Below are 56,504 nucleotides of genomic sequence, written 5' to 3' on the forward strand. Positions count from 1 at the left end.
CCGAAGCGCCCGCAACAGCCGCCACCCACCACTCCCGAGGGGGCACCTACGTCACCCTGCCCCCCGGTTCGGAAGTGCCGCCGCAGCCGGAGGGCAGTTACGTCACGCTGCCGGCCGGCCCGGAGGTGCCGCCGCAGCCGAAGGGAAGCTATGTCTCACTGCCCGGAGCCGTTTCCGGACATGGCATCAGACCGCAGGGCACCTACGTGACTCTTCCCGCCGCCGGTGGAGGGGGCGACCGGGACCAGCCGCGCCCTGCCGCCTGAGCAGCATTAAAAAGCACCTGCCTCCCCGTTTTACCAGGGGCGGCAGGTGCTTCTGCTGACTGCGCGCGTAATTGGCGCAGTGCCGTATTGGCCCGGTTTTGGGGATTATGTACCGCGGGACCCGGGTGTTTCCCGGGTCCCGCTGCTCGAAACTGGGCCAGTTCGGCGAACCCGTCAGCCGGCGTAGGGGTCGGCGATGCCGATGTATTGGGTGGTGGTGTATTCGGCGATGCCTTCGGAGCCGCCTTCACGGCCGAGGCCTGATTGTTTGACGCCGCCGAAGGGTGCTGCTGCGTTGGAGATGACGCCTGCGTTGAACCCGACCATGCCGAACTCGATCTGTTCCGCCACGCGCAGGAGGCGGTTGAAGTCGCGGCTGTAAACGTAGGAGGCGAGCCCGTACTCGGAGGCGTTGGCGAGTTTGATGGCGTCTTCTTCGGTGCTGAAGGTGGTGACGGGGGCGACGGGGCCGAAGATTTCCTGGCCCAGGATCGCCGCGTCGTTGGGCACGTCGGCCAGGACGGTGGGCTGGTAGAAGTAGCCGGGCCCGTCCACCGGGGCGCCGCCGGTGACGGCGACGGCTCCGGCGTCAAGAGCCGCTGATACCAGGGCGTGGACGTCGTCGCGGGCGCCGCCGTCAATCAGCGGGCCAACCTTGGTGTCCGGTTCGGTGCCGCGGCCGGTGGTGAGGGCGCCCATCGCTTTGGCGAACTTCTGGGTGAACTCCTGCGCGACGGTTTCGTGGACCAGGAACCGGTTGGCGGCGGTGCAGGCTTCGCCCATGTTCCGCATCTTCGCCGCCATCGCCCCGTCGACCGCGGCGTCCAGGTCGGCGTCCTCGAACACGATGAACGGGGCGTTCCCGCCGAGCTCCATCGAGGTCCGCAGGACGTTCTGCGCGGCGTCGGCCATCAGTCGTTTCCCGACCGGGGTGGAGCCGGTGAAGGAGACCTTCCGCAGCCGGGAGTCCTTCAGCAGCGGCCCGGAGATCCCGGACGCGGAGGAGGAGGCGACGACGTTCAACACCCCGGCCGGGAGGCCGGCGTCGAGCATGGTCTGGGCGAAGTACTGTGCGGTGAGCGGGGTGAGTTTGGCGGGCTTCAACACCATGGTGCAGCCGGCCGCGACGGCGGGGGCCACCTTGCGGGTGGCCATCGCGAGGGGGAAGTTCCACGGGGTGATCAGCAGGCAGGGCCCGACGGGTTTGTGCTGGACCAGGATCCTGTTTTTGCCTTCGGGGGTGGTGAGGTAGCGGCCGTAGTCCCGGACGGTTTCCTCGGCGAACCAGCGCAGGAACTCGGCCCCGTAGGTGACTTCACCGCGGGCTTCGGCCAGGGGCTTGCCCATCTCCAACGTCATGAGCAGGGCGAAGTCCTCGGCGCGTTCGGTGACCAGCTCGAACGCCTTTCGCAGGATCTCGGACCGAACGCGCGGCGCGGTCCGTGCCCAGGAGGCCTGGGCGGCGTCCGCCGCGTCCAGCGCGGCAATCGCATCCTGGCTGGTGGCGGAGGCGAGGGTGGCGAGCACCTGCCCGGTGGCGGGATCGTGCACATCAAACGTGCCGCCGTCGGACGCCTCCACCCACTCACCATTGATCAGCAGGCCGGTGGGCACGGACGCGAGGAGCGCGGCCTCACGCTCCGGTGAAACGGCAGGGGGCAGCGCAGTAGTAACTGTCATCGAAGATGTCCTAAAAGTGGTCAGTAGCTGGCGCGGCTGTCGCTGCCGGCCTGGGGAACGTATGTCGCGGCGAGGGCTTCTGAGCCGCGTGCGAGGAGGGCGACGTCGGCGCCCACCAGGATGAACGCGGCGCCGTTGGCGAGGTAGTGCTGGGCTGTGTCGGGGTTGAAGGCGTTGACGCCGGCGGGCTTGCCGGCCGCTTTGGCGGCGGACAGGCAGTGTTCGACCGCGGCACGCACCTCGGGGTGTTCCTGCTGTCCCAGCAGGCCCATGGAGGCGGCGAGGTCGGAGGGGCCCATGAAGACGGCGTCCACGCCCCCCACCGCAAGGATGTCCTCCACCGCATCCACCGCGGCGGTGGATTCGATCTGGACGGTGACGCTGATGGTGTCGTTGGCGCGGGCCAGGTAGTCAGGGACCCGGTTCCAGCGGGCGGCGCGGGCCAGGGCCGAACCCACGCCGCGGACGCCCTGGGGCGGGTAGCGGGTGGCCGCCACTGCTGCTTCTGCCTCGGCCGCCGAGTTCACCATGGGGATCAGCAGGTTCTGCACGCCAAGATCCAGGTACTGCTTGATCACCACGGTGTCATTAACCGGCGGCCGGACCATGGCGTGGACCGGGTAGCCGTGGATGGCCTGGAGCTGGGCGAGGATGGATTCGAGCCCATTGGGGCTGTGTTCGGCGTCCACCAGCAGCCAGTCCAGCCCCGCACCCGCGCACAGTTCTGCGATCAGCGGGCTGCCGGAACAGACCCACATGCCCGCCAGCGGCCGGTCCGCCGCAGCCAGCGCGGACCGGAAGGTGTCCTCTATTCGAAGCGGCACGTGACACTCCCCAGGGGTCCGTAGTCGGCGTGGACGGTGTCGCCCTTGTACACCCACATGGGGCGGGTGAACGAGCCGGCCAGGATGATGTCCCCGGCCTTGAGCGAATCGCCGTGGGCCGCGATCTTGTTGGCCAGCCAGTGGACGCCGTTGGCCGGGTGGTCCAGGACGCCGGCGGCCACGCCGGTCTCCTCCACGGTCTGGTTCTTGTAAAGGATGGCGGAGACCCACCGCAGGTCCACGGCGCCCGGCTTGACCGGATTGCCGCCGATCACCATGGCACCCATCGCGGCGTTGTCCGAGATGGTGTCCACGATGGTCCTGCCCTCCATTTCGATCCTGGAATCCAGGATCTCGAGGGCCGGAACCACGTAGTCGGTGGCCTTCAGGACGTCGAAGATGGTGACGCCCGGGCCCTTGAGCCCGTCCTTGAGCACGAACGCGAGCTCCACCTCCACCCGCGGGTGCGTGTACCGGTCCCACTGGACCGAGCAGCCGGTGTCCAGGACCATGTCATCGAAGATGGCGCCGTAGTCCGGTTCGGTGATGCCCGTGGCGGCCTGCATGGCCTTGGACGTGAGGCCGATCTTGCGCCCCACCAGGGTCCGGCCGGCCTCCTCGTTGCGGCGGCGCCACAACTGCTGGACGGCGTAGGAGTCCTCCACGGTCATGTCCGGATAGCGGGCGGTCAGGCGGGGGACAGGGGTGCGGGTCCGGCCGGCTTCCACCAGCTCGTCCGCGATGGCCTCAATCGTCGTTGGCTCCAGCATCTATTAGACCTGCACTCCCAGCTTGAATCCCGTCCGGTCGCCTTCCGGCGCGCCGTCCTTCCGGGTGTAGGAGAAGCCGTCGGCGCCCACCGTGACGGCCATTTCGGACTTTTCCTCGCGCTCGATCACGGGCTGCGGGTTGCCGTCGAGGTCCAGGACCAGGGAGGCCTCGGTGTACCAGGACGGGACCACGGGGTTGCCCCACCAGTCGCGGCGCTGGTTGTCGTGGACGTCCCAGGTGATGGTGGGGTTGTCGGGGTCGCCGGTGTAGTAGTCCTGGGTGTAGATCTCGATGCGGTGGCCGTCCGGGTCCAGGATGTAGAGATAGAAGGCGTTGGACACGCCGTGGCGGCCGGGGCCGCGTTCGATCCGGTCGCTGATGCGCAGGGCGCCCATCTTGTCGCAGATCTGGATGATGTTGTGCTTCTCGTGCGTGGCGAACGCGACGTGGTGCATGCGCGGGCCGTTGCCGCCGGTCAGGGCGGTATCGTGCACGGTCTGCTTGCGGTGCATCCACGCGGCGTACGTGACGCCGTCGGCATCCTTGATGTCCTCGGAGACGCGGAAGCCCAGGTCCTCAAGGTACTTGCGGCCGCGCGGGACGTCCGGGGTGACCTGGTTGAAGTGGTCCAGGCGGACCAGTTCGCCGGCGGAGTAGAGGTCGTAGCGCTGGGTGAGGCGCTCCACGTGCTCCACGTCGTAGAAGAACTCGTAGGGGAAGCCCAGCGGGTCCTCCACGCGGACGGAGTCGCCGATGCCCTTGGTGAAGCCTTCCTTGCGGCGCTCCACCCGGCAGCCGAGCTCGCGGTAGTAGGCCTCGGCGGCGTCAACCTCCGCGGGGGACTTGACCCGGTAGGCGAAAGCGGCGACGGCGGCCACCGGGCCCTTGCGGAGCACGAGGTTGTGGTGGATGAACTCCTCCAGGGAGCGCAGGTAGATCGCGTTGTCGTCTTCCTCGGTGACGTGCAGTCCCAGGACGTCCACGTAGAACTCACGGGAGCGTGCGAGGTCGGTGACCACGATTTCCATGTAGGCGCAGCGGACGATGTCCGGTGCCGGGACGGTGGGGGTGGGGACGAAGTTGGTCATTGGAGTCTCTCTTCTTTGAAAGGGGCTTGGAAGGTACGACGGCGGCCGGCTGGCTTAGGCGCCGAATTTGGGGGTGTGGACGGTGCCGAGGGTGATGTGCACGGCCTGCTGGTCGGTGTAGAAGTCGATGGAGCGGTAGCCGCCCTCGTGGCCCAGGCCGGAAGCCTTGACGCCGCCGAACGGGGTGCGCAGGTCGCGGACGTTGTGGCTGTTCAGCCACACCATGCCGGCCTCGACGTTCTGCGAGAAGTTGTGGGCCCGGGTCAGGTTCTGGGTCCAGATGTAGGCGGCCAGGCCGTACTTGGTGTTGTTGGCCAGGGCGAGGGCCTCGTCGTCGTTCTCGAACGGGGTGATGGCCACGACGGGTCCGAAGATCTCCTCCTGGAAGATCCGGGCGTCGGGGGCGACGTCGGCGAACACCGTGGGTGCGATGTAGTTGCCTTCGGGCAGGTGGCCGGGGCGGCCGCCGCCGGCCAGCAGCCGGCCTTCGGACTTGCCGATTTCCACGTAGGAGGCCACCTTTTCGTAGTGTTCCGGGTGGACCAGGGCGCCCACCTGGGTCTTGGGATCGTGGGGATCGCCCACCACGATGTTCTTTGCCCGGGCGGCGTACTTCTCGCAGAACTCGTCGTAGATGGCGCGCTCCACCAGGATGCGGGAGCCGGCGGTGCAGCGTTCGCCGTTGAGGGAGAAGACACCGAACAGGGCGGAGTCGATCGCGGCGTCCAGGTCGGCGTCTGCGAACACCACGCACGGGGACTTGCCGCCGAGTTCCATGGACAGGCCCTTGAGGTTGGCGGCGGCGTTGCGGAAGATCGTCTGGCCGGTGGTGGTCTCGCCGGTGAAGGAGATCAGCGGAACGTCCGGGTGCTTGACCAGGGCGTCGCCGGCTTCCTCACCCAGGCCGTTGACCAGGTTGAAGACGCCGTCGGGCAGGCCGGCGTCCTTGAAGATGGTGGCCCACAGCGAGGCGGACAGCGGGGTGAACTCGGCGGGCTTGAGGACCACGGTGTTGCCCGTGGCCAGCGCCGGGGCGAGCTTCCAGGACTCCAGCATGAACGGCGTGTTCCACGGCGTGATCAGGCCTGCCACGCCGATCGGCTTGCGGTTGACGTAGTTGATCTGCGAGCCGGGGACCTTCATGGCGTCATCGAACTGGGCCACGATCAGGTCCGCGAAGAAACGGAAGTTCTCGGCGGCGCGCAGGGCCTGGCCCTTGGCCTGGGTGATGGGCAGGCCGGTGTCGAAGGTCTCCAGTTCGGCCAGCCGTGCTTCCTGGGCTTCGACGGCGTCGGCGATCCGGTTCAGGACGCGGGCGCGCTCGCGGGGCTTCATCTTCGGCCACGGACCGTTGGTGAAGGCGTCGCGGGCGGCGGCGACGGCGAGGCCGATGTCCTCTTTCTGGCCGGCCGCGGCGGTGGCGTAGTTCCGGTTGGAGACCGGGTCCAGGACATCGAAGGTCTTGCCGCCCACGGAGTCGACGAACTCGCCGTTGATGTAGTGCTGGATGTGGGTGGGCAGGTCTTCGGGAATGTAGTGCTTGCTGGTTTCTACCGAGGTCGTCATCGTTGAAGTCCTAACTGGGTGGATGTCAGTGGGTCAGTGGTTGGTTTGGGCCAGGTACGCGTCCAGGGTGGCGGAACGGTGGAGCCTGGCGGCTTTTTCGATCTGTTCTGCGTCGGCTCCGGTTTCGATGAGCTTCAGCAGGTTTTCGTGTTCCTCCACGGAGTCGCGGGCGCGGCCGGGGACGAAGCGGAAGGTGGAGGACCGGAGCGAGGCGAGCCGGTTCCAGCCGCGGTGCACCAGGTCCAGGATGTGCGGGTTGGGGCAGTGTTCGAACAGGACGGAGTGGAAGTCCTGGTTGAGCTGGGTGAACCGGACCGGATCGAAGTGGTCCAGGCAGTCGCGCATCTCCTGGTTCACGGCGCGGGCCCGGGCGATGGCGGCTGCGTCGATCAGCGGCGCGGACAGGGCGGTGGCGGCGCCTTCCACGATGCTCAGGGTCTGCATGGTGTAGAGGTATTCGGTGGGGTCGATCCCGGCGACGGTGGCGCCGACGTTGCGTTCGAACGTCACCAGGCCCTCGGCTTCGAGCCGGCGGATGGCTTCCCGGACCGGTACCACGCTGAAGCCCAGGTCCTTGGCGATGGAACCCAGCACCAGCCGGTAGCCGGGAGTGTAGGTGCCCTCCACGATCCGGGCCTTGACGGCCTGGTACGCCTGTTCAGACTTGCTGCCGGGGGTGGCGGCCGCCTCGGTCACGGCTGTCTCAGTCATCGTTCTTTCCTGCCCATTCCTCGTAGCGTTCCTGCCACTCGGTGTTCATCGGGTAGAGGCCGTCCACGCTGTTGCCCTGCTTGACCATCTCGAAGATGAACGCCTCCTCCTTTTCCTGCTGGATGCAGTCCTCCACCAGCTCTTCGGCGATGGCCGGCGGGATGACCAGGATGCCGTCCGAATCGGCCACGATGATGTCGCCGGGCTGCACGGTGGCGCCGCCGCAGGCGATGGTGATGTCGGTGTCCCAGGGGATGTGGCGGCGGCCCAGCACCGCGGGGTGCGGGTTGGCGAAGTAGGTGGGCATTTCAAGGTCTGCCACGGCGGAGTAGTCGCGGACCCCGCCGTCGGTGATGATGGCGGCGGCGCCGCGGACCTGGGCGCGGAGGGCCAGGATGTCGCCCACGGTGCCGGTGCCCTTCTCGCCGCGGGCCTCCATGACCAGGATTTCGCCCTCGTTGACGGAGTCGATGGCGCGCTTCTGGGCATTGAATCCACCGCCATGGGTCTTGAACAGGTCTTCCCGGTTGGGCACATACCGCAGGGTGCGGGCCACGCCCACCACGCGCCGGTCCGGGCGGGTGGCCTGCAGCCCGTCAATGCTGACGTTGTCAAGGCCCCGCTTGCGCATCTGGGAAGACAGGGTGGCGGTGGCCACGGACTCAAGCTTGGCCTTCAACTCCGGGGACAGAACACCCGCAGGGGCCGCCAGGCCGGCAGCTTCCCGGGATCCGTACGCTTCCTCCCGCTGCAGGTCGTCCACCTTGGGCTGGGCACCAAAGTCCGCGAACGCCGTCGTGCCTTCCTCCACCGTGGTGACCAGCCGGCCCGTGGTGAGGGCGCCGTCAACGGTACCGACCTCGACTTCCAGCACGTCGCCGGGCTTTGCTACGGACGCCCCGGCGGGCGTGCCGGTGAGGATGATGTCCCCTTCTTCGAGGGTGAGCAGCTGGGACAGGTCCGCCACCAGGCGGGCGAACGGGAAGAGCAGGTCCGCGGTGGTGTCGTCCTGCACCAGGTCGCCGTTGTGCCAGGTGCGGATCCGCAGCCGGGAAGGTTCGACGGCGTCTGCCGGAAGAAGTGCCGGGCCCACCGGCGTGAACCCGTCGCCGCCCTTGGACCGGAGGTTGGAGCCCTTGTCCGCCCAGCGCAGGTCATAGACGCCAAGGTCGTTGCTGGCGGTGACGGCGGCAACGTGGCTCCAGGCGTCCTCAATCGAAACGCGGCGGGCGGCCTTGCCGATCACCAGGGCGATCTCGCCCTCGTAGCCGAGCAGTTCACAGCCGGCCGGGCGCTCAACGGGGCTCCCGCTCAGGGCGAGGGACGACGACGGCTTGAGGAAGTAGGACGGCTGCGCCGGGGTACGCCCGCGCTGGGCGGCCCGGCTGGGGTAGTTGATGTGCACCGCGATCACCTTGCGTGCTGCTGCCAGGGTGTCGCCGTTGACCTGCTCCAAAGCCTTCTCCTCATCAGGTACGAAATCGTATACGATCACTATTACCCATCCATCGACGTCCGTCAACCCTTGGATTTCCGCCTCTCCCCGGACGCCCGTCCGGAGTACTTGTCGCCTGGATCACAGGAGGCGTACAGTGGATGCCAAGACCTATGTTTCGATTATCGAATCGCATGTTCTGATATAGAACAAGTAGTGATCGAGTTCCAGCCACGACGAAGTGAGGACATCCCGTGCAGTTCCACCACCACGGATACGTATCCGGCGACCCCCGTGTCCAGCCCGCGGCAGGCGTTGGCCTTGACCGCCCCGAAGAGCTTCCGGAGGAAGTGGACGTGCTCATCGTCGGCACCGGCCCCGCCGGAATGCTTGCCGCCGCGCAGCTCTCCATGTTCCCCAACATCACCACCCGGATCATCGAACGCCGCCCCGGCCGGCTCGCCATCGGGCAGGCGGACGGCATCCAGGCGCGCAGCGTGGAGACCTTCCAGGCCTTCGGTTTCGCCGAGCGCATCATCGCCGAGGCCTACCGCATCACCGAGATGGCCTTCTGGAAGCCGGACCCTGCCAACCATGCCAACATCATCCGGACTGCCCGCGCGGTAGATGACGAGATGGGGATCAGTGAATTCCCGCACCTCATCGTGAACCAGGCCCGCGTGCTGGACTACTTCGCCGAGTTCGCCGCAAATTCGCCCACCCGCCTCAAGCCCGATTACGGCTACGAATTCCAGGGCCTGACCGTTGCCCGGGAGGGCGACTACCCGGTCACCGTGACGCTCCGCCACACGGCCGGCCCCAGCGAGGGCCAGGAGCGCACCGTCCGCGCCAAGTACGTGGTGGGTGCCGACGGCGCCCGCAGCAAGGTGCGGCAGGCCATCGGCTGCACGCTCGCGGGCGACCAGGCCAACCACGCCTGGGGCGTCATGGACGCGCTGGCGGTCACCGACTTCCCGGACATCCGGACCAAGTGCGCCATCCAGGGCGCCGAGGGCAGCATCCTGCTCATCCCGCGCGAAGGCGGCCACCTTTTCCGCATGTACGTGGACCTGGGCGAGGTCGATCCCGCCAGCCAGCACTCGGTGCGCAATACCAGCATCGAGGAGATCATCGCCAAGGCCAACGCGATCCTCCACCCCTACACCCTGGACGTCCGGAACATCGCCTGGCACAGCGTGTACGAGGTGGGCCACCGCCTCACGGACAGGTTCGACGACGTCCTGCCGGAGGAGCGCGGCACCCGGACTCCCCGGGTGTTCATCACCGGCGACGCCTGCCACACCCACAGCGCCAAGGCCGGCCAGGGCATGAACGTCTCCATGCAGGACGGCTTCAACATCGCCTGGAAGCTGGGCCACGTCCTCGAGGGCCGCAGCCCGGAAAGCCTGCTGACCACCTACTCCGAGGAACGCCAGGTGGTGGCCAAGAACCTGATCGACTTCGACAAGGAATGGTCCACCATGATGGCCAAGAAGCCGGAGGAGTTCGAGCACCCGTCCGACCTCGAGGACTTCTACGTGCAGACCGCGGAATTCCCTGCCGGCTTCATGACCCAGTACACGCCCTCCCTGATCGTTGGTCCGGCGGACCACCAGGACCTGGCCACCGGCTTCCCGGTGGGGAAGCGCTTCAAATCGGCGCCCGTGGTCCGCGTGGGCGATACCAACCCGATCCATCTTGGCCACCACGCCACCGCTGACGGGCGCTGGCGGATCTACGTGTTCGCCGATTCCGCCCTGCCCGGCACCGGCTCCGCCACGGACATGCTCGCCGAGTGGTTTGCCAATTCGCCCGAGTCCCCGCTGGCCGCCACCCCTGCCGGCGCCGACCCGGACGCGTGGTTCGACCTGAAGGTCATTTACCAGCAGCCGCACACCGCCGTCGATATCAGCTCGGTGCCGGCCGTCTTCAAACCGCTGGTGGGCCCGTACAAGCTGACCGACTACGAAAAGGTCTACGCCACGGATCCCACGGCGGACATCTTCGACCTGCGCGGACTGGACCGCAACGGTGTGGTGGTGGTGGTCCGCCCTGACCAGTACGTTGCCAACGTCCTGCCGCTGACGGCAACCGCGGAACTCGGCGCGTTCTTTGCACCGGTACTGCAGGCCACGCCGGCCAAGCCGCGTCAGGCCGTGGCAGCCGCCGCCCGGTAGTCGGCCGCCGGATACACGCCAAGGATCCGCACCTCGGTGGTGAAGAAGTCCAGTTCCTCGAGGGCCAGCTTCAGCGGCAGGTCCCCGGGGTGGCCTTCAACGTCGGCCATGAACATGGTGGCGGCGAACTCATTGCCCACCATGTAGCTCTCCAGGCGGGTCATGTTCACGCCGTTGGTGGCGAAGCCGCCCAGTGCCTTGTACAGGGCGGAGGGCACGTTGCGGACGCGGAACACGAAGCTGGTGACTGCCGGTCCGGGAAGTTCATCCCGGGCCGGCAGTGCCGTTTCCCGGGCCAGGACCACGAAGCGGGTGGTGTTGGAGGGATCGTCCTCCACGCGCGAGGCCAGCACGTCCAGGCCGTAGATCTGCGCGGCCAGCGGGGGAGCGAGGGAAAGCTTGCGGGGATCGTTCCACTCGGCCACCTCGCGGGCGGACCCTGCGGTGTCGCCGGCGATGACGGGCTTGAGGCCGTGCTCGCGGATCAGCTTCCGGCACTGGCCCAGTGCGTGGATGTGGCTGTGCACCTCGGTGGCGCCTTCGATGGTGCTGCCCGGGATGCCCAGCAGGTCGAAATGGATGGGCAGGAAGTACTCGCCCACGATCTGCAGGTTGGACTGCGGCAGCAGGATGTGGATGTCCGCGACCCGGCCCGCGATGGAGTTCTCGATGGGGATCATGGCCAGGTCCGCCTCGCCGGTGGTCACCAGCTCAAAGGCGTCCTCGAAGCTGGCGCACGGCACACTGTCCATGTCCGGGAACATTTGCTGACACGCGATATTGGAGTTGGCGCCGGGCTCACCCTGGTACGCAATCTTGGAGGCCATGATCCGTATGGTTTCACGCCCCGGTGCCAGGTCCCAATCGCCGGCTCCCGATTACCGCGGAGTGACGCGCAGCCAGAGGTATTGCCGGGGGAGGAGCGTCACGCCGTCGTCCAGCGGCAGGGTTGCCTCGGAGAGAAGGTCGACGGCGGCAGGAGCGAAACCGCCGAAGGTTTCCGCCGGCAGGGCCTGGGCGGAGTCGCTGAAGTTCGCCAGCGCCAGGATGGTGCTGCCGCCCTCCACCTCGCCCGGCCGCTGGTACGCGAGTACCGACCGGTTGTGGGTGGCGAAATCCACCAGCGTGGTGCCTGCCAGTTCGGGGGTGCCGCTGCGGACCTCGATCATCCGCTTCAGCCCTGCGTAGACAGCGCCCCCGGGCGTGGAAGGGTCTTCCCGCCGGGCGTACTGGTCAGCGGGGAAGTGGGGGCGGTGCACCCAGCGGCTGTCCTCTTCATGGCCCGGCTCGGAGGCGTACCCGTAGTCGTTGACCTGCCCCACCTCGTCGCCCAGGTACAGCAGCGGGATGCCGCCGGTGCTGAACGGCACCGAGTGGGCCAGGAGGATCCGTTCCACCGCCTCGGCCGGGTTGACCTCCATGCCGCACAGGGACGCCGTCGTGCCGGAAATCCGGCAGTCCCCGGTCTTTGGGTTGTCCTGGAACGGGACGCCGCGGGCGAAGCTGCCGGGGAACCGGTTGACGTAGAAGGAGTTCAGGAAGCGGCGGTGGTCGAAGCCCTTAATGCCCAGCTCCGCCGCGTCCTCGTCCGCGAAGGTCCAGCCGATGTCGTCGTGGCTGCGGACGTAGTTCACCCAGGCGGTACCGTCCGGGATGTTGTGCCGCCGTTCCAGTGCCTGGGCCAGGAGCGAAGTGTCCCGGGTGGCCAGGGACTCCCAGATGAGCGCCATCTGCAGCGGGTTGTAGGAAAGCTGGCACTCCTTGGGGTCAATGTAGAGCGCCACCTCGTCCGGATGCACGATGGCCTCGGACTTGAACAGCAGCGACGGCGCTGCCAGCCGGCACACGGCGTTGAAGGCCCGCAGCAGGGTGTGCGCCTGGGGCAGGTTCTCGCAGGGGGTGCCCAGCTGCTTCCAGATGAAGGCCACGGCATCCATGCGGAGGATGTCCACGCCCTGGTTGGCCAGGAACAGCATTTCTCCTGCCATGGCCCGGAAAACGTCCGGGTTGGAGTAGTTCAGGTCCCACTGGTAGGTGTGGAACGTGGCCCAGACCCACCGGCCGTCCTCCATCTGGATGAAGGACCCGGAATGGTTCTCGGGGAAGATCTCGCGCACATTGGCCTCGAACGCGTCGGGCATGGTGCGGTCCGGGAAGATCCAGTAGTAGTCGCTGTACTCCGGGTCTCCGGCTGCCGCCTTGCGGGCCCACTCGTGTTCATCGGAGGTGTGGTTGAAGATGAAGTCCACCACCAGGCTGATCCCGTTGGCCTTCAGTTCGGCGGCGAGGCTGCGCAGTTGCTCCATGGAGCCCAGTTTCGGGTTGACCTGGCGGTAGCTGGAGACCGCGTAACCGCCGTCCGAGTGGGGCTCGGGCGCCAGGAACAGGGGCATGAGGTGCAGGTAGGTCAGGCCCAGCTCCTTGAAATAGGGAATGCGGGCCCGGACCCCCTCCAGGCTCTCGGCATAGCGGTCCACATAGCAGACGCCGCCGAGCATGCGGTTGGACTGGAACCAGTCAGGGTTACCTTCCCGTTCCGCGTCGAGGGCCTTCAAATCCTGGGGGCGCTCCTGCCAGGACCGTGCGCTCTGGACCACCAGGGCGGAGAGCTGGTCCAGCCAGTCCCGGCGTGCGCCGTACAGGGAGTGGAACAGGCTGCGGAGGGTGGGGAAGTGCTCTTCGAGGCGCCGGTCAAAGTCCGCGTCCGGACGCAGGCCGAGTTCGCGTTCCCGTGCTACCGCGGACAGCACATGCCGGCGCGCCTCTTCGTCTTCGTTAACCGTTCCCTGCATGCAACAGCCCCTTCCGCCCACCGCGGGCGCATCCTGCGGTATCTGTACCGAAGTATTCCACGTCACACTTCAGGTATTTTGGATGATCTCTTTGCCGGCAGCTGTTGCCTGCAGGGCAGCGCCCACCACGCCCGCCAAGTTTTCCAGCTTCGCCGGGATGACCGGGGTGCGCAGTGACAGGCGGGGAAGGTATTCGTGGCTGCACACCGAGATTCCCCCGCCGATGATGATGAGGTCCGGCGAGAACAGGAACTCAACATGGGCCAGGTACCGCTGCAGCCGGCCGGCGTACTCCACCCAGTCGAGGCCTTCGTTTTCGCGGGCCACGGCGGAGGTCCGGGATTCGGCCTTGAAGCCGCCGATTTCCAGGTGGCCCAATTCGAAGTTGGGCACCAGCCTGCCGTCGACAATCAGTGCCGATCCGATGCCCGTTCCCAGGGTCAGGACCAGGACAACGCCCTTCCTGGCCGACCCGGCGCCGTAACGGGCTTCCGCCAAACCGGCAGCGTCCGCGTCGTTGACGACGCAGACAGGCCGGCCAAGCCGGGACTGCAGGTAGGACTGGACATCCCGCCCAATCCAGCCGGCGTCCATGTTCGCCGCTGACCTGGCCACCCCGTGTTGGACGATCGAGGGGATGGCGATGCCGACAGGCCTGCCCGCAGCACCGGGACTGCCGGCTTCGAGCTCCGTGATGAGCCGGTCGACGGCGTCCGCAACCGCATCCACGCTTCCGCCGGCAGGCGTCTGCAGGCGGCGGACGGTACCGGCAGGGATGCCGCTGGCCACGTCAATGAGCGCACCCTTGATCCACGTCCCGCCGACATCGATTCCAACCCGGGCATCCGTGCCGGCGGGGGTTTCGACGGCGGGAGGCGTGCTTTGGTCCTTCCGCTCCACGGATGCCGTTCCCGCGGGGGTCACTTGACTGCGCCCTGGGTGAGGCCGGACATGACCCAGCGTTGGGTCAACAGGTAGACAATGATCGCCGGTGCCATGGCCATCAGGTAGGAGGCGAAAGCCACGTTGTAGCTGTTGCTGAACTGCGTCTGGAAGATCTTCTGCAGCACGGGAATGGTCTGGAGTTCAGGATCGGAAATGATCAGTGACGGCATCATGAAGTCGTTCCAGGATCCGATGAATGCGAAAATGCCCACGGTGGCGCTCATGGGTCCGAGCAGGGGGAAGATGAGCCGCCAGAACACCTGCCAGGTGCCGGCCCCGTCCATCCGCATGCTTTCCTCCAACTCCAGCGGGATCGAGCGCAGGAAAGCGGTGAAGAGCATCGTGTTGAACGCCAGGGCAAAGACGATGTGCAGGATTGCGACGCCGAGGGGATTGTCCAGTCCGACGAGGCCGGTGAGTTGGATTTGCGGCAGCGCCACCACGGGGAACGGAATGAACATGGCCGCGAGCAGGTAGAAGAACGACCACCGGAAGAGGCGCCGGTCCCAGTTGCGGACGATTGCGTAGGCCGCCAGCGCCGAAACGACGATCTCGCCGATGACTGCGGTCACGGACACAAACACCGAGATCGCGAACCCGCGGGGAAAGTTCGTGAGCGTCCAGGCCTGGGCGAAACTGTCGAGGGTCAGTGGACCGGGCAGCGAAAAGGCATTGCCGTCCACAGCCTGGCCGGTGGTCTTGAACGCCATGCTGATGGTGACGTACAGGGGACCCAGCACCGCAAGGGTGCAGACGATGAGGATGACGGTGGCGGGCCAATTGGTGCGCTCCCGGCCGGTACGGGGCCGGCGCCGGCCTGAGGTGGTTGATCCTGGGGTCACTGGTTCTGCGGGGATGGTGCGGGTCGCCGTGCTCATGCTGCGATCCCTCCTTTGCCACGGGTGAAGCGGAGTTGGATGAGCGCGATGGCCACGCTGATGAGGAAGAAGATCACGGCATTGGCCATCTGGTAGGCGTAATCGCCGCCTTCGAAGCCACGGAAGATCGCCATCGCGACGCTGCGGGTCGCTACCCCGGGGCCGCCGTCCGTCAGGCCGACGATGATGTCATAGGCGTTGAGGTAGTTCTTGAAGCCGAGCACCGTATTGATCACGGCGTACCCGGCAACGAGCGGCAGGGTAATGTGGCGCAGGTTGTGCCAGGGGGATGCGCCGTCGATGGAGCTCGCCTCATAGACCTCCGGCGGGACCGTCAGGAGCCCGGCGATGTAGATCAGCATGGCGCTCGGGACGGACTGCCACGCGGTGACGAACACGATGCCCAGCCAGGCCAGGTCCGGGTTGGCGAGGATGCTCGAAGCAAGGGGTTCGATCCCCAGGCCCTTGCCCAGCAGGGGCAGCGAATTCGAGAAAAGGTACTGGAAGACGAAGGCGATGACGATGCCGGAGATCACCATCGGGATCACGAACACCGTGCGGAGGGCGGTGCGGAAGCGGACACGTGCCGTCAGTCCCAGGGCCAGGAGGAAGGCCAGGACATTCACGACGATGACTGTCACCAGCGAAAAGGCGAGCGTGAATCCGTAGGCACCGAGGATTCCTTCGTCGCGGAAGACTGCGATGAAGTTCCGGACGCCGATGAAACCGAATTCACCGAAGCCAACGGAGTTCGTGAAGCTGTAGATGAATCCGAGCACAGCGGGGAGCGTGACGGCGAGGGTGAAGATCAGCAGGGAAGGGAAGAGGAACAAGTAGTAGAGCGGGTCGACCCGGCTCTTGCGCATGCTGGCCGCCTTCATCCCTGCCGGGTCCGTCACCACCGCCCGGGTGGCGGGTTTCGTCATTGATGACATGGGTGAATCCTCGTTTCGTGCATCGGATAGGGAAGTGTGATTACGCCCGGAACGCCAGGCTGGCCCAGTCAGCGTCCATCCGACGCAGGGTGCTCTCGGGATCGGCGCCACCGATGATCGATTGGATGTAGTTGGCGGCGGGAATGGTGTTCGGGATGAACTGTGAGGCGCCCATGTAGAACCGGCCCTCGTCGTAGTACTTCTGCATCTCGACAATCCGGGGGTCCGCGACCGGCGGCGCGTCCTTGGCCGTGCCAAACCCCAGGAATTTGGCGTTGTACGGGTCCTGGATTTCCGGCTGCAGAAGGTATTGAAGGAAGGCACGTGCGCCCTCCTGTCCGTTCGCGGCTTCCGGAACCCAGAGCGAGAGGTCGATGTTCACGCGCACCTTGAGGTCGGCGGGGTCATCGGTCATGGGCAGCGGGAACGTGCCGAGGTCCACGTCCGTGCCGGCCTTTTCGATTTCCCCGAAGGCCCATGGCCCCTGGAAATACATTGCGGCCTGGCCCTGTGCCATGGCGGTGTTTCCATCCCCGTAGCCGCGGCTGGACGCATCGGGATTGACGTAGCCGGTCAGCTGGACCATGCGCCGCACCGGTTCCAGCAGCGTCTTCTGGAAAGACACCTCGGAACCCGGGCCGACGTTTTCGCCGGTTCCGTGCATCTTCTGATAAAAGGCCCGGACGTCCACCATGCCGCCGACCGTGTAGTCGAACATGCCCTGCGCCACGGTCCAAGGGTCCCGGAATGTGCCGTAGATGGGGGTTATGCCAGCCGCCTTGAGCCGTTCACACACCTCGATCAGTTCGTTCCACGTGGTTGGGACGGCCAGGCCGTGCTCTTCGAAAATGCGGCGGTTGTAGATCACGGACGCGGCCATGACCGAGTAGGGGATGACGCTGGTCCGGCCTGCGTAGGTGGGATACCAATTGGTGAGGTCGAGTACGTCGTCCCGGATGAAATCCGCTTCAGGGAGATCGGAAAGGTCCGAAAGGGCGCCGCGCTCCATGAAGCGGGCCATCTCCAGGTTGTAGTTGAGGCAGCCCAGGTCCGGGGGACTGCTGCGGACGAAACTGGCGGAAAGGTTCGTTGCCATATCGTGCAGGACGCGGAACCGGTCCTGCGATGCCGTGAACTTCGCTGCCAGGTCGCGGAAGTACGGGACTGCTTCCGGTTTTGACTGGTGGAACGTAATGGTTGGCCTGGATTCAGCCGTGGCGCATCCGGCCAAGCCTAAAGCCGTAAGCGCACCTCCGGCCGCGGCAAGGAAAGTACGTCGGGAGAGTGGCGTCCCGACGGACGGCAAAGGTGGCAACATCGGCTCCTGAAGCTCTCGAACTGGATTTATTTGGATCTTATATTTAGGACCTAAATGAGGATGCCCGAGGATGGGGATATCGTCAAGAGATGAAGGAAGCCACCGCAAGTTCGACCCAGCTGCTGCGGCAAATAAACTCAGATGCCCTGTTGCGTTACGCACTCCAGGAGGGAATCTTCACCGCAGGGTCGGCCATGGACGCAACCGGGCTGACCCGCGCCACCGTGCTCGGCGTCTGCGACGGCCTGGTCGACGCTGGCTGGCTGGAGGAAGTGACCGACGGAGACATTGCCGCACGGACGAACAAGGGGCGCCCGGCCCGCCGCTACCAGCTGCGTGAGGAAGCGGGTGTGGTGGTCGGGCTGGACGCCGGCGAAAGCCACCTCACCGCCATGGTGGCCGACCTTCGTGGCCGTGAGCTTGGCAAGCGGCGTCTCGGCATTGACTCGCACCTGCTGGGCAGGGCCGGCCGCGGGGTGCGGGCGCAGGAGCTGGTCAGCCGGGCACTCGAAGATGCCGGCTGCGATGCCGGCGACGTCCTGGTCACGGTGGTTGGCGTTCCCGCGCCGGTGGATGTGGATGGGATGTCCCCTGGCGGAGGGGAATTCTGGACTTTGATGAACTCCGGGTTCGCTCCGCTCCTTCCCGGCACGGTTGTTGTCGAAAATGACGCGAACCTCGCCGCAATCGCCGAGCAGGCGCAGGAGCCGTCGGCCAACGTGGCCACCTTGCTGTCCGGGGAGCGGTTTGGCGCCGGCCTGATCGTGGATGGTCGACTGATGCGGGGAAGCCGGGGTGGCGCCGGTGAGATGCGGTTCCTGGGTGCCGTGGATAACAAGCTCGTACCCGACGAGGGGGGCTCGGACGGGTTGGGGGCCCTTGCGCGGAAATGGGCGCGTGCCCGGATCCATGCCTACGACGGACCCACCGTTTTGCGGCAGGTGCCGGAAGCTGGCATCAAGGCGGAGGACGTCTTCGACGCGGCCCGCAGGGGAGACCCGTTTGCCATGGATATCATCGCCAGGCTGGGTGAACGGCTCGCGCGGATCGCGGTGGTGCTTTCCAGTCTTCTCGACATCGAGCGCGTCGTCATAGCAGGCGGAATAGCACGTGCCATCGAGCCGGTCCTGGAACACGCGCGCAGCCTGCTGCCCACGGACTCCGGCCTTCCGGTTCCGGCCCTCGTGGCGAGCCGCCTCGGGGCAGAAGCTGTGGTCCGGGGTGCTGTGGAGTCCGCCCTGGCGCGGATCAGGCAGGAACCAACGTCCTTCCATCCCAGGGCTGCGCGCTCCTGACGGGGCGCCCTGGGGGTATCGTGACGGGGCTGCGGCCTATAGGACGCTTCGGATGGCCTGCTCGAAACTGGTCACGTGCTCCAGGGCGAGCTTGCCTGCCCGTTCGGAATCGCCGTCGGCCACTGCCTCCAGCAGCTCCACGTGCTCGGAGATATGCTCCGCGACGGAAGGCACCTTTTCCAGCACCATGCACCAGATGCGGGTGGCCAGGTTGTCATAGCGGATCAGCACGTCTTCGAGGTGCGTGTTGGCCGCCGCCTTGTAGATCAGCCGGTGCACATTGATGTCGTAGCGCATGAGGTCGTAGGGGTCGCCGTCGGGGTCCATTGCGGCGATCGCCTTGGCGGTTTCCCGGATCTCCGCCCGGATCGCCGGGGTGGCCAGCTTCGCGGCGCGGCGGGCGGCCAGGGGTTCCAGCGATTCGCGGAGTTCGGAGACATCAGCAAGCTCGGTGATGTCGACGACGGTGGCGAACGTCCCGCGGCGCGGGTAGGACACCACCAGGTGGTCGCTTTCCAGGCGCTTGAGGGCCTCCCGGACCGGCGTGCGGCCGATGCCCAGTTCGGCGGCGAGCTTGCCGTCATTGATGGCCTCGCCCGGCCGGATGTCCAGCATGATGAGGCGGTCCCGAAGGTGCCGGTAGGCCTGCTCGGCGAGCGAGAGGTCCCCGTCCCCGGCGAGGTGGTTCTCCAGTGTGACGCTCATTTCGAGCCTTCCCGAGGTAGCTATTGACTGCTTAGTGATCTGCAACATACTATTACGTCAGTTCTAATATATCAGTTACAGATCAGTTATGGATCAGTAACTCCGAAAGGGCCTAGAAGGAGAACCATGCAGGACGTACTGAACGCCTCGCTCGCCACGGTGGACGCCGACGTCGCCGCCGCCGTTGCACAGGAACTGCACCGCCAGCAGTCCACGCTGGAAATGATTGCCTCGGAGAACTTCGCTCCGTCCGCAGTGATGGAGGCCCAGGGATCGGTCCTCACCAACAAGTACGCCGAGGGCTACCCGGGCAAGCGCTACTACGGTGGCTGCGAACACGTGGACGTTATCGAGCAGCTGGCCATCGACCGCGTGAAGGCCCTCTTTGGCGCCGAATTTGCCAACGTCCAGCCGCACTCAGGCGCGCAGGCCAACGCCGCCGCCATGTTCGCCCTGCTGAACCCGGGCGACACCATCCTCGGCCTGTCCCTGGCCCACGGCGGACACCTCACCCACGGCATGAAGATCAACTTCTCCGGCAAGCTGTACAACGTGGTGCCTTACCACGTCCGCGAGGAAGACCTCCGCATCGATATGGCAGAGGTGGAGGCACTGGCCCTCGAGCACAAGCCCAAGCTGATCGTGGCCGGCTGGTCCGCCTACTCCCGGCAGCTGGACTTCGCAGAATTCCGCCGCATCGCCGACCTCGTGGGCGCCTACCTGATGGTGGACATGGCCCACTTCGCCGGCCTGGTGGCCGCAGGGCTGCACCCCAACCCCGTCCCCTACGCGGACGTGGTCACCACCACCACCCACAAGACCCTGGGCGGCCCCCGCGGCGGCGTGATCCTGGCCAAGGAAGAGTACGCCAAGAAGATCAACAGCGCCGTCTTCCCCGGCCAGCAGGGCGGACCGCTGGAACACGTGGTCGCCGCCAAGGCCGTGGCCTTCAAGCTGGCCGCAGCCCCCGAATTCAAGGAACGCCAGGAACGCGTCCTGCAGGGCGCCAAGCTGCTGGCCGAACGACTGCTCCAGGATGATGTTGCAGCCGCCGGCATCTCCGTGGTCAACGGCGGCACCGACGTCCACCTGGTCCTGGTTGACCTCCGCAACTCCGAACTCGACGGCCAGCAGGGCGAGGACGCCCTCCACAAGATCGGCATCACCGTCAACCGCAACGCCGTCCCGTTCGATCCCCGTCCGCCGATGGTCTCCTCCGGCCTCCGGATCGGCACCCCCGCCCTCGCCGCCCGCGGCTTCGGCGCCGCCGAATTCACCGAGGTTGCCGACATCATCGCCTCGGCGCTGATCGCCTCTGCCAGCACCGGCACCCTGCCCGGGGACACCGCCGTCGAACTCCGCGAACGCGTGACGGCCCTGGCCGAAAAATTCCCCCTTTACCCGCACCTCAACGACGACGCCACTTTGGCCGGTGCTGAGGCAGACCTGATTGGAGCCGCCAAGTGAGCACCCATCACCTTCCGGAGCACCCGGACTTCCTCTGGCGCAACCCGGAGCCCAAGTCCTCCTACGACGCCGTCATCGTCGGCGGCGGCGGGCACGGCCTGGCCACCGCCTACTTCCTGGCCAAGAACCACGGCATGACCAACATCGCCGTCCTGGAAAAGGGCTGGCTGGCCGGCGGAAACATGGCCCGGAACACCACCATCATCCGCTCCAACTACCTCTGGGACGAGAGCGCCGCCATCTACGAGCACGCCCTCAAGCTGTGGGAAATCCTGCCCGAGGAGCTCGAATACGACTTCCTCTTCAGCCAGCGCGGCGTGATGAACCTGGCCCACACCCTGGGTGATGTGCGGGAGAGCATCCGCCGCGTCGGGGCCAACAAGCTCAACGGCGTTGACGCTGAATGGCTGGATCCGCAGCAGGTCAAGGAACTCTGCCCCATCCTGAACATCAGCGACAACATCCGCTACCCGGTCATGGGGGCCACCTACCAGCCCCGCGCCGGCATCGCCAAGCACGACCATGTTGCCTGGGCCTTCGCCCGCAAGTGCGACGAACTGGGTGTGGACATCATCCAGAACTGCGAAGTGACCGGATTCCTCAAGGACGGCGACCGCGTGGTGGGCGTCAAGACCAGCCGCGGCACCATCAACACCGAAAAGGTTGGCCTCTGCGCCGCCGGCCACAGCTCGGTCCTGGCCGAGATGGCAGGTTTCGAGCTCCCCATCCAGTCCCACCCGCTGCAGGCACTGGTTTCCGAACTTCACGAGCCGGTCCACCCCACGGTGGTCATGTCCAACCACGTCCACGTCTACGTCTCGCAGGCGCACAAGGGCGAACTGGTCATGGGTGCCGGCGTGGACTCCTACAACGGCTACGGCCAGCGCGGCTCCTTCCACGTGATCGAGCAGCAGATGGCGGCCGCCGTGGAGCTCTTCCCCATCTTCGCCCGGGCCCACGTGCTCCGGACCTGGGGCGGCATCGTGGACACCACCCTGGACGCCTCGCCGATTGTCGGCACCACCCCGGTGGAAAACATGTTCGTGAACTGCGGCTGGGGAACCGGAGGCTTCAAGGGAACGCCGGCCGCCGGCATGACCTTCGCGCACACCATCGCCACCGGCGCACCGCACAAGCTGAACGCGCCGTTCTCCCTGGAACGCTTCGAAACCGGCGCCCTCATCGACGAACACGGCGCCGCCGCCGTGGCCCACTAGCCGCCGCCACCAGAAAAGGACTAACGCACATGCTGCTGATCCCATGCCCCAACTGCGGACCGCGGGACGAAACCGAATTCCACTACGGGGGACAGGCCCACGTCGCCTACCCGGAGAACCCCAGCGAGCTGACCGACCACCAGTGGTCCCGCTACCTCTTCTACCGCGAGAACCCCAAGGGCATCTTCGCTGAACGCTGGGTCCACAGCACCGGCTGCCGCCAGTGGTTCAACATGCTCCGCGACACCGTCAGCTACGACATCAAGGCCATCTACCCCATGGGTGCCCGGCGGCCTGACCTGGCCGCCGCCCCGTCCGGGGAATCCGGCACGGCCAGCCTTGCCGCGGACAGCACCACCACTGGAACCGCCGCCCCCAGCCTCGCTGCAACCAGCCTTGCCGCCACCACCACCGCCCCGGAAGGAGCAACCAAGTGACTTCCCAGAACGCCCGGCTCAGCACCGGCGGCCGGATCGACCGCACCATCTCCTGGCGCTTCACCGTGGACGGTGAAGAGTTCACCGGCCACCCGGGCGACACCCTGGCCTCGGCCCTGCTGGCCAACGGCCGCGTGGCCGCGGGCAACTCGCTCTACGAGGACCGCCCCCGCGGCATCATGTCCGCCGGAGTGGAAGAGGCCAACGCCCTGGTCCGCATTGAGGCCCGCTTCCCCGGCGACGTCGCCGAATCCATGCTTCCCGCCACCACCGTTTCCCTGGTGGACGGGCTCAAGGCCACCCTGCTCAACGGCCTGGGCAAGCTGGACCCGAAGGACGACCGCGCCGAATACGACAAGAAGTACGTCCACACCGACGTCCTGGTGGTGGGTGGTGGTCCCGCCGGCCTCGCCGCAGCCCGCGAAGCCGTCCGCACCGGCGCCCGCGTCATGCTGCTGGACGACCAGCCCGAACTCGGCGGCTCCCTCCTCTCCGGCTCCACCGCCGCCGGTCTGGCGGAGACCATTGAGGGCAAGCCCGCCCTTGAGTGGGTGGCCGACGTCGAAGCCGAACTGGTGTCCGGCGCGGAATCCACCGTGCTGAACCGCACCACCGCGTTCGGCGCCTACGACGCCAACTACGTCATCGCAGTCCAGAACCGCACCGACCACCTCTCCAGCCCCGCGGCACCCGGCGTCTCCCGCCAGCGGATTTGGCACATCCGTGCCAACCAGGTGGTCCTCGCCCCCGGCGCACACGAGCGCCCCCTGGTGTTCGAGAACAACGACCGCCCCGGCATCATGCTGGCCTCGGCAGTGCGCAGCTACCTCAACCGCTACGGCGTGGCCGCCGGCAAGCGCATGGTCATCAGCACCACCAACGACAGCGCGTACGCCGTCGCAACCGACCTGGCAGCGGCCGGGGTCAAGGTGGCGGCAGTCGTGGACGCCCGCCCTGCCCTGACCGCCGTGGCAACTGCCGCCATCGAATCCGGCATCCGCGTATTGATCGGCAGCGCCGTCGCCAACACCTCGGCGGACGCGGCGGGACGGCTGGACGGCGTTACCGTCCGCAGCATCAACGACGACGGCGAGCTCACCTCCGGCGTCGAGCAGATCGCCTGCGACCTGCTGGCAGTGTCCGGCGGCTGGAGCCCGCTGGTCCACCTGCACTCGCAGCGGCAGGGCAAGCTGCGCTGGGACGACGGGCTGGCAGCCTTCGTGCCCAGCACCGAAGTGCCCAACCAGCAGACCATCGGCTCCGGTCGCGGCTCGTTCGACACGGCCGACTGCCTCGCCGAGGGCATTTCCGCCGGTGCCAGGGCGGCCATCGCGGCCGGCTTCAGCTCCGCCGTCGAGCCCGCTCCGCTGGGCGCGCCGAAGGCCTCCGCACCCACCCGCCAGCTGTGGCTGGTACCGGGCGAGAGCGGCACCCCGGACGACTGGCACCACCACTTCGTGGACTTCCAGCGCGACCAGTCCGTGGCGGATGTCCTCCGTTCCACCGGGGCCGGCATGCGTTCGGTGGAACACATCAAGCGGTACACCTCCATCAGCACCGCAAACGACCAGGGCAAGACCTCCGGCGTGAACGCCATCGGCGTGATCGCGGCGGCACTGCGCACGGCCGGCGAGGCTTCGCGCGGCATCGGCGACATCGGCACCACCACCTACCGCGCACCGTTCACCCCGGTGGCCTTCGCGGCACTGGCCGGACGCCAGCGCGGTGAGCTCTTCGACCCCGCCCGCATCACCTCGATCCACCCGTGGCACGTTGCCAAGGGTGCGTTGTTCGAGGATGTCGGGCAGTGGAAGCGGCCCTGGTACTACCCGCAGGGCGGGGAGGACATGGACGCCGCCGTGCTGCGCGAATGCGCCGCCGTCCGCGACTCCGTGGGCTTCATGGATGCCACCACCCTGGGCAAGATCGAAATCCGCGGCAAGGATGCGGGCGAATTCCTGAACCGCGTCTACACCAACGCTTTCAAGAAGCTCGCCCCGGGCTCGGCACGCTACGGCGTCATGTGCCTGGCTGACGGCATGATCTTCGACGACGGCGTGACCCTCCGGTTGGACGAGGACACCTTCTTCATGACCACCACCACCGGCGGTGCCGCCAAGGTGCTGGACCACCTGGAGGAATGGCTGCAGACCGAATGGCCGGAGCTGGACGTGCAGTGCACCTCGGTGACGGAGCAGTGGAACACCATTGCCGTCGTGGGGCCCAAGTCCCGCGAAGTGATCGCCAAGGTGGCGCCGGAACTGGCCGCCAATGGCGGACTGGATGCCGAAAACTTCCCGTTTATGACCTTCCGTGAGACCACCCTCGCCTCCGGCGTGCGGGCCCGGGTCTGCCGGATCTCCTTCTCTGGCGAACTCGCCTACGAGATCAACGTTCCGGCCTGGTACGGCCTGAACACCTGGGAGTCCGTGGCTGCCGCCGGGGCTGAATTCAACATCACCCCGTACGGCACCGAAACCATGCACGTGCTGCGCGCCGAGAAGGGCTACCCGATCGTCGGGCAGGACACCGACGGCACCGTCACCCCGCAGGATGCCGGCATGGAGTGGATCGTCTCCAAGGCCAAGGAGTTCATCGGCAAGCGCTCCTACTCCCGCGTGGACGCCCAGCGTGAAGACCGCAAGCACCTGGTCAGCGTCCTCCCCGTGGACCGCACGCTGCGGCTGCCCGAAGGCACCCAGCTGGTGGAAAAGGGACGCTCCACCAACCCCGCCTACGGTCCCGTGCCGATGGAAGGGTTCGTCACCTCCAGCTACCACAGCGCAGCGCTGGGCCGTTCATTCGGCCTGGCCCTGATCAAGAACGGACGCAACCGCATCGGCGAAACGCTGATTGCTGCCGCCGGCGACCAGCTGGTGGACGTGGTTGTTGCAGAGACAGTGCTTTTTGACCCAGAAGGGACCCGCAAAGATGGCTGAGACAGCAGCTTCCCCCACCCCCGCCAAGACTCCGGTAGACAAGGACCTCGCGGTCCGCACCAGCCCGGCCGGAGTGCTCAGGGACGCGTTCGCGGCAGGCTCGCTGGCCGGAACCGTTGAGATCTCCGAGCTCCCCTTCCTCACCATGGTGGGGATCCGGGCGGCCGCAGGCTCCGACGCTGCGCAGCGCATCGCTGCGGTGACCGGCGGCCTGCCAGCCCGGTCCGGAAACGTTGCCGGCAACGGCGACACCTCCGTCCTGTGGCTGGGCCCGTCCGAGTTCCTGGTAGTGGCCCCGACCGAAGCCCACGAATCCCTGGGCGGCAGCCTGATCCCGGCCCTCCGGGAAGCACTGGGCACCGGCGCAGGCCAGGTGGTGGATCTTTCCGCCAACCGGACCACGTTCGAGCTGGTTGGCCCCCGGGCCCGCGGCGTCCTGGAAAAGGGCTGCTCGCTGGACCTGCACCCCCGGGTGTTCAAAACGGGCACGGCGTTCTCCACCGAGATCGCGAACATCCCGGCCATCCTCTGGAAGACCGGGGAGGAATCCTTCCGGATCTTCCCCCGGGCTTCCTTCGCCGAGTTCCTGGGCCGCTGGCTGCTGGACGCCATGCGGGAGTACGCCTCGCCAGAGGTCCCCTGATGGCGCTCAGCGTCCTTGACCTGTTCTCTGTCGGCATCGGGCCCTCGTCGTCACACACGGTGGGCCCGATGCGGGCGGCCAAGCTCTTCGCCGACGGGCTGAAGGGCGACGGCCAACTGGCTTCCACGGTGCGCGTCCAGTCGGAACTGTTCGGTTCCCTGGGCGCCACCGGGCGCGGCCACGGCTCGGACAAGGCGGTGGTCCTGGGACTGCAGGGCCTGGAACCCGAAACGGTCAACACCTTCACGGCCGATGACCAGGTTGCCTCCGCTGCGCTGAACGCCGAGCTGCACCTTGCCGGCAGCCATCGCGTGGACTTCAACTGGGAAGAGGACGTGGTGCTCCACCGGCGCAAGTCCCTTCCCGCCCACCCCAACGGCATGACCTTCCGCGCCCTGGACCACACCGGAGCCGTATTGAGCGAGCGGAGTTTCTACTCCATCGGGGGCGGCTTCGTGGTGGATGGCGACGCTGCAGGGGCGGACAAGGTAGTGGCCGACGACACCGTCCTGCCGTACCCGTTCTCCACCGCGGACGAGCTGCTGCAGATCTGCAGCCGCGAAGGCATGTCCATTTCCGACGTCATGCTGGCCAACGAACTCACTTGGCACACCGAAGCCGAACTCCGGGAGAAGCTGCTGGGGCTCTGGGCCGTGATGCGTGAGTGCGTGGAGAACGGCTGCAACGCCGAGGGCATCCTGCCGGGCGGACTCAAGGTCCCCCGGCGGGCGCCCGCGCTGTTCCGCACCCTCACCGCCTCCGCCGCGGCATCTGCGGCCAGCGCAGAAGCGGCGGCAGCGACGGCGTCGCCCGTCCAGGCCCCGGCGGACCCGCTGCTCGCCATGGAATGGGTCAACCTGTTCGCACTCGCCGTGAACGAGGAGAACGCCGCCGGCGGGCGGATCGTCACCGCCCCCACCAACGGCGCGGCCGGAATCGTGCCTGCCGTGCTGCACTACTACGTCAAATTTGTGCCGGGAGCCGACGACGACGGCGTGGTCCGCTTCCTGCTGGCGGCGGCCGCCGTCGGAATCCTGTTCAAAACGAATGCCTCCATCTCCGGCGCCGAAGTGGGTTGCCAGGGCGAGGTGGGCTCCGCCTGTTCGATGGCCGCGGCCGGGCTCTGCGAAGTGCTCGGCGGGACTCCGGCGCAGGTGGAAAACGCCGCCGAAGTGGGGATTGAGCACAACCTCGGCCTGACCTGCGATCCCGTGGGCGGGCTGGTGCAGATCCCGTGCATCGAGCGGAACGCGATCGCCAGCGTGAAGGCGATCAACGCGGCCCGGCTGGCCCTGCATGGGGACGGCAGCCACAAGGTCTCGCTGGACAAGGCCATCAAGACCATGCGTGACACCGGAGCCGACATGAAAACCAAGTACAAGGAAACCTCCCGAGGAGGCCTCGCCGTGAATGTGATCGAGTGCTGAGCCATGACAGCCACTGAAACCCATATCCCCAGCCCCAAAGTGCCCACCACCGTGGAACACGTCCTCACGCTGGACTGCCCCGAAGGGCCGGGCATCGTGCACGCGGTCTCCGGCTTCCTGCTGGAACATGGCTGCGACATCATCGACAACAAGCAGTTCGGTGAGCGTACCGAAGGCCACTTCTTCATGCGCGTCCACTTCGTCTCCGAAGGCGACGACTCCACGCTGCAGGTCCTGCGCGACTCGTTTGCCCCCGTGGCCGACAAGTTCGGCATGCGGTGGCAGCTGGAACGGCAGGGCTCCAAGCGCAGGGTACTGATCATGGTGTCCAAGTTCGGGCACTGCCTCAACGACCTCCTGTTCCGCGCCCGGATCGGTGAACTGCCGGTGGACGTGGTGGCCGTGGTATCCAACCACCGCGACCACCAGGCGCTCGTGGAGTGGCACGGCATCCCTTTCCACCACATTCCCGTCACGGCTGACACCAAACCCGAGGCGGAGGCCCGGCTGATGGAACTGGTGGACGGGCTCGACGTGGAACTGGTGGTGCTGGCCCGCTACATGCAGGTGCTCAGCGACGACCTGACCCGGAAGCTGGACGGCCGCGCCATCAACATCCACCACTCGTTCCTGCCCAGCTTCAAGGGTGCCAAGCCGTACCACCAGGCGTACGCCCGGGGCGTCAAAACCGTCGGCGCCACGGCACACTACGTCAACGCGGAGCTGGACGAGGGCCCGATCATCTCCCAGCAGGTGGTGGACGTTGACCACACGTACGGTCCCGAGGACCTGGTGGCCGCCGGCCGCGACACCGAATGCAAGGCCCTCTCCAACGCCGTGAAATGGCACTGCGAAGGACGGGTCATCCTGCAGGGCAACCGCACCGTGGTGCTTCGGTAACTGCCATGTCGCGCCGCAAATACCGTGACTGGAACCGACTCATCGGCGTCCCCGTGGAGATCCGGCAGTACGGCGCAACCATCCGTACCGGGGTGGTGGACGACGTCATGCCGGATTCCTCCATGCTGTGGCTGATGGCTGATTCATCCCATGCCCGGACCCTGTATGACGCCCACGAGGACTTTGAAGTCTGGATTGAGCTGGAACTGCTTGAGGCGCACCACCTTCTCCAGGTGGCGGCGCCCGTCAGCGTGTAATCCCGGACTGTTCACGGCGCGGCTGGCTGCCCCACAAGGGCCGCCGGCCGCGCTTTTTGACGTGCCGCGTCCCGCCGGCGGCCACCGCTGTCCTTCCCCGCGTTTGGGCAAGGACGACGGCGTCATCCGGCCATGCGCCGTCGTCCGCCGGGCAGCCGACGCCAAGCCTGCGGAGACCGGCCAGGCAGGCTTCCGGGCGCAGCACAAAGGGGCGTGCCGCCCGGGAAAGGTCCCGGGCGGCACGCCCCTTTGCGGGTATCGAGGGGCGCTTACTTCGCCTGCAGGGCGGGCTGCTGGTCATCCTTGGTGTCGGATGCCTTTTCGCCGCCGGCCTGGGCCAGGGTCATGCCCTTGGTCTCTTCGGCCATGAAGACGCAGACCAGGAAGCCCGCCGCGGTCATGATGGCGGCGACGAGCATCGTGGGTCCTACGCCCCAGTAGGAGAGTCCGAAGGGCAGCGCGAAGGTGCCCAGTGCTGCACCGATGCGGCTGACCGCCGCCGTGATACCGACGGCGCTGGCACGCACGTGGGTGGGGAAGATCTCACTGGGGTACGCCCATTCAAGAATGCTGGGGCCGCCGGAGAACAATGCGTAGGCAACGAAGCAGCCCACGATGATGGCTACGGGTGCCGCGGGGAACAGGCCCAGGATGAACAGCGGGATGGCCATCAGGGCGAAGCACCAGATGATCAGCGGCCTGCGTCCCCAGGACTCCACGAGCTTCAGCGCAGGGATGCACCCGGCAAGGAATACCAGGTCGATGATCACTGAGCCAAGGTTGGAGAGGTTTCCCTCGCCCATCCCAAAGGAGCTGAGGATGGTGGGCCCGAAGGTGAAAATTGCGAAGAGCGGGCCGACCTGCAGCGCGTAGAAGGAGCTGCAGAAGACGATGCGCTTGAGGTAGGGCCGCTGCAGAAGGACACGCAGGTCTACGTTCTTGTCCTTGGGGGCTGGCGTCTCTTCCGTTTCGAAGATCACGTGGTCGACGTTGAGCTGGTCCGAAAGGGCGGCACGCAGGGCGGATTTTGCATCAGCCTTGCGGCCGTGGTGCAGCAGCCACCGCGGGGACTCCGGAGTGCCCAGGCGGATGAGCATGACGACGGCGCCGAGGACCGCAGAGGTCAGGAGCATCCAGCGCCAGGATCCGGCACCGAAGATTTCGAAGATGGCGAAGCCAGCCAGGGAAGCCAGGGCAGCGCCGATGAACCACCCGACCTGCAGGACTCCGAGCATTTGGCCGCGGCGCTTGCGGGGGAGCCATTCTGCGAGGAGAGAGTTGGCAATGGGGTAGTCCGCACCGATGGCCAGGCCGGCGATGAGGCGCGTGATGATCAGCTGCCACGAGTCCTGGACGAAGAACTGCAGGACCGAGGAAATAACCAGAACCCAGAGGTCGATGGTGTACATCAGCTGGCGGCCGATCCGGTCGGTCAGGGGACCGAGCAGGACGGCGCCGAAAAAGATGCCCACCAGCGCCGCGGCACCGATGAGGCTGGTCTCCAGCTCCGTGGTGTGGAAATCGGCCGAGATGCCGACCAGGGCGATGGCGATGATGCTCAGGATGTAGCCGTCAAGGATCGGCCCTCCCATGCACGCTGCAACCAGCTTCTTATGGAAGCGCGAGAAGCGCGCCTCGTCGATAGCGACGTGAATGTTCATGGAATCCTTCTCGTGGTTAGGGAAGCCGGAGCCTGGCAGCCGCCTTTGGCCGCCAGGCGCTGGGGTCCGGGCGCGGGCCCGATTCCCGGCTGATGACAGTGGAACAACCTACTGAATCAAACGTCGACGCTTGATATATCAAGACTTTATTGTGGACTGGGTCACAGGTCAATCATTGCCGTGAAGTTACGTGCCGCGGATGAATCCGGTGAGCCGGGCAAGGTGTCCGGCCATGAGTTCGGTTGCGGCGGCCGGGTTCTTTTCCAGGATCGCCGAGACGACGGTTCCGAGGTCTTCCAGCTGATCCAGTATCGGGGCGCGCCTCTCGAGGGCGAGCCCCAGGACGCGGGTCCATAGATTGGCGTACCGAAGGAGGGTCTCCTCCAGCCGTCGGTTGCCGGCCGTTCGGTAGATGAGTTGGTGTACGGCCAGGTCGAGGCGCAGGAGATCGCTCTGCTCGACCGGTTTCGGCCCAAGGGACCTGATGATATCCAGGTACTGCCGGAAGGTTTCGGCGGCTTCGCCCCGTACCGTCCTCGCCGCAAGCCCTGCCGCAACCGGCTCCAGTGCCTGCCTGAGTTGGGCAATTTCATCAAGATCCGCATAGTTCACCGGCGCTGCGTAGGTTCCCTTGCGGGGGTAGGAAATGGCCAGGCCGTCCCCTTCAAGGTGGCGCAGGGCCTCGCGGATGGGGGTGCGTCCCATCTGCATCTCTGCGGAAAGCTGCGTTTCGTTGATGGCCTCGTTGGGCCGGATGTCCAGCATGATCAGCCGGTCGGCGATGACGCGGTATGCAACGTCGCCCAGCGACTCCTCGGCCGGTGCCGTTCTTCCCGCCAGAGGTATTTCGAGCATGCCACCAGTCTGTCATTGCCCTGCGGTTCCTGTCGGAAACCGCGACGAAACACGACGGTCATCTAAAACATTTAAAACTAAAGTCTATTGCTTCTCGGGGTTTCTCTTCCTACAGTGGAGGTACGCCCGAAAGTGATGCACATCACCCAGGGGCACTCCCGAACCCCGAACGCCCTACGGAGTCAACATGAACGCATTGTCACTAGCCGGCCAGGTGGCCCTGGTTACCGGAGCCGGCCATGGAATCGGCCGGGCCAGCGCCATGGCACTTGCCGAAGCCGGCGCCCTCGTGGTGGCCTCTGACCGCGATTTCGCCCGTGCCGGCGAGACGGAGCAGATGATCAAGAGCGCCGGTTACGAGGCGGTTGCGGCGGTTGCCGACGTCACGGACGAAGGCGCGATGGCCGCTGTCGTCGAGCACACCGTCCGCAGCTACGGCCGGCTGGACATCCTCCACGCAAATGCCGGGGTACTGATGGCCGGCACCGCGCTTTCCCAGACCTTGGATGAGTGGGACAAGACCTTCATGGTCAACGTCCGGGGCACGTTCCTTACGGTGCGGGCCGTCCTTCCGCAGATGATCAGCCAAAAGTCCGGCGCGATTGTCATCACGGCGTCCGTGTCGGGGCTGATCGGGGAACCAGACCTCGTAGCCTACAACTCCTCAAAGGGTGCACTGGTCAACCTGACCCGGCAGCTCGCGGTGGAATACGCGGAACACGGCATCAGGGTCAACGGAGTCTGCCCCGGCTGGATCGAGACAGGATTCAATGATCCTGTCCTCGGCCATCTGGACCCGACGCAGCTCGACCAGCTTGTCGACCGCCAGGTGCCACTGGGCCGCCAGGGGACACCGGAGGATATCGCACCCGCAGTTGTCTTCCTCGCCTCGGACGGTGCCCGGTACATCACCGGCCAACTCCTCCCCATCGACGGCGGACTCACTTCAATGTAGTGGACCGCTTCCCCCCACCCGGCACTAAACCCAAGGATCCCCACCCATGTCAGTCACGCACTCCCAGCGCTCCGACGACGAGATTCTCGCCAATTTGGGCTATAAGCCCGAGCTCAAGCGTTCCTGGTCCGGTTTCTCCAACTTCGCCATTTCCTTTTCCGTCATCTCCATACTCAGCGGCCCCTTCATCAGCTTCTTCATTGGCTGGAACAACGGTGGCCCTGCCGCCATCAGCTGGGGCTGGCCGATTGTCTGTGCCCTGATCCTCGTCGTGGGGCTCTGCATGGGCGAGCTGGTCTCGGCCATGCCCACATCTGGCGGCATGTACTACTGGGCTGCCAAGCTCGGCAGCCTGCGCTCCAGCTACTTCACGGGCTGGCTGGATTTCCTGGGCCTCCTGGCCATCGTCGCGGCGGTGTCCTACGGCTGCGCCACCTTCATCGACCTGACCCTGTCCTCCTTCAGTGAAGCCTGGGCCGCCGACTACTCACTGACCCGCGTGTTCCTGATCTTCATCGGGGTGCTGCTGGTGGTCACGCTGCTGTCGATCTTTTCCAGCCACCTGCTGGCCATCTTCAACAACATCTCCGTCTGGTGGCACGTCATCGGCACCGTGGCGATTATCGCGATCATCATCTTCCTGCCTGAACGCCACGCCAGCATGGCCGACGTCTTCACCCAGCGGATCAACAACTCCGGCTGGTTCGACGGCGAGACCACCGGCATGGGCTTCATCTTCCTGGTGCTGCCGCTCGCCGTCGTCCTGCCCCAGTTCACCGTCACCGGCTACGACGCCTCCTGCCACATGTCCGAAGAGACCAAGGGCGCTTCCAACTCAGCTGCCAACGGTATCTGGCAGGCCATCCTCTACTCCGCCATCGGCGGCTGGATCCTGCTGCTGGGCATCCTGTTCGCCGTCCAGGACGCCGACGCTGTCACCGCCAGCGGCGGCAGCGTGGTCACCGTGCTGAACCAAGCCCTCAGTGGCCCGTGGGTCAGCACCGTGCTGGTGATCTCCACCGTCGGTCAGTGCTTCTGCGCCATGGCTTGCATGACCTCCACGACCCGGATGCTGTTCGCCTTCAGCCGCGACGGCGCAGTCCCCGGAGCCCGGCTCTGGACCCGCTTGAACAAGAGCGGCGTCCCGCTGTACAGCGTGGCCCTCGTGGCCGGCCTGGCGATTGTCCTGACGCTGCCGGCTCTGGTGGAAGTGGACATCAACGGAGCCCCTGTCCCGGTGGCTTTCAACGCCGTCGTTTCCATTGGCGTCGTGGGCCTCTACCTGGCCTTCGTGATCCCGATCTACCAGCGCCTCCGCAAGGGTTCCGCCTTCCAGCGCGGCTCCTGGCACCTGGGCCGCAATTACAAGTGGCTCGGTACCATCGCCGTTGCCGAGATTGCGGTCACCACGGTGATCGCCCTGCTGCCGACCTCCCCGCTCGGAGCTCCCTGGAACCCCGATTTCGAGTGGAAGTACTTCAACTACACTCCACTCGTTGTAGGCGGCGCGCTGCTGGTGCTGTGGCTCGCATGGGAATTGCGGGTCAAGCATTCCTACACCGGGCCCCGCCACACCGTGGACCTGCCTGCGGGCCTCACTTCCGCGGATGAGCTGGAGATAGAGTTCGAGGAGCACCACCCCGGCCACCACCATCATGGCCACCACGTGGCCGGCGTGGAGCATGCAGAGCAGCCAAGTCCTGCCCGCATAGGGGACTGAACCCCGTCGATGACAACACCCCCGGTTGCCTTTAAGTGGGCGGCCGGGGGTGTTGTGCTGCAGTTTCCGGCCCTACGTTGCTACCTGGTCGGCCAGGCGGGCCTTGATGCGCTCGCTGGCGTCCAGCAGGGAAGCGTTGTTCACCGCGGCCGCCGCCTCTGGGTCATTGTTGCGGGCTGCGGTGACCAGATCCTGCTGATAGCGCCACAGGGAGTCATCGTTGCCGCTGTCAAGGGAGCCCTTGGCGCCCACGATCTTGTAAGCGCGGCAGTGCTGCCACAGGGTTCGGATCATCTGCATCAGCACCGGATTCCCGGCTGCCTGGTAGAGGATGGCGAGCATCGCCTCGTCATGGTCCAGGAGTGCAACGACCCGCCCATCAGTGATCGCTTCCCGCATCAGATCGTATTCGGCCTGCATCCTGTCACAGTCGTCGGCGGTCACCCGTTCGCTGCCCAGTCTTGCAGCCTCGGTCTCCAGGAGGCGGCGGACGTCATAGACGTGGATCAGCTCCTCCAGGGACAGGTTCTTGACCACGGCGCCCTTGTGCGGCTCGCGTTCGGCAAGACCGGCTTCCTCAAGGCGGCGGATGGCTTCCCGCACGGGCATGACGCTGGTGCCTACCTGTTCAGCAAGGTCCCGGACGCGCAGACGTGACCCCGCGGGCAGGTCGCCGTTCAGGATCGCCGCATGGATCATGTCATAGACCTGGTCGGTCAGGAGGGTGGGCTCAACGCGCTTCGATATGACCACAGATCAAATATAGCCCTACCGGTTTCGCTTCCCCGGCCCGGCACAGTCGGGACCGCCGCCAAAAAACTCCTCGTAATCTCTTGTGTGATTTGTGATCACATCCTATGGTGGTTTATGTCACACGGTTGTTGGAGGAAAGGACTTTCCTCACACAAGCCGGAGGCAACCCGGCCAGGGGAACCCCCCCGTTGACTATGCATTCTGCTCTCCAGGCCAACAAAACTTCCGGAGGGGCCGCTGACATGCTGCCCCTTCTGGCACAAGACCTACGAAACAACAGCAAGGAACGGGAAGATGAAAGACGCAGTTATCGTCGGAGGCGGACTCGCCGGACTCTCTGCAGCGTGGCGGCTCCGGCACTGGGACACGGTTGTCCTGGAGTCCGGGGACCGGGTTGGCGGCCGCATCCGCTCCGAACGCCGGGGTGACTACTGGCTGAACTGGGGTGGGCACGTATTTGCCGGCGCCGGATCCTCAACCGACGCGCTGCTCAATGAAGTCGGCGTTATGGCTGTCCAGATCCCGGGGTCCCTGCAGGGCCTGTCCATGAACGGCAAGTTCATCAAGAAGGGCCACATCGCCACCTACCCTTTGCGCATTCCCATGTCCCTGTCCTCCCGCGTGGACACCTTCCGCGCCGGCCTGAAAGTGGTCAGCGGAGTGGCGAAGTACACCGGCGTAGTACGCAAGCGCGCGGGGGAGTCCGGTGCCATGCGGCAGCAGCGCATCTACGACTTCGAGAATGACACCTCTTTCCAGGACTTCATTGGCAACCTGTCCGAAGACGCAGCCGCCCTGTTCAAGACCACCGTCACCCGTTCCGCCGGCGACATGGACCAAATCTCCGCCGGTGCCGGCATCGGCTACTTCAGCCTGGTCCTCGGGTTCGGCCAGGGGCTTAGCCGGGGCATCGTCGGGGGCCCGTCCACGCTGACCGAATCCATCGCTGCTGCCATGGGCGCCGACCGCATCCAGCTCGGCGCGGTCGTCCATGAAGTGGTCCACAAGAAGGAATCCGTCGTGGTCCGGTACCGGCAGGACGGCGTCGACCGGGAAGTTGAGGCGCGTACGGTCGTTCTCGCGACCACCGCTGATGTATCCCACAAGGTTGGCGTGGATCTCCCCGAGGAGCTTCGCGGGGCACTCAGCCAGATCAAGTACGGCCCGCACGTCAGCACCGCCTTCCTGACTAACGAGACCACCGCCCGCCCATGGGACGACATCTACGCCATCGCCGCACCGAAGCGATCCTTTGCGATCGCCCTGAACCAGGCGAGCATCGTCCGCGGCACCGAGTCCGTCCGCAAGCCCGGCGGAAGCTTCATGACCTTCTCCCCGGCAAGCCTGGGCCGGGCCCTGCTGGAAAAGAGCGAGGAGGACGTCATCAAGACCCACCTCACCGACCTCGACCAGGTCCTCGGCCACGGTTTCGCCGACAGCGTGGTGGAAGCCAAGGTGGACCGCTGGAAGAACGCTTCCCCCTACTGCTTCCCGGGGCGGGCCAAGATCCAGTCGACCCTCATGCGGGGCGCAGACCGCGTCTTCCTGGCCGGCGACTACCTGGGAACGCTGTACACCGAAAGCTCCATCACCACCGGGTTCTCCGCAGCGCAGGAAGCCGCCAGCGTGCTGGCCACCCACCGCCAGGCGTCGCCGCAGTCCGGCCTGTCCATCGTGGCCTGACCCTCCCCTGACCCCAACCCTTAACTTCAGTAAGGAACCAAAGTATGTCCCAGAATCTCCGCGGTGTCCTCACCGCACTCTCCACCCCTTTCAACCAGGACGAAACCATCGACGTCGAGACCCTGCAGCGGATCGTCGAGCGCTCCATCGAAGCCGGTGCTGATGGCGTCGTCGCTGCAGGCTCCACCGGTGAGGTGGGCGCCCTGTCATCCGAGGAGCGGCTGCTCCTGATCGAGACCGTCATTAAGCAGGCCAACGGCCGCGTGCCGGTCATCGCCAACACCGGTGCCACCACCACTGCCGAGGCCATCCGCCTGTCGCAGGCCGCCGAGGAGCTCGGCGCCGACGTGCTCATGCTGATCACGCCGTACTACGAGCCGCTGTCACTCGAGGAGACCGTCACCTACATCAAGGACGTCGCCAACTCCGTCAAGATCCCGGTGATGCTCTACAACATCCCGCCGGTCACTGGCGTCAACCTGGACCCGGCCACCGTGCGTGCCCTGGCCGAAGAAGTGGACAACATCAAGTACATCAAGGACTCCAGTGCCAACTGGGAGCAGGCCCTGCAGCTGATCCACCACCACTCGGACGTCATCGGCACCTTCATCGGCTGGGACGTCTACCTCTACAGCGCCCTGGTGGAAGGCGCAGCAGGCGTCATGGCAGGGACCGCCAACGTGGTCCCCAACGAAATCGTCGCCGTCAGCCGCCGCATCGCTGAAGGGGACCTGGCCGGTGCCCTTGAGCAGTGGAAGAAGGTCTACCCGGTCATCGACGCCCTGCTCTCCGTGCCGTTCATTCCGGCCGTCAAGTCGGGCCTGACCCTGCAGGGCCTGCCCGCAGGGTCGCCGCGGCGCCCCACCGCGGACCTGAACGCAGAGGACCACGCGCGGGTCCAGGACGCCCTGTCCGCCCTGTACCAGGCGGTGGCGTAACGATGAGCACGACCAAGACATCCGCATTCAGCGTCGTCCGGGCAGACACCACTCCCGTTCCGTCCCTTCCGCCGTTTGGCCAGTTCATTGGCGGTGCGTTTGTTCCGTCCACGTCGGAGGCAACGGTCGACGTCGTCAATCCGGCGACGGAGGAAGTCCTCACCCAGGTGCCGGCAGGCTCCGTCGAGGACGTCGACGCTGCCGTGGCCGCCGCAGTCGCGGCCAAGGGCGCGTGGGCGGCGACAACGCCCAAGGAACGCGCCGCTGTCCTGCTGCGGATCGCGGACATTATCGAGTCCAACCGGGAACTGTTCGAGACCTTGGAATCAGCCAACACCGGCAAGACGGCGATGGTGGCTGAGGACGATATCTCCAGTGCAATCGATACGTTCCGGTTCTCGGCCGGCGCAGCCCGTGCCTACAACACCCTGGGCGCGGACGACTACGCGGAGAATCACACCTCGGTGATCTTCCGCGAGCCCGTGGGCGTCGTGGGTGTCATCACACCGTGGAACTACCCGTTGCTGATGGCCGCCTGGAAGATCGCCCCCATCCTTGGCGCCGGCAACACCCTGGTGCTCAAGCCGTCAGAACAGACACCCCTGACCACGCTCAAGCTGGCCGAACTCATCGCCGACGTGGTTCCCGCCGGCGTCGTGAACATCGTCACCGGCCCCGGACGGGTGGTGGGCAACAGGCTCGCCGAGCACCCGGACGTGGACCTCGTGGCCATCACCGGCAGTGTCGGCAGCGGCCAGAAGGTCGCCGCAAGCGCCTCGTCCTCGGTTAAGCGTGTCCACCTGGAACTGGGCGGCAAGGCGCCCGTGGTGGTCTTCGCCGATGCCGACCTGGAAGCTGCCGCCCAGGGCGTGCGTTCGGCCGGGTTCTGGAACGGCGGCCAGGAATGCGGCGCCGCTTGCCGGGTCCTGGTGCACGAATCCGTGGCCGAGAAGTTCACCCAACTCCTGGTCCGGGAGGTCAGCGATATCTCCATCGGCACCCCGGGCACCGGGTCCGACGTCGAAATCGGCTCCATGATCTCCGGCGCCCACTACGAGCGCGTCCTGGCCGCTCTCGAGGACATCCGCAAGGAAGGCCTGACCATCGCCGTCGGAGGCAGCGCCATCGACGGCCCCGGCTACTTCATCGAACCGACCGTGGTCACCAACGTCCCTGCCGGCGCTCCCATCACCAGCAACGAGATCTTCGGCCCGGTGGTGTCCGTGGAGACCTTCAGCACCGACGAAGAAGCCGTGGCCCGCGCCAATGAAACCATCTACGGCCTGGCCGCCTCGGTCTGGACCAAGGACAGCGCCCGCTCGCTCACCGTACCGCGGCAACTCGACTTCGGCACCGTCTGGGTGAACTCGCACCTGGTCATCGCCACCGAAATGCCGTGGGGCGGTTTCAAGGGCTCCGGCTACGGCCGGGACCTCTCCAGCTATGCCCTTGACGATTTCTCCCGCACCAAGCACGTTATGTACAACCGCGGCTGAAACCACCCGGGCCTTGGCATCGGTTCCGGGACCACCCCTCTTTACGGGCAGTCCCGGAACCGCATCCGGTGGTCCCGGACCACGACCTGAACGATCCTTTAATACACCGCAGTGCAGCCATTGACCCGGAGGTCAAAGAATGCCCGAACGCCAGCTTCCCAATGTCGCGAACAAGGCGGAGACCTTCGCGTCCGTCGCAATTTGCCAGGAGTGACCATGTCATCCACAAGAATTCCAAACGCACACCGGGGCCTCGCCTCGACCGTCAACAAGAAGCGCTTCCTGACCAGGATGGTCACGGTCCTCATCGGCGGCATGGTCCTGGACGGTTACGTCCTCGGCATCATCGGCCCGGTGGCCGGAAGAATGGCCGAAGACTTGCAGCTGACGGCGCTGTGGCAGGGCCTGATAGCGGCAGCTGCCCTGATCGGCATTTTGGTCGGCTCCCCGATTGGCGGTTGGGCGGCTGACAAATGGGGCCGCAAGCCCATCTTTATGTTCGACATCGGGGTGTTCGCGGTTGCGTCGACCATGCAGTTCTTCATCGATTCACCGGTCTGGCTGCTCGTTGTGCGCCTTCTGATGGGCATTGCGATCGGCACGGAGTATGCCGTTGGATGGCCCCTGATGGCGGAGTTCTCGCCTTCCCACCTGAGGGGGCGCTTGATGGCCGCGATGGGGATCGCCTGGTACGGCGGGTTCATGATCGCGTTCCTCACCGGGCACCTGCTCAATGAGTACACCAATCTGAGCTGGCACTTCATCCTGGGGACGAGTACGTTCATCGCCGTGGCGATCTTCCTGGGCCGCCTCGGCATGCCCGAGTCGCCGCGCTGGCTGTGGAGCGTTGGGCGGAAAGACGAGGCCCGCGCCCTCGCCCTGAAGTACATGCCTGATGACGCGCTCGACGACGTCCAGCACGAGGACGTGCGCAAGGGCAGCTTCAAAATGCTGTTCTCCAGGGAACACTGGCGCTCGACGCTCTTTATCTCCGGCTTCTGGTTCTGCGCCGTGACGCCGTACTTCGCTATTGCCACCTTCGCCGACAGCGTGCTGGATCAGTACGGCCTTGCCGGCGGACTCGCCGGGGGAGTGGGACTTTCCTCCGTCGCCCTGGCCGGAGTCATCGTTACCTTCCTCTTGATCGAAAAGGCCGGCCGCCGCGCGCTGACCGTGCCTCCGCAGTGGTTGTGCGCTATTGTCCTCGGCATTATCGGGCTCTGGACGGGGGCCCCGGCAATCGTCGTTCTGGTCCTCTTCCTGGTCTTCTCCTTCTTCAACGCCGGCTATAACACTCTGACGAACGTCTACCCGGGCGAAGTCCTCCCCACCGAAATTCGCGGAATCGGAACCGGTTTCGCCGCCGCCGTCAGCCGGGTGGGCGCCGGCATCGGCACCTTCCTGATGCCCCTGTCCATGCAAAACCTCGGACCCGGTCCCACTATGCTGATCGCCGCCGGAGTCGCATTGGTCGGTGCGGCGCTGTCCCAATGGCTCGCTCCGGAGACCAAGGGCAAAACCCTCACGGAGGCGGCGGCTGGGTACGCACACTGACACATGAGGCGCAGGCGGGGCCTTCCCGCTAAATCCCCAGACAGAACAAAGTTGGCGCCGGACACACGTCCGGCGCCAACTTTGTGCAACCAGCATTTAACGAAAAGGAAGAACCTCAATGCCGCACAACGCCGCCGGCGGTGCGCTGACCGCCGGCGAACCAGAATCCATCGAACTCCCCAGTGTCGCCATCCTTGGTGCCGGAGCGATCGGGGCCTCGTTGCTGAGAGGGCTCACGAAGCCTTCAGTGACGGTCAACGGAACCATGCAGGCGACGTGCTATTCAACCAGCCGGGCAGCGGACCTGTCGCGGTTCCCGCAGGTCCACGCAGCTTGCCTGCAAGAGAACCCAGCTGCCAACAAGAACGCGGTGCTTCATGCAGATCTTGTGGTCCTGGCCGTCAGCCCTGACCTCATACCGGCGGTCACCAGCGACATCTGCGACTCTTTGAAACCGGGGGCCCTGGTGGTGAGCGTCGCTGCGGGCGTAACGCTGGCTCGCCTGCAAACGATGCTGCCGGTATCGGCCACGGTGATCCGGGCGCTGCCGAATATGGGCGGGGAAGTGGGTTTCGGGGTGACCGGAGTGGGGAGAAACGAATGCTGCACTGAAGAGCAGCTGGGGACAGTTTCAGGACTGTTCCGCACTATTGGCACCGTGGTGGCTGTAGGGGATGACAAGCTCGACGCAGTGAGCAGCCTCTCCGGAACCGGCCCCGGCTACTTCTACTTTTTTGTTGAACAGCTGACGGCTACGGGAGTCGAACTCGGCTTTTCCCAGGAACAGGCGCGGGCCTTCGCCGAGCAGACATTCCTGGGCTCAGCGGCGCTCATGCACTCATCGGGACGGGCACCGTCAGAGCTGCTGGGGATCTTCACCGCACCGGACGGGACAAGCATCAAGGCTATTGAGCAGCTGTCCAACGCAGACCTTGGGAAAGTCCTCCTCAAGGCAACTTCTGCGTCCATTAGCCGGGCGCGCGAAATCGCCGCCGAAACGGGGGAGTAGCTCCACGCGTCACGGCGACGACATCAGCGGCGCTTATACCGGTTAAGGAAAAGTGGCTGTGCTAATGCGCTAGTCGGCGTCGTAGGTGTTGGCGATGTAGACGTCGCAGGGCGCGTTGTGGGCCACGCTGTTGGCAACGCTGCCCAGGACGCGTCCAATGCCCCGCATTCTGCGGTTGCCCACCACGATGACGCTTGCCTCTTTACTGATGGCTTCCCTGATGAGGGCGTCGGCGGGCCTGCCGCTCGCTGCGGCGTAGGTGATGTTGATGTCCCCGCCCAATGTGTCAGCCACGGCCCTGGCAACGTGTTCGGCCTTGTCCGCGTCAGATACGAGCCACTTGTTGGTGCCGGTGCCGAACACCTCTGACCGCTCGCCGTCGAATGCTGACACCACGTGGAGGCTTGCACCAAGTGCTGTGGCGAGGTCCCTCGCAGCCTCCGCCGCCTTCCTGGCCGTCTCGCTGCCGTCAACGCCGACGACAATGGTTCCGCTCATGTCAATGCTGCCTTTCGTTGTTATGCAAACTCATTTCGCAAACACCAAGGGCGACGCTGGACAGGACATCCGGCGTCGCCCTTGGTGCAGGACTCTGGTGGTGGGTCAGAGCTCGCTGGGTGCGCCCGGCTCGCCGACTGAAGGATCGATTCCGTACTTTTCGAGAATCTTCTTGATGGTGCCGTCTTCGCGGAGCTTCTTGATGTCCTCGTCCAGTGCCTTGCCGAGGGCGTCGTTATCCAGGCTGGACGGCAACATGACCTGGCCCACCGCCGCGAACTGGGGAACGTTCGGGTTGGGCTTGACGTCGATCACCTGGGCGCCTTCGATGGGGGCGTCCTTGAAGCGGTACTTGGCAGACGCGGAGGAGGCTACCAGGGCGTCGATGCGGCCGGCCTTGAGGTCGCCGTAGATGGATTCGTCGTCCTGATAGATCTTGAACTTGTCTCCGAGCCACTTCTGCAGGCTGTCGTTCCAGAGGTTGCCGGCGACGGAGCCAACCACCTTGCCCTCAAGGTCGTCGCTGGTGATCCCCTTGGTGGAGACGATCGCCTGCGGATCGCTCCACAGCGGCGTGCTCATGTAGACGATCTTGGTGCGTTCCTTGGTGCGCAGCCAGTTCCCCGAACCGATGTCCACGCGCTTGGACTGCACGGACGGGATCACTGCACCGGCACCACCGGAAGTACTGACCGTTACCTTGACGCATTCGAGTTTGGCGATCTCGTTGATCAGGTCACCCTCCATGCCGGTGACATTGTCGCCCTGCAGGATCGTCGCGGGTGCGTAGTCGTAACTTGCCACCGTGAGCTCGCCCTGGTTGATGGTTTTGAGGTCGCTGTGGGCAGGCTTGCAGTCGCCGGAGCTGCTGGCAGTGTTGCCTCCGCCGCAGGCGGAGAGGCTGATCGCGAGCAAACCGGCGGCGGTGCCGGCCGAAAGTGCGCGCACGAGTGTACGGGACATTGGTTCTCTTTCTTGTTGAGCTGGTGGGGTGGGTCCCCGGGGATGGATGGGAGGATTCAGTTGCGTTGCAGATGCCGGCCGAGGCGCTGCTCCAGGATCCGAACCAGGCCGAGGAAGACGAGGGTGAGAGATCCGTAGATGACTGCGGTGAGGGTGTAGACACTGAGGTATTGGAACGTGATGGATCCGATTTCGAAGGCCTTGGACATCAGTTCGGGGACGGCGATCACGAAGGCCAGTGCACTGCCCTGGAAGATCAGGACCGCGAGCCCGGCCAAGGGCGGGGTGGAGATCCTCAGCGCCTGGGGCAGGATGATGAGCCGGAACCCTGTCCAGCCGCGCAGCCCGGAGGTCAGGGCCGCTTCCCGTTGGCCCAGCGGTACTGCGGCGATCCCGGCCCTGAAGTATTCGGAGGCGTAGGCCCCGGTGTTCCAGCTCAGCGCGATGACGGCTGTTGTGAACGACGTCAGGGTTATGCCGGCGTCGGGAAGGCTGAAGTACATCAGGTACAACAGCACCAGGGCCGGCAGTCCGCGACCGATCTCAACGAAGAAGAATGAGATCCACTGCAGTGGCATGATTTTCGCTGCTGCCATCACGGCGAACAGCAGCCCGAGCGGGAAACCGAAGAGCAGCGACAGTCCGGTCAACTGGAGGCTGACCAGCAGGCCTGGCGTGAGGTTCGGGATCCAGGTGAGCCATTGGTTGAGCACGTCCATCACGCGACCCCGATCTTCCTGCGCAGCGTGAGGTCGACGCGCCGGGAGACGAGTGCGACGATGAGGCTGATCACGATATAGAGCGCCCCGGCGACGACGAACGAGAGCAGGCCTTCGTGGGTCTGCTTGGCGCTTTGCTGGGCGTAGTAGGTGATTTCACGGACACCGATGGTTGAAGCCAGGGCGGAGTCCTTCAACAGGCCGATGCCGTACGTGGCGATAGCGGGCAGCGCGACCCGGAAGGCCTGCGGGGTGATGATGTGTCCGACGGTGGTGACCGCGCTGAGCCCGAGGGCATGGGCGGCCTCGCGCTGGCCGTCGGGGATGCTCAGCAGGCCCGAGCGGTAGATCTCGGCCATGAACGCCGAGGCGATGACGGAGAACCCGATGATCGCGGCCTGGATGGTGGTCAGCCGCAGCGCGAACTGGGGCAGGCCGAAGTAGATCAGGAACAGCCAGGTGATCGGCGGGATGACCCGGACGATGTTGATGTACAGGGTGGCAAGAGCCCGGATGGGGGCGATGGGTGAACGCGCAGCGCCCACAAGCACCAGGCCGATGATGCCGCCAAAGAGCAGTGATGCACCCGTGACGTAGAGGGTGAGCCCTACGCCCTGGGCGATCGAGGACAGCAGTTGCATGATCATGGCAGGCTCACCGGTCCAGCACGGCTTTGAGGAACTGCCGGGTACGGTCATTTTGCGGGTCCGACATGACCTGTTCGCTCGGGCCAATCTCCAGCACGCCGCCGTTGCCCATCACCATGATGCGGTTGGAGACATCGCGGGCGAAGTGCATCTCGTGGGTGACCACGAGCATGGTCATTCCCTCGTCGGCCAGGTCGCGCATGACGGCGAGGACTTCCAGGCCGATCTCGGGGTCAAGGGCCGAGGTCGGCTCATCGAAGAGCATCACCTTCGGCGACAGCGCCAGGGCGCGGGCGATGGCGATGCGCTGCTGCTGCCCGCCGGAAAGTCGCGCGGGGTAGGCTTTGGCCTTCTCGGGAAGACCCACCCGCTTCAGCAGCCGGTTTGCCACCTCTTCGGCCTGCTCCTTTGACGACCCCAGAACCTTGCGCTGGGGCAGGGTGATGTTCTCCATCACGGTCAGGTGCGGGAAGAGGTTAAAGCTCTGGAAGACCATTCCGGTGACCCGGCGAAGGTGGTCAAGGCTTGCCTTGTCCGGCAACTTCCCGCCAGCCACCACGTGCGCCCCGCCGATGGAAATCTCACCCTCGGTGGGAATCTCCAGGTAGTTCAAGCACCGCAGGAAGGTGCTCTTGCCGGCCCCGGAGGGCCCGATGATCGAGACTACTTCACCTTCGTTCATCGTGAGATTCACATCCGACAGAACGCGGGCAGCGCCATAACTCTTACCGAGGCCGGTGACGACAACCTCGCCTGAGAGCGCGATCGGCCTAGCTTTCGTGCCAAAACTTAAGCCCATTTTTGTTTCCTTCGATTAGTGGGCGCCTACAACGCTGAACCGGTTCCGCCTGTGCCTGCTCCCAGGTTCCGGCGGTACTGCGTTCTTCTTGGGCGGGCTGTCGAATACATCACAACAGCCTGTGCTTTACGTCACTTTAGTTAATTATTCATGCCCTGTCTAGATCTGTGATCACAAATCTAGAAATGTTTCCTGCCGCTTCATTGGTCTCTAGCCTGCCGCCGGCACGGAGTCGCGGATCAGGGATGCCACCCGTGCTGCTTCCGAATAGGCCCCGTGGGTTCCGGCGGTCTCCGAGGTGTAGTCGCCGGCGAAATGGAGTGATCCGACGGGCTTCTGCAGCTCGGGGAGCGCGGCGGCACGTTCCGGATTAAGCAGGGCGAAGCAGTGTTCCCAGGTCTGGGCGTGCACGGCGATAATCCTGCCCCTCAACTCCGGGGCAACCGTATGGACGGCTTCAATCCACTGGTCGATCCGCGCCTTATCCTGCTCAAAGCCGGGCTGGAAGCCAGCGGAATTCCCGTAGCACGTCAGCTGGAGGATTTTGGTCCTTGCGGTGAATTCCGTACCGCCAGGGACTGGATTGATAATCGCATCGAACGGCATCCCAACAGTTGTAATAAAGGACCAGTCCCGAAGGTGCGGGAGCCCCTCGATGTTTGCAACGACGTTGAGGGTGGTGCTGCCGGGCGTGCCGACTTTGCCCAAGGCTTTCAGCTTCCATTCCGGCAGGCTCTTGGCAAGCTGTGGCACCAGCGGAGCCGGAACGGCAAGAACAACCTGCCGCGCCCACAAGGCCTCTTCCCCGTCAGGGCCTGATGCGGAGACCCTGTAAGCGTCCTCATCGGGAACATAGGCCACGTCGTCGACACGGGTGTTGAAACGTACGGCCTCCCCGGGGAGGCGGCCCAGAATGGCCTTTGGGATAGCCTGCATTCCAGCCACGGCAAACAACCGGTTGTTCTTTTCCCGGGCCAGGTAGCTTGCGAAGTAGCGCAGGGCGTATTTGGCTGACAGCCGCATTGGATCACCCACCGCGCCGCCACGAATCGCTGTCGCAATGATGTCCCGGACGGCCGGTTGGAGTCCGCGAAGGCGGTCCGCCACCGTTTCATCCGCCAGCTGTTTCAGGTCGTTGCGCAGAACGCCGTCGCTGGTGCTTTGAAAGTACTCTTTGAGCGAGGCATCAATGAATTCCTTCAGATCGGACTTCTCGGAAGCACTCAGGTCCAACCGTGCGACCAGATCCTCATTGGTCTCCGCGACGATGGTGCTGCCGTTCACGTGGATGCCATATGTCTCGGGGTGGAAAGGCACGGTTTCCACACCCAGTTCCGCAGCAATTTCTTCCGTCTTAGTGCCCCTGTAGATGAACATCGCGCCGGAGTTCGCTAGGGTCCCGGCCAGGGGGACGGTGCGCGACCTGCCGCCGACATCACTGCCGGCCTCCAGCAGGCAGACGTCGAGCTTGAGGTCACGCAGATAGTAGGCGGTGCCAAGCCCTGCCGCGCCGGCGCCGACAATCAGTACATCGTGCATCGTCCAACCTTTTCTAGATATGGGGAGTGCGGTATGGCGGGACCCTGCCGGCCGACCTTCCTGCCGCGCCCCCGGTCCCCTTGGGTGCGTCCATGTGATCACGTCTACACGGTGTCGTCAAGAGATATATCAGTGGAATGGCAAATAAGACCGTCCTCCCGGGGTTGGACGCCCCGCCTGTGACCAGTGCGGGGATAATCTATGGTTCTAAGGATTAATGCTTTTATCGATCGCGAAGGAGCGCATCTGTTGGTCTACGCGCCCGGTGACTTGGGGTCGGTCTCCTTGCGCGCCCTCGAAATGGCGGCCCAGGTGAGGACGCCCGGCCGTGAGGTCCTGGGCAGGGCCGAACAGGTGACCCAGCAGTTGGAGAGCGCCATCGGATTGGGGCTCATGAACCCGGGCGAGAGACTGCCGCCGGAATCTGTCATGGCAGAACATCTGGGGGTTTCTCCACTTACTCTTCGGCAATCATTGGCCGTCCTGCGCAGCAGGGGACTCTTGGGTACCCGTCGTGGCAGGGGCGGGGGCAGCTACGTTGCCAGCGTTCTTCCCGTCCGTGAGGCGGAGATCATTCGGGAACTCCGAAACCATAAAAGCGACGACCTTCGCGACCTGATTGATTTGGCCGCCGCCACCGCCGGGTCTGCCGCGCGCCTGGCGTCGCAACGGGCGGACGAACAGGACGTACGCCGCCTGCGCAGCCTTGGCCGCCGTTTTCGTGATTGCGCGGAACCGCACATGCTGCGCCAGGCGGACGCCCGGCTCCACATCGGATTGGGAGTGGCTGCCCAATCACGCCGTCTTACCTCGCTCCTAATCCAGGTCCATGCCGAACTGTCACCCCTGACGTGGGGGGACGCGTGGCTGAACGAACAGGCCAACGCCGACGGGGAGCACTCGGCCCTGTTGGACCTTATCGAGAAGGGAGACGCCGCGGCCGCGGAAGATGTCGCCATCGCCCACTTCGAGCGTGAAGGCGCGCTCATTGTGGACCAGCACCTTGCCCTCCTGACATCGGACTTGGCGGACGCGCCATGACGGCCCACGCTGGAGTCCTCCTCTCCACGGCGCAGGCCCTTGGCCTTCGGCTTGAGGGGGTTTTTGCCGCCCTGGGCGAACTCGCGGAAGCCTCGGCGTCAATCCTTTCCCGGCCCGCAACACCGCATGCCGCACTGGAATCGCTGAAGCCGATAGTGGAGCGGGTGGTGGCGGCCCAGGACGGATTGGTGGACAGCGCCGGCATATCTGTTGTCCCGGGCGTGCTTGCCGACACTGAGGCGTGGCATCAGTGGTGGACCCAGGTCAAAGGAAGATTGGTCTTCATTCCCCACAACCTCAATCCCGCGTCAGTTAACTATTACGACTACACCGACATGACGTGGTTTGAACGCCCCCTCGCGTCGGGAGGCCCGGAACTCATCGGCCCCTACATCGACTTCGGCGGTGCCGACATGAAGGTAGTTACGGCATCCCTGCCCGTGTCCCAGGGGCGGCGGGCGCTGGCGGTGGCGGGAGCGGACCTGTCCATGGAGGGCATCGAACGCATCTTCTTGAAGAACCTGGGCCGCAGGCGCGAGGACATCGCACTCGTGACAATAACGGGCAAGGTGGTGGCCTCCAACAGTGCACGCTTCGCACCGGGCACGCGGTTTGAGGGTGAACCGTCCACTGAAGCTTCAGTGCCCGTCCACATCGCCGGCCTCGCGGGGCCGCCCTGGCGTCTTGTGGCCGGCTGACCGCCGGCTGTCCCGGGAGGCTCCGATAGACTGGCTTCCCGAACTGAACCCGCAGGCCGATTCCTTTGAAGAAAGCTGCATATGACTGGTGACCGCGCGGAGGCCATGAGGCCCCTATCCACGGGCACCCTGGCGCACTTCGCATACGAAGAACTCCGCGAACGGCTCATCACCCTGGATATCCTGCCCGGCCATCCGCTGAATGAGGTCCAGCTTGCGGCTTCGCTGGGTGTGGGCAGGACAGCCGTCCGTGAAGCGCTTACCCGTCTTGAATGCGATCACCTCGTCGTTTCCTACCCCCGCAAAGGCACCTTTGCCACCATGGTGGATCTCGCGGAGCTGGCCGATGTCTCGGAAATCCGGATGCTCCTGGAGCCCCTTGCGGTCAGGCGGGCTGCCGGGAACGCGAACCAGGAACTCAAGCGCGAGTTGCTGCAGCGGGCCGAGTTCCTGGAGCAGTTGGATCCTGCAACCGACCAGCGGTCACTCATGCAGCACGATATGGCGGTGCACCGGCTGATCTACCGGGCGGCCGGGAGTTCGCGGCTGGAGGAGATCCTGGTCCGCTACGACAACCTGGCCACGCGCATCTGGTGCTTCCTTTTGGACAAGCTGCCTTCTGTGTCCGGGGAGATCAGGGAGAACGCGGTCCTGCTTCGGGCCATAGCCAGCGGGGACGGCGAACGGGCCTCGTCACTTGCCCTCGAAGCTATTTCCGCTTTCGAAGCGACAGTCCGAAAGGTCATTTAGGGGCCTGTTGGCCGGGCGCTAAGCCCCGCGCCGCAAAAGCACCACCTGGTGCACTTCCTCAAGGGCGGCGGCAATCTGGTCCCGTCCCACCCCCGCAAGATACTGCAGCACCAGTCCGTCCAGGGCCGCGAAGAGCGAGCGGGCCACCACCCGGACGTCGCCCTGGAGGCCGAATGCCTCCAGCCCCTCGGCCAGGGCGCTGACATAGCTCTCGTACAGCTGCGCCACGGGGCCAGCCAGTTCCGGCCGCCGCCGTGCTTCCAGGATCATCTCGTACTGGAACGCCTGCAGGCCCGGGTCCTCAAGGAGCAGGTCCAGCAGCGCCTCGGTGAAGGAGCCCTCCTGCCCGGCCGCCTCGCGCAGCCGGGACGCGGCGATGGACTGCTCGGACGCCCACTGCAGTGCCGCGGCAATCAGCGCATCCCTGGACCCGAAATGGTGTGCCACCAGGCTGTTGTTGACGCCGGCGGCCTCGGCGACGGCCCGGTATGTCATCCCGCGCAGGCCCTTCTGCGCCACCACGTCCACCACGGCCCGCAGCAGCGCTTCGCGGCCGGTGCCGTACTTGGAAGGGGAAGCGCTGCGGGCGTCGGAAGGCGTCATGTCGACGATTCTAGCCAGCCGCAGGAGGTCCATCGCTGCCTCTTGACTTAAAACTAAGCAATTGCTTAGATTGCTTCCACGCCGTGATGTCAGTCACAGCACCGGCGCAAACACCATTGAATTCCGGCAACTGCCGGGCCCTTCCCACCTGGAGCAAACCATGGCAACAACTCCTGCCTTCACTACCTCGTCATCCCTCGATCCCGCCAAGAACGAGCCCTTCGAACTGGGCCGGGTCCAATGGGTCCGCCGCTTCGGTGAGGGCGGCCGGCCGGCCCTCGCCTGCGGTTACTGGCACGTCGACCCAAGGGAGGCGCCCGAACCTTTCGACCTCGTTATGGACGCTGACGAAACCATCCACATCATCGAGGGCCACCTCCGGATCGAGGTGGAGGGTGGCGAGGTGTATGAGCTCACGGCCGGGGCTGCGGCGTCCTTCAACAAAGGTGCCCGCACGCGCTGGGCCGTGCTGGCACCCACCGTCGAATTCTTCGTCTACTCCTAGGCGCGTCCCGTGGATCAGGAACACAACATGCAGCAGGAGTGCAGCGAGGAAGGAATCGGCGGCCTGGACGTTGTCGTCATAGGTGCCGGATTCGCCGGCCTCACCGCCGCACGGGAGCTTACCCGGCAGGGATTGAATGTGCGCATCGTGGAAGCCCGGGACCGGATCGGCGGCAGGACCTGGCTGGACCACCGGCTGGGCCGCGACCTGGAGATCGGCGGCACCTGGGTGCACTGGACCCAGCCGTACGTCTGGGCCGAGCTGAAAAGGTACGGCATCGGAACCGTGGCAAGCCCGGAGCCGCAGCGGGCCTTCTGGTGGGCCGGGGGTGCCCGCCGGGAAGGTGACCCGGCCCGGCTCCTGGAGCTGATCGGCACGTACAACGCCGCGTTCGTGCAGGAGTCCCGCCGCTATTTCCCCGAACCCTTCCGTCCGTTGGCCACCGGGGATTTCAAGGCAATCGACCACATCTCCGTCCGGGACCGGATCCGGGAGCAGTTCCCGGCAGGCCCGGAGCGGGATATCCTGGAGTCCTTTTGGGCGTTGAATTTCAACGGGCCGCTGGATGACGCCGCGCTCACCCAGGCCCTGCGCTGGGTGGCCCTGACCAACGGTGACTGGGCCGTCAACTTCGAAGCCTGTGCCACCTATAAAATCCAGGGCGGCACCGCGGCACTTGCCGCGGCCATCCTCCGGGACGCCCGGACCGTCGTCGACTTCGGTTTCGTTGTTTCACGGATCAGCGACGACGGCGGCATGGTCACCGTCCGCAGCACGGACGGGCGTACCGTCACCGCCAGGACCGCAATCGCCACCGTTCCGCTGCACGCCCTGGGCGCCATCAATTTCGAGCCGCCGCTGCCGCCCGCCCAGGCCGACGCCGCACGGGGCGGACAAGTATCCAGGGGCGTCAAGGTATGGATCCGGCTGCGGGGTGAACTCCCACCCTTCGTCGCCCTGGGCAACGCGGACTGGCCGCTGAACTTCTTCCAGGCGGAATACACGCTCGACGGCGACACAATCGCCGTCGGCTTCGGCCCGGACGCGTCGAAGATCGACGCCGGAGACGCCGCGGCAGTGCAGGCGCAGTTGGCCCGGCTGGTGCCCGACGCCGACGTACGGGACGTCGCCACGCATGACTGGGTGGCGGATCCGCTGGCGGGGGAGACCTGGCCGATGCACCGGACCGGATTCCTGGCCAACCAGCTCGCTGCCCTGCAGGCAGGGCACGGAAACGTGTTCTTCGCCGGCTCGGACATCGCCAACGGCTGGGGCGGCTTCATTGACGGTGCCATCGAGAGCGGCATGGAATCTGCACTGGCAGCGGCTTCGAATATCGCAGGCCGCACCGGCACTGCGCTGACCGACAACAACTGATCGCTGGCGGACAAAGCCGCGGCGCGGGCCGCTGCCAAGCTGGATCCCACAGCAATTTTCCCGAGCTCATGACCGTTAAGAAGGATCCAATGAGTATTTCGAATTCCGAGACCCGGACCACTGACGCTCCGGCCAAGGAGCATTCCACGGCACTGCGCGCCGGCAGCATCGGCGTGCTGGGCATCCTGTTCTTCGTCCTCTCCGCCCAGGCGCCCCTGACGGGGATCGTGGGCGCAGCGCCGCTCGCCGCGGCGCTGGGCAACGGTGCCGGCGCGCCGGGCGCCTACTTGATCGTGGGCATCGTCATCGTGATCTTCGCCGTCGGCTTCGTGGCCATGAGCCGGAAGATCCAGGCCAACGGCGCGTTCTACGCCTACGTCACGGCAGCATTCGGCAGGCGGACCGGAGCCGGCGCCGCCTGGCTGGCCCTGCTGGCCTACAGCACCGTCCAGGCTGCCATGTACGGACTCTACGGCGCCGCCTTCTCCGGGCTCCTGGCTTCCGCCGGACTGGAGGTTCCCTGGTGGCTGCTGGCCCTGGCGACCATGGCGGGGGTCCAGGTACTGGGTTCCCTCAACATCGAACTCGGTGCCCGCGTGCTGGCCGTGCTGGTGGGACTCGAGGTGGCCATCCTCCTGATGTTCGGCTTCACCGTACTGTTCCACGGCGGCGGCCCGGAAGGCATCAACGTTGCCGCATCCTTCTCGCCGGAAGCCATCGGCGCAGGTGCTCCAGGCGTTGCCATCATGTTCGCCGTGGCTTCCATGTTCGGTTTCGAATCGACGGCCATCTACTCCGCCGAGGCCAAGGACCCGCACCGCACCGTGGCCCGTGCAACCTACCTGTCAGTCGGGGTCATCTCGGTGTTCTTCGCCTTCATCTCCTGGATGCTGGTCAGCTACTACGGGCCCTCCCAGGTAATGGACGCCGCCGGCGCCGCCCTCGAATCCGGGGACGCCACCTCCTTCGTCATGGGCCCGCTCGTGGACCTGTTCGGCCCCTGGGCGGGCATTGTGGCCGGCATCCTCCTGGTCACCTCGCTGCTGGCCGGCATCATCGCCTTCCACAACGGCATCAACCGCTACCTCCACTCCCTGGCCCTGCGCGGTTCCATGCCTGCGGTCCTCGCCCGGACCAACCGGCACCGCGCACCCGCGGTGGCCGCATGGGTCCAGTCCGCCACCGCCGTCGTGCTGGTGGTGCCGTTCGCCATCCTGGCGCTGGACCCGGTGCTGACCCTGTTCTCCTGGTTCAGTGGCCTGGCCGTGGCGGCACTGCTGGTGCTGTACATGCTGTGCTCCGCCGCCGTCGTCGCATTCTTCCGCCGGGAACGCGCCGGAGCCCAGCTGTGGCAGACCCGCATCGCCCCCGTCCTGGCGGCGGTCCTGCTGGCCTGGGTCCTCAGCCTGGTGGTCAGCAACTTCACGGCCCTCATTGGCGGCAGTGCCGAGACGGCCACGGCCCTGCTGGTGGCGGTCCCCGTGGTCTTCCTGGCCGGCGTGCTGGTGGAGTGGGCCATCCAGCGCCGCCACCACGTCGCCGCCTTGGGCCACGCGCTTACGTAGCCACCGGATTACCTGGCGGGCAGCGGCTTTCCGGCACTGGCCCGGCGCGGAACTTTTGGTCCGCGCCGGGCCAGCACGCGTGCCGTCCCGAACAGGCTGCCCAGCAGCAGCGCCGCAAGCCATGCCACGAAGCCGCCAGCCGGCCACCATCCCGCCAGGCCAAGAAGGGCGGGAACGGTGGCGGACATCTGGCTGGTCAGCACCAGCGACCAGCCAGCGAACGGCTCCAGGCGTCCTGCGCCGAGGGCCAGGCACGCGAACAGCAGCCCCCAGAGCGCGCTCCAGCACAGCCAGAGCACCGCCAGGAGTGGATCGCTGCCCAGCCAGGCAGCCGCCAGCTGCATCCCGCAGAATGCCACCATTCCGCAGAACCAGCCGAGCCCGCGGGACCCGAGGGCCAGCAGCGCATCCAGCCCCGAATACACGTAAGTAATTCCAAACAGGAACATGCCAGCCGCCGTCAACAGGTCAGCAGGAGCGTGCCCGGCGGTGGAGACATGGACGACGCCGAGCACCAGCTGGGTGCCGCCCACCACCAGGCTGAGGACGGCGGCGTCCCGGCGGGGCAGGTGCCCAAGGGTGGCCAGGCCGTTGACCAGCAGGGCGGCGCCGGAGAGCAGGAGGCAGACGTACGGCATCAGGCCAGTCCTCTTCTGTGCAGGCCCAGAAGAAATATCACAAAGCGGAATTTTTCTGTCACAATACGGAGATTAGCGCAGGCGGGATGTTTCGGCTAATGGAGGCCGGTCGTAATCCGATAGGTTGAAGCGTAAACCTATTGGGGCGACGCGGCCTGCCTGGCGCCCGCTGCCACACCGGTGCCGAGGTAAGGATAGAGTTTATGGACGCACGGCTGGAAGCCATCAGGGATACCGTCCTGGCGCGGAATCCCGGCGAGGCGGAGTTCCACCAGGCCGTGGTGGAGGTCTTCGAAAGCCTGGGCCCAGTCCACGACCGCCACCCCGAATTTCTCGAAGCCGCCATCCTGGAACGCCTCTGCGAACCTGAGCGCCAGATCATCTTCCGCGTCCCGTGGACGGACGACGCCGGCCGCGTCCGGATCAACCGCGGCTTCCGCGTCGAGTTCAACTCGGCGCTGGGGCCCTACAAGGGCGGCCTGCGCTTCCATCCCTCGGTGTACCTGGGCATCGTCAAGTTCCTCGGTTTCGAGCAGATCTTCAAGAACGCGCTCACCGGCATGCCCATTGGTGGCGGCAAGGGCGGCTCCGACTTCGACCCCCGCGGCCGCAGCGACGCCGAAGTCATGCGGTTCTGCCAGTCCTTCATGACCGAGCTCTACCGCCACATCGGCGAATACACCGACGTTCCCGCGGGCGACATCGGCGTGGGCGGCCGTGAAATCGGATACCTCTTCGGCCAGTACAAGCGCATCACCAACAGGTACGAGTCCGGCGTGCTGACCGGCAAGGGGGTCTCCTGGGGCGGATCCCTGGTCCGGCCCGAGGCAACCGGCTTCGGGACCGTGATCTTCACCCAGGAGATGTTGAAGACGCGCGGAACGTCCTTGGAGGGCCAGCGCGTGGTGGTCTCCGGTTCCGGCAACGTGGCCATCAATGCCATCGCCAAGGCGCAGTCCCTCGGCGCCACCGTGGTTGCCTGCTCCGACTCCTCCGGCTACGTGGTGGACGAGACGGGCATCGACGTCGCGCTGCTCCGGGAGGTGAAGGAAGTGCAGCGGGCGCGCCTCAAGGAGTATGCCGAGCGGCGGGCCGGCGTTTCGTATGTGGACGGCGGCTCCGTCTGGGACGTCGGCGCGACGGTGGCGCTGCCCTGCGCTACCCAGAACGAGCTCGACGGCGGTGCTGCCGCCCGGCTGGTCCGCGGCGGCCTGGTCGCGGTGGGTGAAGGCGCCAACATGCCGTCGACGCGCGGCGCCATCGCTGTGTTCCAGGAAGCGGGGGTGCTGTTCGGGCCCGGCAAGGCGGCGAACGCAGGCGGCGTGGCGACGTCGGCACTGGAGATGCAGCAGAACGCCAGCCGGGATTCGTGGTCCTTTGAGCATACCGAGGAGCGGCTGACGGACATCATGGTGGGCATCCATGAGCGCTGCGCCGCCACTGCAGAGGAATACGGCGAGCCCGGCAACTACGTGCTGGGCGCGAACATCGGCGGCTTCGTCAAGGTGGCCGACGCGATGCTGGCGCAGGGTTTGATCTAGCGGGACGCCGAGGGGCAGTGCCCCGGGTCAGCCGCGGCGCCACTGGGTGGGGGGGACTCCGAAGGCGTCGCGGAAGGTCCGGCTGAAGTGGGCCGCGTCCAGGAATCCCCAGGTGGCCGCTACCGCGCCCACGGACTTGCCGGCGTGCAGGGGATCCCGCAGGTCCCGGCGGGCGCCCTCCAGCCGCTGGCTCCGGATGAAGCTTGCAACGGTGGTGCCGCTCTCGTGGAAGACGTTATGCAGGTGCCGGGTGGAAATGAAGTGTGCCGCTGCGATGCCCGCCGGGGACAGCAGGGGGTCGGACAGGTTGGCCTCGATGTACTCGCGGATGCACACGGCCAGCAGTGCCTGCGGCTTCATCCGGTCGGGGGAGATGTCCATTTCCGCATGCAGCATGGTGGACACCAGGTCCAGTGCGTTCGTGGCGAGCCGGGAGCCGCTGGGACCGTTCAGGACATCCAGGTTCGCCGAGAGTTCCCGGATGAACTGGCCCACGATGCCGCTGAGGCCGCCGCCGCCCATCCTGACCGCCGCAAGCTGGCCCACGTAGTCCGCCGGCAGGGACAGGGCATCGCAGGGGAACATGAGCACCATGATCCGGGTCTGGTCCTCGAAGGCGAGCGTGTACGGCCGGTTGGTGTCATAGATGGCCAGGTCGCCGGGCTGGAGCACGGCTTCCCGGTTGTCCTGGATCAGCAGGCCGGTTCCTTCCAGCTGCAGGTTCAACTTGAAGTAGCGCTCATGGGCCTGGGCAATCAATGCCGGCGTGCGGTGCACCTCGTGCGATGTGGCTGTGACTTCCACGATCGACATCCGGTCCAGCACCCGGGACCGCATCTGTCCCTGGAATCCGTCCACGTCATCGGTCCTGGCGGTAAGGGGCACAAAAGACTCCGCCACCAGGTGCTTCCAGTGGTCGAACGACGCGGCAACGCTCGAGGTGAGATGCTGGCTGGTTTCCCGGGACATCGCCCCGGTTGAAGCTGGTGCTGGCATTGAGGTTCCTTGCGACGGGCTGCAGCATGGCGGTTCCCCCGGTTGTGTCGTGGGACACAGTCCACCCAGATTAACGGCACCGGAACTTATTTTCAACAGTTGGCGAAAATAAAGTTCTTGCTTTGCCAGCCTGCCCCAAGGCTCCCATGCCATGATCAGGCCATGAATCGCGTCCCGGCCACGGCTGAACAGCACCGCAACTACAACTCCCGGGCGCACCACTCCCGCCTTCGGGTGCTGGTGATGCTCGCCGTCGGACTCCTGGCGGCGCTGGGTGTGGGATTGCTGGGCAGCTGGCAGTATGCCCCCGCCGCTGGCTGGGCTGCTT

The 56,504-nt window shown here is 65.7% G+C and carries 53 protein-coding genes (1 of these 53 running past the window's edge); 26 read left to right on the forward strand and 27 right to left on the reverse strand.

The window, feature by feature from the left end; translation table 11 throughout:
* Positions 1-266, forward strand: a 266-nt coding sequence (locus tag PUN71_RS18030) for a hypothetical protein (protein WP_277799497.1), incomplete at its 5' end; no start/stop codon positions are given.
* Positions 267-440: 174 nt separating this feature from the next.
* Here PUN71_RS18030 and PUN71_RS18035 read toward each other — a convergent pair.
* From PUN71_RS18035 to PUN71_RS18065, 7 genes are read right to left on the reverse strand one after another with little or no spacing between them, the layout of a single operon-like run.
* A complete protein-coding gene (locus tag PUN71_RS18035) occupies positions 441-1,946 on the reverse strand; it encodes an NAD-dependent succinate-semialdehyde dehydrogenase (RefSeq protein ID WP_277799498.1) in 1,506 nt (501 codons plus the stop codon).
* Between the two features lie 20 nt (positions 1,947-1,966).
* The gene (locus tag PUN71_RS18040) at positions 1,967-2,770 is read right to left on the reverse strand and encodes an HpcH/HpaI aldolase family protein (RefSeq protein WP_277799499.1); all 804 of its coding nucleotides are present in this window, start codon (positions 2,768-2,770) and stop codon (positions 1,967-1,969) included.
* On the reverse strand, positions 2,755-3,540 hold the full coding sequence (gene hpaH, locus PUN71_RS18045; protein ID WP_277799500.1) for a 2-oxo-hept-4-ene-1,7-dioate hydratase: 786 nt from the start codon (positions 3,538-3,540) through the stop codon (positions 2,755-2,757). Before hpaH ends, PUN71_RS18040 begins: the two co-directional genes overlap by 16 nt.
* Before the next feature lie 3 nt (positions 3,541-3,543).
* Positions 3,544-4,629 (reverse strand): 3,4-dihydroxyphenylacetate 2,3-dioxygenase, encoded by a 1,086-nt coding sequence (gene hpaD / locus PUN71_RS18050; RefSeq protein WP_277799501.1) that lies wholly within the window; start codon positions 4,627-4,629, stop codon positions 3,544-3,546.
* A 54-nt stretch (positions 4,630-4,683) separates the two neighbouring features.
* On the reverse strand, positions 4,684-6,195 hold the full coding sequence (hpaE, locus tag PUN71_RS18055) for a 5-carboxymethyl-2-hydroxymuconate semialdehyde dehydrogenase (RefSeq protein WP_277799502.1): 1,512 nt from the start codon (positions 6,193-6,195) through the stop codon (positions 4,684-4,686).
* A gap of 33 nt (positions 6,196-6,228) precedes the next feature.
* Positions 6,229-6,906: a GntR family transcriptional regulator gene (locus PUN71_RS18060; protein WP_277799503.1), complete on the reverse strand. Its 678-nt coding sequence runs from the start codon at positions 6,904-6,906 to the stop codon at positions 6,229-6,231.
* Positions 6,899-8,362 carry a fumarylacetoacetate hydrolase family protein gene (locus tag PUN71_RS18065; protein WP_277799566.1) on the reverse strand — a complete coding sequence of 488 codons (1,464 nt, stop codon included), beginning with the start codon at positions 8,360-8,362 and terminating at the stop codon, positions 6,899-6,901. The genes PUN71_RS18060 and PUN71_RS18065 overlap by 8 nt, the downstream gene beginning before the upstream one ends.
* 233 nt (positions 8,363-8,595) lie before the next feature.
* Between PUN71_RS18065 and PUN71_RS18070 the strand changes: the two genes are divergently transcribed.
* Positions 8,596-10,518, forward strand: coding sequence for an FAD-binding monooxygenase (locus PUN71_RS18070; protein WP_277799504.1), 1,923 nt, complete (start codon positions 8,596-8,598; stop codon positions 10,516-10,518).
* Here PUN71_RS18070 and PUN71_RS18075 read toward each other — a convergent pair.
* The 6 genes from PUN71_RS18075 to PUN71_RS18100 form a co-directional block, all read right to left on the reverse strand.
* Positions 10,491-11,345, reverse strand: coding sequence for a prephenate dehydratase (locus tag PUN71_RS18075; RefSeq protein ID WP_277799505.1), 855 nt, complete (start codon positions 11,343-11,345; stop codon positions 10,491-10,493). The two genes, PUN71_RS18070 and PUN71_RS18075, sit on opposite strands and share 28 nt — an antisense overlap.
* Before the next feature lie 51 nt (positions 11,346-11,396).
* Positions 11,397-13,310, reverse strand: coding sequence for an alpha-amylase family glycosyl hydrolase (locus tag PUN71_RS18080; RefSeq protein ID WP_277799506.1), 1,914 nt, complete (start codon positions 13,308-13,310; stop codon positions 11,397-11,399).
* Positions 13,311-13,379: 69 nt separating this feature from the next.
* Positions 13,380-14,141 carry a polyphosphate--glucose phosphotransferase gene (gene ppgK, locus PUN71_RS18085; protein ID WP_277799567.1) on the reverse strand — a complete coding sequence of 254 codons (762 nt, stop codon included), beginning with the start codon at positions 14,139-14,141 and terminating at the stop codon, positions 13,380-13,382.
* Between the two features lie 89 nt (positions 14,142-14,230).
* Positions 14,231-15,133 carry a carbohydrate ABC transporter permease gene (locus PUN71_RS18090; RefSeq protein ID WP_277799507.1) on the reverse strand — a complete coding sequence of 301 codons (903 nt, stop codon included), beginning with the start codon at positions 15,131-15,133 and terminating at the stop codon, positions 14,231-14,233.
* The gene (locus PUN71_RS18095; protein WP_502861032.1) at positions 15,130-16,059 is read right to left on the reverse strand and encodes a carbohydrate ABC transporter permease; all 930 of its coding nucleotides are present in this window, start codon (positions 16,057-16,059) and stop codon (positions 15,130-15,132) included. Before PUN71_RS18095 ends, PUN71_RS18090 begins: the two co-directional genes overlap by 4 nt.
* A gap of 49 nt (positions 16,060-16,108) precedes the next feature.
* Positions 16,109-17,386, reverse strand: a complete 1,278-nt coding sequence (locus tag PUN71_RS18100; RefSeq protein ID WP_277799508.1) for an ABC transporter substrate-binding protein — start codon at positions 17,384-17,386, stop codon at positions 16,109-16,111.
* Positions 17,387-17,475: 89 nt separating this feature from the next.
* On the opposite strand from PUN71_RS18100, the gene PUN71_RS18105 reads away from it, so the two are divergent.
* A complete protein-coding gene (locus PUN71_RS18105) occupies positions 17,476-18,681 on the forward strand; it encodes an ROK family transcriptional regulator (protein WP_277799509.1) in 1,206 nt (401 codons plus the stop codon).
* Between the two features lie 36 nt (positions 18,682-18,717).
* Here the strand turns inward: PUN71_RS18105 and PUN71_RS18110 are convergent, their stop codons facing one another.
* Positions 18,718-19,386, reverse strand: coding sequence for a GntR family transcriptional regulator (locus PUN71_RS18110; protein WP_043453611.1), 669 nt, complete (start codon positions 19,384-19,386; stop codon positions 18,718-18,720).
* A 126-nt stretch (positions 19,387-19,512) separates the two neighbouring features.
* On the opposite strand from PUN71_RS18110, the gene glyA reads away from it, so the two are divergent.
* From glyA to PUN71_RS18150, 8 genes are read left to right on the forward strand one after another with little or no spacing between them, the layout of a single operon-like run.
* Positions 19,513-20,853 carry a serine hydroxymethyltransferase gene (gene glyA, locus PUN71_RS18115; protein ID WP_277799510.1) on the forward strand — a complete coding sequence of 447 codons (1,341 nt, stop codon included), beginning with the start codon at positions 19,513-19,515 and terminating at the stop codon, positions 20,851-20,853.
* Positions 20,850-22,070 carry a sarcosine oxidase subunit beta family protein gene (locus tag PUN71_RS18120; protein WP_277799511.1) on the forward strand — a complete coding sequence of 407 codons (1,221 nt, stop codon included), beginning with the start codon at positions 20,850-20,852 and terminating at the stop codon, positions 22,068-22,070. The genes glyA and PUN71_RS18120 overlap by 4 nt, the downstream gene beginning before the upstream one ends.
* Positions 22,071-22,099: 29 nt before the next feature.
* Positions 22,100-22,507 carry a sarcosine oxidase subunit delta gene (locus PUN71_RS18125; RefSeq protein ID WP_277799512.1) on the forward strand — a complete coding sequence of 136 codons (408 nt, stop codon included), beginning with the start codon at positions 22,100-22,102 and terminating at the stop codon, positions 22,505-22,507.
* Positions 22,504-25,446, forward strand: a complete 2,943-nt coding sequence (locus PUN71_RS18130; RefSeq protein WP_277799513.1) for a sarcosine oxidase subunit alpha family protein — start codon at positions 22,504-22,506, stop codon at positions 25,444-25,446. The genes PUN71_RS18125 and PUN71_RS18130 overlap by 4 nt, the downstream gene beginning before the upstream one ends.
* Positions 25,439-26,089 (forward strand): sarcosine oxidase subunit gamma, encoded by a 651-nt coding sequence (locus PUN71_RS18135; protein WP_277799514.1) that lies wholly within the window; start codon positions 25,439-25,441, stop codon positions 26,087-26,089. The genes PUN71_RS18130 and PUN71_RS18135 overlap by 8 nt, the downstream gene beginning before the upstream one ends.
* Positions 26,089-27,516 carry an L-serine ammonia-lyase gene (locus tag PUN71_RS18140; RefSeq protein WP_277799515.1) on the forward strand — a complete coding sequence of 476 codons (1,428 nt, stop codon included), beginning with the start codon at positions 26,089-26,091 and terminating at the stop codon, positions 27,514-27,516. The genes PUN71_RS18135 and PUN71_RS18140 overlap by 1 nt, the downstream gene beginning before the upstream one ends.
* A 3-nt stretch (positions 27,517-27,519) precedes the next feature.
* On the forward strand, positions 27,520-28,416 hold the full coding sequence (gene purU, locus PUN71_RS18145; RefSeq protein WP_277799516.1) for a formyltetrahydrofolate deformylase: 897 nt from the start codon (positions 27,520-27,522) through the stop codon (positions 28,414-28,416).
* Between the two features lie 5 nt (positions 28,417-28,421).
* The gene (locus tag PUN71_RS18150) at positions 28,422-28,673 is read left to right on the forward strand and encodes a hypothetical protein (RefSeq protein ID WP_277799517.1); all 252 of its coding nucleotides are present in this window, start codon (positions 28,422-28,424) and stop codon (positions 28,671-28,673) included.
* Between the two features lie 269 nt (positions 28,674-28,942).
* Here the strand turns inward: PUN71_RS18150 and PUN71_RS18155 are convergent, their stop codons facing one another.
* Positions 28,943-30,334, reverse strand: coding sequence for an MFS transporter (locus PUN71_RS18155; RefSeq protein WP_277799518.1), 1,392 nt, complete (start codon positions 30,332-30,334; stop codon positions 28,943-28,945).
* Positions 30,335-30,520: 186 nt separating this feature from the next.
* The gene (locus tag PUN71_RS18160; RefSeq protein WP_277799519.1) at positions 30,521-31,189 is read right to left on the reverse strand and encodes a GntR family transcriptional regulator; all 669 of its coding nucleotides are present in this window, start codon (positions 31,187-31,189) and stop codon (positions 30,521-30,523) included.
* Between the two features lie 187 nt (positions 31,190-31,376).
* On the opposite strand from PUN71_RS18160, the gene PUN71_RS18165 reads away from it, so the two are divergent.
* Together PUN71_RS18165 and PUN71_RS18170 are read left to right on the forward strand one after the other, a co-directional pair.
* Complete coding sequence (locus tag PUN71_RS18165; RefSeq protein WP_277799520.1) at positions 31,377-32,144, forward strand: SDR family NAD(P)-dependent oxidoreductase; 768 nt, start codon at positions 31,377-31,379, stop codon at positions 32,142-32,144.
* A gap of 46 nt (positions 32,145-32,190) precedes the next feature.
* Positions 32,191-33,864, forward strand: a complete 1,674-nt coding sequence (locus PUN71_RS18170) for an amino acid permease (protein ID WP_277799521.1) — start codon at positions 32,191-32,193, stop codon at positions 33,862-33,864.
* 72 nt (positions 33,865-33,936) lie between these two features.
* Here PUN71_RS18170 and PUN71_RS18175 read toward each other — a convergent pair whose 3' ends face one another.
* Positions 33,937-34,617 (reverse strand): GntR family transcriptional regulator, encoded by a 681-nt coding sequence (locus tag PUN71_RS18175; protein WP_277799522.1) that lies wholly within the window; start codon positions 34,615-34,617, stop codon positions 33,937-33,939.
* Positions 34,618-34,911: 294 nt separating this feature from the next.
* On the opposite strand from PUN71_RS18175, the gene PUN71_RS18180 reads away from it, so the two are divergent.
* The 5 genes from PUN71_RS18180 (at position 34,912) to PUN71_RS18200 (ending at position 41,297) form a co-directional block, all read left to right on the forward strand.
* A complete protein-coding gene (locus tag PUN71_RS18180) occupies positions 34,912-36,300 on the forward strand; it encodes a protoporphyrinogen/coproporphyrinogen oxidase (protein WP_277799523.1) in 1,389 nt (462 codons plus the stop codon).
* Positions 36,301-36,344: 44 nt separating this feature from the next.
* A complete protein-coding gene (gene dapA, locus PUN71_RS18185) occupies positions 36,345-37,238 on the forward strand; it encodes a 4-hydroxy-tetrahydrodipicolinate synthase (RefSeq protein WP_277799524.1) in 894 nt (297 codons plus the stop codon).
* Between the two features lie 2 nt (positions 37,239-37,240).
* On the forward strand, positions 37,241-38,734 hold the full coding sequence (locus PUN71_RS18190; RefSeq protein ID WP_277799525.1) for an aldehyde dehydrogenase family protein: 1,494 nt from the start codon (positions 37,241-37,243) through the stop codon (positions 38,732-38,734).
* 216 nt (positions 38,735-38,950) lie between these two features.
* On the forward strand, positions 38,951-40,288 hold the full coding sequence (locus tag PUN71_RS18195; RefSeq protein ID WP_277799526.1) for an MFS transporter: 1,338 nt from the start codon (positions 38,951-38,953) through the stop codon (positions 40,286-40,288).
* A gap of 118 nt (positions 40,289-40,406) precedes the next feature.
* Complete coding sequence (locus tag PUN71_RS18200; RefSeq protein ID WP_277799527.1) at positions 40,407-41,297, forward strand: pyrroline-5-carboxylate reductase family protein; 891 nt, start codon at positions 40,407-40,409, stop codon at positions 41,295-41,297.
* A 69-nt stretch (positions 41,298-41,366) separates the two neighbouring features.
* Here PUN71_RS18200 and PUN71_RS18205 read toward each other — a convergent pair whose 3' ends face one another.
* The 7 genes from PUN71_RS18205 to PUN71_RS18235 form a co-directional block, all read right to left on the reverse strand.
* On the reverse strand, positions 41,367-41,795 hold the full coding sequence (locus PUN71_RS18205) for a universal stress protein (RefSeq protein ID WP_277799528.1): 429 nt from the start codon (positions 41,793-41,795) through the stop codon (positions 41,367-41,369).
* 105 nt (positions 41,796-41,900) lie between these two features.
* A complete protein-coding gene (locus PUN71_RS18210; RefSeq protein WP_277799529.1) occupies positions 41,901-42,758 on the reverse strand; it encodes a substrate-binding periplasmic protein in 858 nt (285 codons plus the stop codon).
* 56 nt (positions 42,759-42,814) lie between these two features.
* Positions 42,815-43,477: an amino acid ABC transporter permease gene (locus PUN71_RS18215; protein ID WP_277799530.1), complete on the reverse strand. Its 663-nt coding sequence runs from the start codon at positions 43,475-43,477 to the stop codon at positions 42,815-42,817.
* Positions 43,477-44,124 (reverse strand): amino acid ABC transporter permease, encoded by a 648-nt coding sequence (locus tag PUN71_RS18220; protein WP_277799531.1) that lies wholly within the window; start codon positions 44,122-44,124, stop codon positions 43,477-43,479. Before PUN71_RS18220 ends, PUN71_RS18215 begins: the two co-directional genes overlap by 1 nt.
* A 7-nt stretch (positions 44,125-44,131) precedes the next feature.
* Positions 44,132-44,923, reverse strand: a complete 792-nt coding sequence (locus PUN71_RS18225; protein ID WP_277799532.1) for an amino acid ABC transporter ATP-binding protein — start codon at positions 44,921-44,923, stop codon at positions 44,132-44,134.
* Between the two features lie 210 nt (positions 44,924-45,133).
* Positions 45,134-46,462: a flavin monoamine oxidase family protein gene (locus PUN71_RS18230; RefSeq protein WP_277799533.1), complete on the reverse strand. Its 1,329-nt coding sequence runs from the start codon at positions 46,460-46,462 to the stop codon at positions 45,134-45,136.
* Positions 46,463-46,716: 254 nt separating this feature from the next.
* A complete protein-coding gene (locus tag PUN71_RS18235; protein WP_283532417.1) occupies positions 46,717-46,893 on the reverse strand; it encodes a hypothetical protein in 177 nt (58 codons plus the stop codon).
* Between PUN71_RS18235 and PUN71_RS18240 the strand changes: the two genes are divergently transcribed.
* The 3 genes from PUN71_RS18240 (at position 46,856) to PUN71_RS18250 (ending at position 48,951) form a co-directional block, all read left to right on the forward strand.
* On the forward strand, positions 46,856-47,503 hold the full coding sequence (locus PUN71_RS18240) for a FadR/GntR family transcriptional regulator (RefSeq protein WP_283532416.1): 648 nt from the start codon (positions 46,856-46,858) through the stop codon (positions 47,501-47,503). The two genes, PUN71_RS18235 and PUN71_RS18240, sit on opposite strands and share 38 nt — an antisense overlap.
* A complete protein-coding gene (locus PUN71_RS18245; RefSeq protein WP_277799535.1) occupies positions 47,500-48,201 on the forward strand; it encodes a cache domain-containing protein in 702 nt (233 codons plus the stop codon). The genes PUN71_RS18240 and PUN71_RS18245 overlap by 4 nt, the downstream gene beginning before the upstream one ends.
* Before the next feature lie 81 nt (positions 48,202-48,282).
* Positions 48,283-48,951, forward strand: a complete 669-nt coding sequence (locus PUN71_RS18250) for a GntR family transcriptional regulator (protein ID WP_277799536.1) — start codon at positions 48,283-48,285, stop codon at positions 48,949-48,951.
* A gap of 18 nt (positions 48,952-48,969) precedes the next feature.
* Here the strand turns inward: PUN71_RS18250 and PUN71_RS18255 are convergent, their stop codons facing one another.
* Positions 48,970-49,554, reverse strand: a complete 585-nt coding sequence (locus PUN71_RS18255; protein WP_277799537.1) for a TetR/AcrR family transcriptional regulator — start codon at positions 49,552-49,554, stop codon at positions 48,970-48,972.
* Between the two features lie 160 nt (positions 49,555-49,714).
* Between PUN71_RS18255 and PUN71_RS18260 the strand changes: the two genes are divergently transcribed.
* The 3 genes from PUN71_RS18260 (at position 49,715) to PUN71_RS18270 (ending at position 53,001) form a co-directional block, all read left to right on the forward strand.
* Positions 49,715-50,059, forward strand: coding sequence for a cupin domain-containing protein (locus tag PUN71_RS18260; RefSeq protein ID WP_043455846.1), 345 nt, complete (start codon positions 49,715-49,717; stop codon positions 50,057-50,059).
* A gap of 9 nt (positions 50,060-50,068) precedes the next feature.
* A complete protein-coding gene (locus PUN71_RS18265) occupies positions 50,069-51,436 on the forward strand; it encodes a flavin monoamine oxidase family protein (RefSeq protein WP_277799538.1) in 1,368 nt (455 codons plus the stop codon).
* Between the two features lie 89 nt (positions 51,437-51,525).
* Entirely contained in the window at positions 51,526-53,001 is a 1,476-nt protein-coding gene (locus PUN71_RS18270) for an APC family permease (protein WP_277799539.1), read from the forward strand.
* A gap of 8 nt (positions 53,002-53,009) precedes the next feature.
* Here the strand turns inward: PUN71_RS18270 and PUN71_RS18275 are convergent, their stop codons facing one another.
* Positions 53,010-53,639, reverse strand: coding sequence for an AmiS/UreI family transporter (locus tag PUN71_RS18275; RefSeq protein ID WP_277799540.1), 630 nt, complete (start codon positions 53,637-53,639; stop codon positions 53,010-53,012).
* A gap of 203 nt (positions 53,640-53,842) precedes the next feature.
* Between PUN71_RS18275 and gdhA the strand changes: the two genes are divergently transcribed.
* The gene (gdhA, locus tag PUN71_RS18280; protein ID WP_277799541.1) at positions 53,843-55,180 is read left to right on the forward strand and encodes an NADP-specific glutamate dehydrogenase; all 1,338 of its coding nucleotides are present in this window, start codon (positions 53,843-53,845) and stop codon (positions 55,178-55,180) included.
* A 27-nt stretch (positions 55,181-55,207) separates the two neighbouring features.
* On the opposite strand, the gene PUN71_RS18285 is transcribed toward gdhA, so the two are convergent.
* Entirely contained in the window at positions 55,208-56,176 is a 969-nt protein-coding gene (locus tag PUN71_RS18285) for an AraC-like ligand-binding domain-containing protein (RefSeq protein ID WP_277799542.1), read from the reverse strand.
* Between the two features lie 162 nt (positions 56,177-56,338).
* Between PUN71_RS18285 and PUN71_RS18290 the strand changes: the two genes are divergently transcribed.
* Positions 56,339-56,504, forward strand: the 5' portion of a protein-coding gene (locus PUN71_RS18290) for a DUF1345 domain-containing protein (RefSeq protein WP_043455837.1). It continues 509 nt past the right edge of the window; only the first 166 of its 675 coding nucleotides appear in the window; its start codon is at positions 56,339-56,341; its stop codon lies beyond the right edge, outside the window.

Origin of the sequence: Arthrobacter sp. NQ7 (assembly GCF_029581595.2) — a bacterium.
GTDB classification, from domain to species: Bacteria; Actinomycetota; Actinomycetes; order Actinomycetales; family Micrococcaceae; genus Arthrobacter; species Arthrobacter phenanthrenivorans_B.

Coding starts and splice junctions, on each gene's coding strand:
- PUN71_RS18035 (WP_277799498.1), bottom strand. CDS start 1,946: ATGACAGTTACTACTGCGCTGCCCCCTGCCGTTTCACCGGAGCGTGAG.
- hpaH (WP_277799500.1), bottom strand. CDS start 3,540: ATGCTGGAGCCAACGACGATTGAGGCCATCGCGGACGAGCTGGTGGAA.
- hpaD (WP_277799501.1), bottom strand. CDS start 4,629: ATGACCAACTTCGTCCCCACCCCCACCGTCCCGGCACCGGACATCGTC.
- hpaE (WP_277799502.1), bottom strand. CDS start 6,195: ATGACGACCTCGGTAGAAACCAGCAAGCACTACATTCCCGAAGACCTG.
- PUN71_RS18060 (WP_277799503.1), bottom strand. CDS start 6,906: ATGACTGAGACAGCCGTGACCGAGGCGGCCGCCACCCCCGGCAGCAAG.
- PUN71_RS18075 (WP_277799505.1), bottom strand. CDS start 11,345: ATGGCCTCCAAGATTGCGTACCAGGGTGAGCCCGGCGCCAACTCCAAT.
- PUN71_RS18080 (WP_277799506.1), bottom strand. CDS start 13,310: ATGCAGGGAACGGTTAACGAAGACGAAGAGGCGCGCCGGCATGTGCTG.
- PUN71_RS18090 (WP_277799507.1), bottom strand. CDS start 15,133: ATGAGCACGGCGACCCGCACCATCCCCGCAGAACCAGTGACCCCAGGA.
- PUN71_RS18095 (WP_502861032.1), bottom strand. CDS start 16,059: ATGACGAAACCCGCCACCCGGGCGGTGGTGACGGACCCGGCAGGGATG.
- PUN71_RS18100 (WP_277799508.1), bottom strand. CDS start 17,386: ATGTTGCCACCTTTGCCGTCCGTCGGGACGCCACTCTCCCGACGTACT.
- PUN71_RS18105 (WP_277799509.1), top strand. CDS start 17,476: ATGAAGGAAGCCACCGCAAGTTCGACCCAGCTGCTGCGGCAAATAAAC.
- PUN71_RS18110 (WP_043453611.1), bottom strand. CDS start 19,386: ATGAGCGTCACACTGGAGAACCACCTCGCCGGGGACGGGGACCTCTCG.
- glyA (WP_277799510.1), top strand. CDS start 19,513: ATGCAGGACGTACTGAACGCCTCGCTCGCCACGGTGGACGCCGACGTC.
- PUN71_RS18125 (WP_277799512.1), top strand. CDS start 22,100: ATGCTGCTGATCCCATGCCCCAACTGCGGACCGCGGGACGAAACCGAA.
- PUN71_RS18135 (WP_277799514.1), top strand. CDS start 25,439: ATGGCTGAGACAGCAGCTTCCCCCACCCCCGCCAAGACTCCGGTAGAC.
- PUN71_RS18140 (WP_277799515.1), top strand. CDS start 26,089: ATGGCGCTCAGCGTCCTTGACCTGTTCTCTGTCGGCATCGGGCCCTCG.
- purU (WP_277799516.1), top strand. CDS start 27,520: ATGACAGCCACTGAAACCCATATCCCCAGCCCCAAAGTGCCCACCACC.
- PUN71_RS18150 (WP_277799517.1), top strand. CDS start 28,422: ATGTCGCGCCGCAAATACCGTGACTGGAACCGACTCATCGGCGTCCCC.
- PUN71_RS18155 (WP_277799518.1), bottom strand. CDS start 30,334: ATGAACATTCACGTCGCTATCGACGAGGCGCGCTTCTCGCGCTTCCAT.
- PUN71_RS18160 (WP_277799519.1), bottom strand. CDS start 31,189: ATGCTCGAAATACCTCTGGCGGGAAGAACGGCACCGGCCGAGGAGTCG.
- PUN71_RS18165 (WP_277799520.1), top strand. CDS start 31,377: ATGAACGCATTGTCACTAGCCGGCCAGGTGGCCCTGGTTACCGGAGCC.
- PUN71_RS18170 (WP_277799521.1), top strand. CDS start 32,191: ATGTCAGTCACGCACTCCCAGCGCTCCGACGACGAGATTCTCGCCAAT.
- PUN71_RS18180 (WP_277799523.1), top strand. CDS start 34,912: ATGAAAGACGCAGTTATCGTCGGAGGCGGACTCGCCGGACTCTCTGCA.
- dapA (WP_277799524.1), top strand. CDS start 36,345: ATGTCCCAGAATCTCCGCGGTGTCCTCACCGCACTCTCCACCCCTTTC.
- PUN71_RS18190 (WP_277799525.1), top strand. CDS start 37,241: ATGAGCACGACCAAGACATCCGCATTCAGCGTCGTCCGGGCAGACACC.
- PUN71_RS18195 (WP_277799526.1), top strand. CDS start 38,951: ATGTCATCCACAAGAATTCCAAACGCACACCGGGGCCTCGCCTCGACC.
- PUN71_RS18200 (WP_277799527.1), top strand. CDS start 40,407: ATGCCGCACAACGCCGCCGGCGGTGCGCTGACCGCCGGCGAACCAGAA.
- PUN71_RS18205 (WP_277799528.1), bottom strand. CDS start 41,795: ATGAGCGGAACCATTGTCGTCGGCGTTGACGGCAGCGAGACGGCCAGG.
- PUN71_RS18210 (WP_277799529.1), bottom strand. CDS start 42,758: ATGTCCCGTACACTCGTGCGCGCACTTTCGGCCGGCACCGCCGCCGGT.
- PUN71_RS18215 (WP_277799530.1), bottom strand. CDS start 43,477: ATGGACGTGCTCAACCAATGGCTCACCTGGATCCCGAACCTCACGCCA.
- PUN71_RS18220 (WP_277799531.1), bottom strand. CDS start 44,124: ATGATCATGCAACTGCTGTCCTCGATCGCCCAGGGCGTAGGGCTCACC.
- PUN71_RS18225 (WP_277799532.1), bottom strand. CDS start 44,923: ATGGGCTTAAGTTTTGGCACGAAAGCTAGGCCGATCGCGCTCTCAGGC.
- PUN71_RS18230 (WP_277799533.1), bottom strand. CDS start 46,462: ATGCACGATGTACTGATTGTCGGCGCCGGCGCGGCAGGGCTTGGCACC.
- PUN71_RS18240 (WP_283532416.1), top strand. CDS start 46,856: ATGAACCCGGGCGAGAGACTGCCGCCGGAATCTGTCATGGCAGAACAT.
- PUN71_RS18235 (WP_283532417.1), bottom strand. CDS start 46,893: ATGACAGATTCCGGCGGCAGTCTCTCGCCCGGGTTCATGAGCCCCAAT.
- PUN71_RS18245 (WP_277799535.1), top strand. CDS start 47,500: ATGACGGCCCACGCTGGAGTCCTCCTCTCCACGGCGCAGGCCCTTGGC.
- PUN71_RS18250 (WP_277799536.1), top strand. CDS start 48,283: ATGACTGGTGACCGCGCGGAGGCCATGAGGCCCCTATCCACGGGCACC.
- PUN71_RS18255 (WP_277799537.1), bottom strand. CDS start 49,554: ATGACGCCTTCCGACGCCCGCAGCGCTTCCCCTTCCAAGTACGGCACC.
- PUN71_RS18260 (WP_043455846.1), top strand. CDS start 49,715: ATGGCAACAACTCCTGCCTTCACTACCTCGTCATCCCTCGATCCCGCC.
- PUN71_RS18270 (WP_277799539.1), top strand. CDS start 51,526: ATGAGTATTTCGAATTCCGAGACCCGGACCACTGACGCTCCGGCCAAG.
- PUN71_RS18275 (WP_277799540.1), bottom strand. CDS start 53,639: ATGCCGTACGTCTGCCTCCTGCTCTCCGGCGCCGCCCTGCTGGTCAAC.
- gdhA (WP_277799541.1), top strand. CDS start 53,843: ATGGACGCACGGCTGGAAGCCATCAGGGATACCGTCCTGGCGCGGAAT.
- PUN71_RS18285 (WP_277799542.1), bottom strand. CDS start 56,176: ATGCCAGCACCAGCTTCAACCGGGGCGATGTCCCGGGAAACCAGCCAG.